The 56,431-nt window shown below is 61.0% G+C and carries 51 protein-coding genes and 2 pseudogenes (2 of these 53 cut by a window edge); 30 read left to right on the top strand and 23 right to left on the bottom strand.

The genetic code is table 11. The features are described from left to right. Together AB4O09_RS15035 and AB4O09_RS15030 are read right to left on the bottom strand one after the other, a co-directional pair. Positions 1 to 54, bottom strand: a pseudogene (locus AB4O09_RS15035) (transposase) (its annotated part extends 380 nt beyond the left edge of the window); the annotation flags it as partial. Between the two features lie 178 nt (positions 55 to 232). Beyond that, positions 233 to 697, bottom strand: coding sequence for a GNAT family N-acetyltransferase (locus AB4O09_RS15030; protein WP_053162781.1), 465 nt, complete (start codon positions 695 to 697; stop codon positions 233 to 235). 313 nt (positions 698 to 1,010) lie between these two features. Here AB4O09_RS15030 and AB4O09_RS15025 point away from each other — a divergent pair. The 4 genes and pseudogenes from AB4O09_RS15025 to AB4O09_RS15010 all read left to right on the top strand — a co-directional run. Next, positions 1,011 to 1,586, top strand: a pseudogene (locus AB4O09_RS15025) (MFS transporter); the annotation flags it as partial. Positions 1,587 to 1,602: 16 nt separating this feature from the next. Further along, positions 1,603 to 2,451, top strand: a complete 849-nt coding sequence (locus AB4O09_RS15020) for a transketolase (protein ID WP_460108386.1) — start codon at positions 1,603 to 1,605, stop codon at positions 2,449 to 2,451. Further along, on the top strand, positions 2,448 to 3,470 hold the full coding sequence (locus AB4O09_RS15015; RefSeq protein WP_003202233.1) for a transketolase family protein: 1,023 nt from the start codon (positions 2,448 to 2,450) through the stop codon (positions 3,468 to 3,470). Before AB4O09_RS15020 ends, AB4O09_RS15015 begins: the two co-directional genes overlap by 4 nt. 251 nt (positions 3,471 to 3,721) lie before the next feature. Next, the gene (locus tag AB4O09_RS15010; protein WP_223524463.1) at positions 3,722 to 3,880 is read left to right on the top strand and encodes a cupin domain-containing protein; all 159 of its coding nucleotides are present in this window, start codon (positions 3,722 to 3,724) and stop codon (positions 3,878 to 3,880) included. 169 nt (positions 3,881 to 4,049) lie between these two features. On the opposite strand, the gene AB4O09_RS15005 is transcribed toward AB4O09_RS15010, so the two are convergent. Beyond that, a complete protein-coding gene (locus AB4O09_RS15005; RefSeq protein WP_039012117.1) occupies positions 4,050 to 6,332 on the bottom strand; it encodes a heavy metal translocating P-type ATPase in 2,283 nt (760 codons plus the stop codon). A gap of 239 nt (positions 6,333 to 6,571) precedes the next feature. On the opposite strand from AB4O09_RS15005, the gene AB4O09_RS15000 reads away from it, so the two are divergent. Next, positions 6,572 to 7,219, top strand: a complete 648-nt coding sequence (locus AB4O09_RS15000) for a BON domain-containing protein (protein ID WP_003202237.1) — start codon at positions 6,572 to 6,574, stop codon at positions 7,217 to 7,219. A 145-nt stretch (positions 7,220 to 7,364) separates the two neighbouring features. After that, positions 7,365 to 8,732, top strand: a complete 1,368-nt coding sequence (locus AB4O09_RS14995) for an erythromycin esterase family protein (RefSeq protein WP_003202238.1) — start codon at positions 7,365 to 7,367, stop codon at positions 8,730 to 8,732. Here AB4O09_RS14995 and AB4O09_RS14990 read toward each other — a convergent pair. Genes AB4O09_RS14990 through AB4O09_RS14980 form a run of 3 tightly spaced genes read right to left on the bottom strand, consistent with a single transcriptional unit; the run spans position 8,714 to position 11,053 of the window. Further along, positions 8,714 to 9,409: a dienelactone hydrolase family protein gene (locus AB4O09_RS14990; RefSeq protein WP_028236823.1), complete on the bottom strand. Its 696-nt coding sequence runs from the start codon at positions 9,407 to 9,409 to the stop codon at positions 8,714 to 8,716. The genes AB4O09_RS14995 and AB4O09_RS14990 overlap by 19 nt on opposite strands. Then, positions 9,402 to 10,106, bottom strand: coding sequence for a phosphoribosyltransferase (locus tag AB4O09_RS14985; RefSeq protein ID WP_003202241.1), 705 nt, complete (start codon positions 10,104 to 10,106; stop codon positions 9,402 to 9,404). The genes AB4O09_RS14990 and AB4O09_RS14985 overlap by 8 nt, the downstream gene beginning before the upstream one ends. 56 nt (positions 10,107 to 10,162) lie before the next feature. Beyond that, on the bottom strand, positions 10,163 to 11,053 hold the full coding sequence (locus AB4O09_RS14980; protein ID WP_013693456.1) for a universal stress protein: 891 nt from the start codon (positions 11,051 to 11,053) through the stop codon (positions 10,163 to 10,165). 342 nt (positions 11,054 to 11,395) lie between these two features. Here AB4O09_RS14980 and AB4O09_RS14975 point away from each other — a divergent pair, with 342 nt between their 5' ends. The 3 genes from AB4O09_RS14975 to AB4O09_RS14965 all read left to right on the top strand — a co-directional run bounded on the left by AB4O09_RS14975 (position 11,396) and on the right by AB4O09_RS14965 (position 14,835). Continuing rightward, entirely contained in the window at positions 11,396 to 11,962 is a 567-nt protein-coding gene (locus tag AB4O09_RS14975; protein WP_003202245.1) for a phosphoribosyltransferase family protein, read from the top strand. Between the two features lie 112 nt (positions 11,963 to 12,074). Continuing rightward, entirely contained in the window at positions 12,075 to 13,067 is a 993-nt protein-coding gene (locus tag AB4O09_RS14970) for a ribose-phosphate diphosphokinase (protein ID WP_003202248.1), read from the top strand. Between the two features lie 88 nt (positions 13,068 to 13,155). Next, positions 13,156 to 14,835: an HAD-IIB family hydrolase gene (locus tag AB4O09_RS14965; RefSeq protein WP_013693458.1), complete on the top strand. Its 1,680-nt coding sequence runs from the start codon at positions 13,156 to 13,158 to the stop codon at positions 14,833 to 14,835. Between the two features lie 70 nt (positions 14,836 to 14,905). Here AB4O09_RS14965 and AB4O09_RS14960 read toward each other — a convergent pair whose 3' ends face one another. The 4 genes from AB4O09_RS14960 to AB4O09_RS14945 form a co-directional block, all read right to left on the bottom strand. Beyond that, the gene (locus AB4O09_RS14960; RefSeq protein ID WP_013693459.1) at positions 14,906 to 15,613 is read right to left on the bottom strand and encodes a haloacid dehalogenase type II; all 708 of its coding nucleotides are present in this window, start codon (positions 15,611 to 15,613) and stop codon (positions 14,906 to 14,908) included. Positions 15,614 to 15,733: 120 nt separating this feature from the next. Further along, a complete protein-coding gene (locus AB4O09_RS14955; protein WP_003202255.1) occupies positions 15,734 to 17,182 on the bottom strand; it encodes an APC family permease in 1,449 nt (482 codons plus the stop codon). A 204-nt stretch (positions 17,183 to 17,386) separates the two neighbouring features. Further along, complete coding sequence (locus AB4O09_RS14950) at positions 17,387 to 18,127, bottom strand: IclR family transcriptional regulator (protein ID WP_003202258.1); 741 nt, start codon at positions 18,125 to 18,127, stop codon at positions 17,387 to 17,389. A gap of 57 nt (positions 18,128 to 18,184) precedes the next feature. Next, positions 18,185 to 19,153, bottom strand: coding sequence for a helix-turn-helix domain-containing protein (locus tag AB4O09_RS14945; RefSeq protein WP_003202259.1), 969 nt, complete (start codon positions 19,151 to 19,153; stop codon positions 18,185 to 18,187). Between the two features lie 214 nt (positions 19,154 to 19,367). On the opposite strand from AB4O09_RS14945, the gene AB4O09_RS14940 reads away from it, so the two are divergent. The 3 genes from AB4O09_RS14940 (at position 19,368) to AB4O09_RS14930 (ending at position 22,911) form a co-directional block, all read left to right on the top strand. Beyond that, complete coding sequence (locus AB4O09_RS14940) at positions 19,368 to 20,741, top strand: aspartate aminotransferase family protein (protein ID WP_003202261.1); 1,374 nt, start codon at positions 19,368 to 19,370, stop codon at positions 20,739 to 20,741. A gap of 44 nt (positions 20,742 to 20,785) precedes the next feature. Continuing rightward, positions 20,786 to 22,240 carry an aldehyde dehydrogenase family protein gene (locus AB4O09_RS14935; protein ID WP_027911563.1) on the top strand — a complete coding sequence of 485 codons (1,455 nt, stop codon included), beginning with the start codon at positions 20,786 to 20,788 and terminating at the stop codon, positions 22,238 to 22,240. A gap of 107 nt (positions 22,241 to 22,347) precedes the next feature. Continuing rightward, positions 22,348 to 22,911: a cytochrome b gene (locus tag AB4O09_RS14930; RefSeq protein WP_027911564.1), complete on the top strand. Its 564-nt coding sequence runs from the start codon at positions 22,348 to 22,350 to the stop codon at positions 22,909 to 22,911. Between the two features lie 38 nt (positions 22,912 to 22,949). Here AB4O09_RS14930 and AB4O09_RS14925 read toward each other — a convergent pair whose 3' ends face one another. The 4 genes from AB4O09_RS14925 to AB4O09_RS14910 form a co-directional block, all read right to left on the bottom strand. Then, positions 22,950 to 24,452, bottom strand: a complete 1,503-nt coding sequence (locus tag AB4O09_RS14925) for an alpha/beta hydrolase domain-containing protein (RefSeq protein WP_363809131.1) — start codon at positions 24,450 to 24,452, stop codon at positions 22,950 to 22,952. Further along, positions 24,449 to 24,823, bottom strand: a complete 375-nt coding sequence (locus AB4O09_RS14920; protein WP_028236820.1) for a DUF6152 family protein — start codon at positions 24,821 to 24,823, stop codon at positions 24,449 to 24,451. The genes AB4O09_RS14925 and AB4O09_RS14920 overlap by 4 nt, the downstream gene beginning before the upstream one ends. After that, positions 24,820 to 25,704, bottom strand: coding sequence for a hypothetical protein (locus AB4O09_RS14915; protein WP_460108383.1), 885 nt, complete (start codon positions 25,702 to 25,704; stop codon positions 24,820 to 24,822). The genes AB4O09_RS14920 and AB4O09_RS14915 overlap by 4 nt, the downstream gene beginning before the upstream one ends. 194 nt (positions 25,705 to 25,898) lie before the next feature. After that, the gene (locus AB4O09_RS14910; RefSeq protein WP_038858669.1) at positions 25,899 to 27,236 is read right to left on the bottom strand and encodes an alginate export family protein; all 1,338 of its coding nucleotides are present in this window, start codon (positions 27,234 to 27,236) and stop codon (positions 25,899 to 25,901) included. Between the two features lie 236 nt (positions 27,237 to 27,472). Between AB4O09_RS14910 and AB4O09_RS14905 the strand changes: the two genes are divergently transcribed. From AB4O09_RS14905 to AB4O09_RS14850, 12 genes are all read left to right on the top strand, one after another. Beyond that, entirely contained in the window at positions 27,473 to 27,856 is a 384-nt protein-coding gene (locus AB4O09_RS14905) for a DUF6152 family protein (protein ID WP_027911569.1), read from the top strand. A gap of 76 nt (positions 27,857 to 27,932) precedes the next feature. Next, positions 27,933 to 28,697, top strand: a complete 765-nt coding sequence (locus tag AB4O09_RS14900) for a hypothetical protein (RefSeq protein WP_027911570.1) — start codon at positions 27,933 to 27,935, stop codon at positions 28,695 to 28,697. A gap of 46 nt (positions 28,698 to 28,743) precedes the next feature. Beyond that, positions 28,744 to 30,240: an alpha/beta hydrolase domain-containing protein gene (locus tag AB4O09_RS14895; RefSeq protein ID WP_223524481.1), complete on the top strand. Its 1,497-nt coding sequence runs from the start codon at positions 28,744 to 28,746 to the stop codon at positions 30,238 to 30,240. Positions 30,241 to 30,261: 21 nt separating this feature from the next. Beyond that, entirely contained in the window at positions 30,262 to 30,744 is a 483-nt protein-coding gene (locus AB4O09_RS14890; RefSeq protein ID WP_038858667.1) for a DUF6644 family protein, read from the top strand. A 40-nt stretch (positions 30,745 to 30,784) separates the two neighbouring features. Beyond that, a complete protein-coding gene (locus AB4O09_RS14885; RefSeq protein ID WP_027911573.1) occupies positions 30,785 to 31,273 on the top strand; it encodes a DUF6644 family protein in 489 nt (162 codons plus the stop codon). Continuing rightward, entirely contained in the window at positions 31,273 to 32,013 is a 741-nt protein-coding gene (locus tag AB4O09_RS14880) for a DUF6162 family protein (RefSeq protein WP_028236816.1), read from the top strand. The genes AB4O09_RS14885 and AB4O09_RS14880 overlap by 1 nt, the downstream gene beginning before the upstream one ends. After that, positions 32,010 to 32,942 (top strand): metal ABC transporter solute-binding protein, Zn/Mn family, encoded by a 933-nt coding sequence (locus AB4O09_RS14875; RefSeq protein WP_027911575.1) that lies wholly within the window; start codon positions 32,010 to 32,012, stop codon positions 32,940 to 32,942. Before AB4O09_RS14880 ends, AB4O09_RS14875 begins: the two co-directional genes overlap by 4 nt. A 14-nt stretch (positions 32,943 to 32,956) precedes the next feature. Then, positions 32,957 to 33,637: a metal ABC transporter ATP-binding protein gene (locus AB4O09_RS14870; protein WP_223524484.1), complete on the top strand. Its 681-nt coding sequence runs from the start codon at positions 32,957 to 32,959 to the stop codon at positions 33,635 to 33,637. Then, complete coding sequence (locus tag AB4O09_RS14865; RefSeq protein WP_028236814.1) at positions 33,634 to 34,539, top strand: metal ABC transporter permease; 906 nt, start codon at positions 33,634 to 33,636, stop codon at positions 34,537 to 34,539. The genes AB4O09_RS14870 and AB4O09_RS14865 overlap by 4 nt, the downstream gene beginning before the upstream one ends. After that, complete coding sequence (locus AB4O09_RS14860) at positions 34,536 to 35,531, top strand: metal ABC transporter substrate-binding protein (RefSeq protein ID WP_223524490.1); 996 nt, start codon at positions 34,536 to 34,538, stop codon at positions 35,529 to 35,531. The genes AB4O09_RS14865 and AB4O09_RS14860 overlap by 4 nt, the downstream gene beginning before the upstream one ends. A gap of 22 nt (positions 35,532 to 35,553) precedes the next feature. After that, positions 35,554 to 35,877, top strand: a complete 324-nt coding sequence (locus AB4O09_RS14855; protein WP_028236812.1) for a hypothetical protein — start codon at positions 35,554 to 35,556, stop codon at positions 35,875 to 35,877. Positions 35,878 to 35,884: 7 nt separating this feature from the next. Next, positions 35,885 to 36,709 carry a DUF4198 domain-containing protein gene (locus AB4O09_RS14850; RefSeq protein ID WP_027911580.1) on the top strand — a complete coding sequence of 275 codons (825 nt, stop codon included), beginning with the start codon at positions 35,885 to 35,887 and terminating at the stop codon, positions 36,707 to 36,709. 138 nt (positions 36,710 to 36,847) lie between these two features. Here the strand turns inward: AB4O09_RS14850 and acuI are convergent, their stop codons facing one another. From acuI to AB4O09_RS14825, 5 genes are all read right to left on the bottom strand, one after another. After that, positions 36,848 to 37,834: an acrylyl-CoA reductase (NADPH) gene (acuI, locus tag AB4O09_RS14845; RefSeq protein WP_038858665.1), complete on the bottom strand. Its 987-nt coding sequence runs from the start codon at positions 37,832 to 37,834 to the stop codon at positions 36,848 to 36,850. An 84-nt stretch (positions 37,835 to 37,918) separates the two neighbouring features. Continuing rightward, entirely contained in the window at positions 37,919 to 38,146 is a 228-nt protein-coding gene (locus AB4O09_RS14840; RefSeq protein WP_371916706.1) for a Rossmann-fold NAD(P)-binding domain-containing protein, read from the bottom strand. Between the two features lie 523 nt (positions 38,147 to 38,669). Continuing rightward, on the bottom strand, positions 38,670 to 39,962 hold the full coding sequence (gene fabF, locus AB4O09_RS14835) for a beta-ketoacyl-ACP synthase II (RefSeq protein WP_003202274.1): 1,293 nt from the start codon (positions 39,960 to 39,962) through the stop codon (positions 38,670 to 38,672). 53 nt (positions 39,963 to 40,015) lie between these two features. Beyond that, complete coding sequence (locus tag AB4O09_RS14830; protein ID WP_431093201.1) at positions 40,016 to 43,096, bottom strand: efflux RND transporter permease subunit; 3,081 nt, start codon at positions 43,094 to 43,096, stop codon at positions 40,016 to 40,018. Then, on the bottom strand, positions 43,093 to 44,202 hold the full coding sequence (locus AB4O09_RS14825) for an efflux RND transporter periplasmic adaptor subunit (RefSeq protein WP_003202278.1): 1,110 nt from the start codon (positions 44,200 to 44,202) through the stop codon (positions 43,093 to 43,095). Before AB4O09_RS14825 ends, AB4O09_RS14830 begins: the two co-directional genes overlap by 4 nt. 209 nt (positions 44,203 to 44,411) lie before the next feature. On the opposite strand from AB4O09_RS14825, the gene AB4O09_RS14820 reads away from it, so the two are divergent. Together AB4O09_RS14820 and AB4O09_RS14815 are read left to right on the top strand one after the other, a co-directional pair. After that, positions 44,412 to 45,872, top strand: coding sequence for an efflux transporter outer membrane subunit (locus AB4O09_RS14820; protein ID WP_003202281.1), 1,461 nt, complete (start codon positions 44,412 to 44,414; stop codon positions 45,870 to 45,872). 65 nt (positions 45,873 to 45,937) lie between these two features. Further along, entirely contained in the window at positions 45,938 to 46,723 is a 786-nt protein-coding gene (locus AB4O09_RS14815; RefSeq protein WP_003202283.1) for an SDR family NAD(P)-dependent oxidoreductase, read from the top strand. An 86-nt stretch (positions 46,724 to 46,809) separates the two neighbouring features. On the opposite strand, the gene AB4O09_RS14810 is transcribed toward AB4O09_RS14815, so the two are convergent. The 4 genes from AB4O09_RS14810 to AB4O09_RS14795 form a co-directional block, all read right to left on the bottom strand. Then, positions 46,810 to 48,081, bottom strand: a complete 1,272-nt coding sequence (locus AB4O09_RS14810) for an OmpP1/FadL family transporter (RefSeq protein ID WP_003202285.1) — start codon at positions 48,079 to 48,081, stop codon at positions 46,810 to 46,812. Positions 48,082 to 48,133: 52 nt separating this feature from the next. Continuing rightward, positions 48,134 to 48,946 carry a thioesterase family protein gene (locus AB4O09_RS14805; RefSeq protein ID WP_003202287.1) on the bottom strand — a complete coding sequence of 271 codons (813 nt, stop codon included), beginning with the start codon at positions 48,944 to 48,946 and terminating at the stop codon, positions 48,134 to 48,136. 133 nt (positions 48,947 to 49,079) lie between these two features. Next, a complete protein-coding gene (locus AB4O09_RS14800) occupies positions 49,080 to 49,700 on the bottom strand; it encodes a TetR/AcrR family transcriptional regulator (RefSeq protein WP_003202289.1) in 621 nt (206 codons plus the stop codon). A gap of 101 nt (positions 49,701 to 49,801) precedes the next feature. Continuing rightward, positions 49,802 to 50,227 (bottom strand): VOC family protein, encoded by a 426-nt coding sequence (locus AB4O09_RS14795; protein ID WP_003202291.1) that lies wholly within the window; start codon positions 50,225 to 50,227, stop codon positions 49,802 to 49,804. Positions 50,228 to 50,329: 102 nt separating this feature from the next. Here AB4O09_RS14795 and AB4O09_RS14790 point away from each other — a divergent pair, with 102 nt between their 5' ends. The 4 genes from AB4O09_RS14790 to AB4O09_RS14775 all read left to right on the top strand — a co-directional run. After that, on the top strand, positions 50,330 to 51,208 hold the full coding sequence (locus AB4O09_RS14790) for a LysR family transcriptional regulator (RefSeq protein ID WP_069970768.1): 879 nt from the start codon (positions 50,330 to 50,332) through the stop codon (positions 51,206 to 51,208). A 243-nt stretch (positions 51,209 to 51,451) separates the two neighbouring features. Further along, complete coding sequence (locus AB4O09_RS14785; protein ID WP_003202294.1) at positions 51,452 to 52,216, top strand: substrate-binding periplasmic protein; 765 nt, start codon at positions 51,452 to 51,454, stop codon at positions 52,214 to 52,216. A 256-nt stretch (positions 52,217 to 52,472) separates the two neighbouring features. Beyond that, positions 52,473 to 53,726, top strand: a complete 1,254-nt coding sequence (gene mexE / locus AB4O09_RS14780; protein WP_003202296.1) for a multidrug efflux RND transporter periplasmic adaptor subunit MexE — start codon at positions 52,473 to 52,475, stop codon at positions 53,724 to 53,726. A 15-nt stretch (positions 53,727 to 53,741) separates the two neighbouring features. Beyond that, a protein-coding gene (locus tag AB4O09_RS14775) for an efflux RND transporter permease subunit (protein WP_003202298.1) crosses the window boundary here: on the top strand, positions 53,742 to 56,431 show its 5' portion. It continues 490 nt past the right edge of the window; only the first 2,690 of its 3,180 coding nucleotides appear in the window; it begins with the start codon at positions 53,742 to 53,744; the stop codon falls past the right edge of the window.

Raw genomic sequence — 56,431 nt, 5'->3', positions numbered from 1 at the left:
CGAGACCGGGAACTGGCTGGTCTGGCTGCGGGACGCTCCTTGGATGCACGCCATAACGAAAAATGCTCCGCATCTTTCGATACGGAGCATTTTTCTTTGATGCACCGCGCAGATTGCTAAGTTTCACGTAGCCTGTTCGGGTGCCGTTTTTGCGTTTGGGGCATGATGAATCTGCAGAAAACTGCGATCGCATCATTTGATGCTCCAATTCCTGAGCATCAAATCAGACCAGTCAAAGCCCCTTCATCATAGGAATACACGCCAGCTGAAGCCCCGAAGGAGAATGGTAAATCGCAGGCTCCTCACCAACGAAACCGTAGCGTCGGTAAAAGTCAGCTGCATTCAAAGTAGCATCAAGCTTGACTTCTTCCAGGCCCAAATCTCGTGCCAGACGTTCGAGGTGATCCAGGACTCTCCTGCCGATACCTCGTTGCATAAAGCCAGGATGCACAAAGATCGCGCCGATTTCGCTGTTCTCGAGGTCAAGCATTCCTGTCGCCACAGGCTCTCCTTCAATACAGCCCAGATAGAAGTGCTTCTCCATCAGTTTGTAATATCCATCCTCGGCCGCACCAGCCGTCCAGGCCAATAGCTGCGTCTCGGTATAGGGCCCGATGCATTGATGCCGTATCGCTAGAAGGCGAATGTCGAACGCTTTCTGGGAATCACTGTGGCCGGCTCGTCTAATTTCGAACATTTCACTCTCCGTCAACCATGTTCGGACGGAGAACTAAAAAGCCCCGTCCATCTCTGGCGGGGCTTGGGGTAACACGTCAAATTCTAAGCACGCATGACCTCATGGCCCGCCAGAGGCGGTCATAGAGGAACACATCATGTTCATTCGGCGTATGTAAATCATGGGCGGATAGTGCTGTGGATGGCCGGACAAGTCAATCTCGAAGCAACATTACGAAACCTCCGCTTTTGGCCAAGAATGCGTACAATCGCTGCGCCCCCTCTGTTCACGTTAGCTTTTCAGTATCAGTAGCAGTTACCGAACAGACGACGGGGCGTTCCTGCGGGACCGTCGCCTGTGGATTCTCGCCTGCATCTACTTTTGCGTGGTCATGGGCCAGTACGCGATCACCTTTTGGCTGCCGACGCTTATCCGTAACGCAGGCGTAGCCGATCCGATGCACATCGGCTTGCTCACCAGTCTCCCCTACCTGTGCGCCATCGTCGCGATGGTGCTGATGGGGCGTAGCGGCGACAAGCACCAGGAGCGCCGCTGGCACCTGGTCGGGCCAATGATTGCCGGCGCGCTGGGCCTCACGTTGGCGGCGGTGTTCGGCACCAACCTGATGCTGTCGGTGTTGTGCCTGTGCCTTGCAGCAGCAGGCGTGCTGTCGGCGTCGTCACTGTTCTGGATGCTGCCTACCACATTGCTCGGTGGCGTCTCCGCCGCTGCGGGGATCGCCGGCATCAACAGCTTTGCCAATCTCGCGGGGTTCTGCTCGCCCTACCTGATTGGTTGGATCACCACCACAACCGGTTCGAGCGCCATCGGCATGTACCTGATTACCGGTGTGCTGTGCATCGGTGCCTGTCTGGTGCTGCGTATTCCTGCCGCTTCGGTCAATCGTTGAGTTAACGGAGAACTCCATGACTGTCACATTATCTCGCGTCTCGTCCACCACTCTGGTGCAGCGCGCCCATAACATTCGCCGCCATGCCTTGCGCATGGGGCAAGTCCAGGGCCAGGGCTATGTTGGTCAGGCGCTGGGCGCGGCAGACTTGCTGGCCGTGTCGTACTTTCATGCCTTGAACTACAAGCCCGATAACCCCGAGTGGGAACAGCGTGATCGCTTTTACCTCTCCATCGGCCACTACGCGATCGCACTGTATGCGGCGCTGATCGAGGCTGAAATCATTCCACTGGATGAACTTGAAACCTACGGTTCGGATGACAGCCGCCTGCCCATGTCCGGCATGGCCGCGTACACCCCCGGCATGGAAATCACCGGTGGTTCGCTGGGCCAGGGACTGGGTATCGCGGTGGGCGCCTGCCTGGGTTTGAAGCGCAAGCAATCCGCCTCATTCGTTTACAACCTGCTATCGGATGGCGAGCTGAATGAGGGCTCCACCTGGGAGGCGGTGATGTCCGCTTCGCACTGGAAACTCGACAACCTGATCGCCATCGTCGACGTCAATAACCAGCAAGCCGACGGACACTCCAGCGAGGTGCTGGCATTTGAACCCATCGTTGACCGATGGCAAACCTTTGGCTGGTTCACCCAGCGGGTAGACGGCAACGACCTGGACGCCTTGGTCAAGGCGTTCGACGCGGCCCGCAGCCATCCCGCCGCACAACCGCGCGTCATCATCTGCGATACCAAGATGGGCAAAGGCGTGCCGTTCCTGGAAACCCGTGAAAAGACTCACTTCATCCGCGTGGACGAGCATGAATGGGATGTGGCCCTGAACAACCTCGAAGAAGGCAAGACCCTATGAGCAACGCAACCAACACGACGGCTCAGGCGCCCGAGGCGCCGAAGAAAAAGCTGACAACCTCCGCGATGATTGCTTCGATTGCCGCTGAAGGTCAGGCCACCAAATCGGCGCCCTTTGGCCACGCATTGGCCGCCCTCGCAGACCAGCGCCAGGATATCGTGGGCTTATCGGCTGACTTGTCCAAATACACCGACCTGCACATTTTTGCCAAGGCGCACCCAGAGCGTTTCTACCAGATGGGCATGGCTGAGCAACTGTTGATGAGCGCGGCAGCGGGCATGGCTCGGGAGGGGTTCGTGCCCTTCGCGACCACTTACGCGGTGTTTGCCTCGCGCCGGGCCTATGACTTCATCTGCATGGCGATTGCCGAGGAAAACCTCAACGTCAAAATCGTCTGCGGCCTGCCTGGACTGACCACCGGGTACGGCCCCAGTCACCAGGCAACGGATGATTTGGCAATCTTCCGGGCCATGCCGAACCTGATGATCGTCGACCCCTGCGATGCCCTGGAAATCGAACAGGCAGTACCCGCCATTGCCGCGCATCAAGGGCCAGTCTACATGCGGTTACTGCGCGGCAACGTACCGCTGGTGCTCGATGAATATGGCTATAAATTCGAGATCGGCAAAGCCAAGACCCTGCGTACGGGCAATGAGGTTTTAATCATTTCCACCGGCTTGATGACAATGCGCGCCCTGGAAGCCGCCAAGGAACTTCAGGCTGATGGCGTGGATGTCGCGGTGCTTCACGTTCCCACCATCAAGCCCCTGGATGAGCAGACTATTCTGGCTGAGGCCAGGAAGCCGGGGCGATTGGTAGTGACTGCCGAAAACCACTCCATCATTGGCGGACTGGGCGAAGCGGTGGCAACCGTGCTGTTGCGCAATGGGGTCACGCCGACGTTCAGGCAAATAGCGCTGCCGGACGCGTTTCTCGATGCTGGCGCGCTGCCGACGTTGCATGATCGCTACGGTATTTCCACCCAGGCTTTGCGCGCGCAGATCAAGGGTTGGTTATAGGGTTTAACCTGCAGGGGGCTGACTCAGCCCCCTGCAAGGGGGCATCCCCTTTTCGAGAAAGATACACATAACTTCCGGTGGACCCGAGAGCCCCAATGGAATCTACTTTCGCCGTCACCAGTTGCTGCACAAGACGGGTAAACGCATTTTCGTCCACACCCTGATCATTCATAGGTGTCAGGGGAAATGCACCAAGGCGAATCTTTCGCTTCACAGGGGGCATCCCTCAGGGCACGCTTGAACTGTTTCATGTGGAAAAAGGCACGCTGAAATGCTTGGTAGGGGAAACGGAGCTAGTCATCCCGGCGGGAAGCTCTGCAGTGGCTAAGACCGACGTACCACATTCCTATTCCAACGCAGGCAGATCCAAGTTGGTGTTCACCATGTCCGTGACGGAGATGCATCAGTAGAACACCCATCAGGCATCCTGTATGGCAGGCCAAACAGCCCATTTAAAAAGGGCTGTGCCACCGAGAGTCACCAGGTTCCACGCAGGATCACTGCCAGGGCGCGAGCTCGCAATTGCTCGTGCATTGCATGCGACAGGGGGAGCACAGTCTTTTTTCCCGGCTTGAATCGCTAGCGCCAATCCAGATAACGAAACAGCTCCTCCTCTTGTTCAAAGTGCAGTTGCACCAAGGTGTCCAGGCGGATCAGTTGATGCTGGATCTCATCGGCAGTTGCCGTGGCGGGGGCGCAACTGAAGTCGTCACTCATGCGTGCCAGCAAATGAATCAGGCGAAAAATCTCCCGGTGGACGTGGCTCATGGCCGATAGCGGGTCCTCACCTGTCATGTTTCGCACCAGCAGTGGATACAGTGTCTGTTCATCTTCGCGCTCATGCTGCGCCAGTGAGGTCTGCAGGTGGTTGACCAACTCCGACAGGTCAGTCCGCGCCTGCTCAGGCGGTCGTCGGGCAAAGTCGTTGGCCAGTCGATGCAGATCGCTCAGTAGAGCACCGAGTTGCTGGTGTTCAGCTTGCAGGTGATCAATATGCTCAGCGGCCAGCTTTCTTTTCCCCTGCGCCCAGAACGGCCCCAAGGCGCGCAAGGCGTTGACGATGATCACCACGTCGATGCCCTCCTGCACCACGGCACCGATCAACGGCGGTAGATAACCGAGGGCCGCCAGCGCCATGGCCAGCAAGGACATTCCCATCCCTACCAGCACGCCTTGGCGGGCGATAAAACGGGTATGCCGGGCGATGTCCAATGCCTCGACCAGACGATCGAGGCGATCGACCAGCAACACAACACCCGCCGCTTGTGCAGAAGCGGTGGCACCGCTGGCTCCCATCGCCACGCCAACGTTGGCCGCCGCCAGCGCGGGGGCGTCGTTGATGCCATCACCGACCATCAATGTGCTGGCGCGCTGGCAACCCTGCTGTACAGCCTGCACTTTGTCCTCGGGGGTCAACCCGGCACGCAGTTCATCTATCCCGGCGGACAGGGCAATCATTTCGGCAGTTTCCAGGCGATCCCCGGTGAGCATGACGATCCGTTCAATCCCTCTATTGCGCAGTCGACGCAGGGTTTGCGGGGTTTCGCGCCGAACCGTGTCGAGGAAGACCAGCAGGCCAGCGAGCTCGCCATCCACTGCGATGAAGCTTGCGCTGCATGCCTGGTAATCCATGTGGCGCAGCATGGTGGTGGCCCAGTCGGTCACAGGCGCATCGTTACTGGCAAACGCCAACGTGCCAAAACGCACCTGTACGCCGTCGACCTGCCCAGACAGCCCTGCACCGGGACTCTCCTCTACCCCTTGCGGGACGCAGAGCTGCAGTTTGCGCTGATGCGCCGCGTCGACGATGGCCTGGGAGATGGGGTGCGTCGAAGCCTGCGCGAGCGAAGCGGCGAGGCCAAGCAGGCGTTGCGGATCGATGGGGCCGTTCGTCTCGATCGACTGCAAGCGGGCATGCCCGCTGGTCAAGGTGCCGGTCTTGTCGAGGAATATCTGTTTAATGCCGGCCAGCGCTTCCAGGGTCACGCCATCCTTGATCAGTATTCCGCGTCGCGCCGCCCGCGAGATACCGGACATGATGGCAATCGGCACCGCCAGTATCAAAGGGCACGGCGTGGCCACTACCAAAACCGCCAGTGCCCGCAAGGCATCGCCGCTCATGTACCAAGCCGTGGCTGCCATCAGCAACGTCAAGGGGATGAAGAACAACGCATAACGGTCAGCCAGGCGTACGAATGGCGCACGGGAACGGCGTGCTGCCTCGGCCAGGCGAACGATCCCGGCGTAGGTGCTTTGCGCCGCCGTGCGTGTGGTGATGAGCAGGATCGACGCACCGACATTGGAAACCCCGCTGGACAGGTGTTCGCCTTCCCGGCGCGTCTGGGGTAACGATTCGCCGCTGAGCGCCGACTCGTCGAGAACCGCCACAGGGCTCAGCAAGCGACCATCAACCGGAATCACTTCCCCCAGCCGCACCAGTAATGTTTGATTGGGCTGGACCTGCTCAACGGGGATTTTGCGTAAGCCGCTCTCCTCCTGCACCCAAGCAAAACGTGGTGCCCGATCGATCAGCGCACTGAGCTCCCGCTCGGCACGTTGCCGGGTGAAGAACTCCAGGATTCGGCCGCTCGCCAGCATCAAGGCAATCAGCGCTGCTACCAGGGCCTGCCCAAAGACCAGAGCCGCGGTGATCGACAGCAGGGCGATCAGGTCGACACCGCTCTCGCGCCGGGCCAGGCGCTTCAGGATTTCAACCAGCAGGACCCCAGACATTACCAGGCTGCCCGCCGCCCAGCATATCGACGCCCATTCGGGTTGCTGCGCAACATGCGCAACGGCCCCCGCCAGCAGCGTCAGAGCGGTGAACAGCAAAAGAACGGGGTCCAGCCATTTATCGAGCATAAGAAAAACTTCCTCAAAAACGATTGGCCTGCCTCGTTGTGCGAATCCTGGCGGCGCGCCCAGGGCTCGCCCCGCTTTCGTGTCGTTGCCCGTCGGGACATGACCCTTACCCTATCGATCCTAGCGATCAACGGCCAGCGAGCACTGTTACCCACTTGACCTAGCTCAATGTCTTGACGCTGACCGAGGGTAAAAAAGAGGAACGGGCAAATCCTGCCCCTTCTACCGAGGACATCGTCATGAGCGACCTGAGCCTGCGCAACACCATCCTGGAAGAGCTTGAATTCCAGCCCGGTATCGATGCCGCCGACATTGGCGTTGCCGTACACGATGGGGTTGTCACCCTGACTGGCCACGTCAGCGACTACGCCCAGAAAGTCAGTGCCGAACGTGCCGTCAAGGCAGTAAAGGGCGTGCGCGCAGTGGCCGAAGAACTCCAGGTAAGACTGAACAAGGTGGCCGGCACAACGGATGACGCCATCGCCACTCGCGCGCTGCACATCATTGATTGGAGTTCCGATCTTCCAATAGGCGCCGTCAAGGTGATCGTGGAGAACGGCTGGATCAGCCTGGAAGGCCAGGTGGACTGGCAGTACCAGAAGGAAACGGCAGAACGGGCCGTACGCAAGCTTTCGGGCGTGGTCGGCGTGGACAACCGACTCACGCTTCGTCCCCAGGTGGCCGTGGCCGATATCCAGAGGCGCATTGAAGAAGCGCTCAAGCGCAATGCCGAAATCGACGCCAAGGCGATTCAAATCAAGGTCGAAGGCAGTGTGGTCAAGCTTGAAGGCAGAGTGCATCTGTGGCGTGAACGTCAGATCGCGGAACGGGCCGCCTGGTCTGTACCGGGGGTCAACAAGGTGGAAGATCATTTGCTGATCGCCTGAAACTGTAGCCCGTAAGAACCCCTTGGCCCCTGCAACGCTGTCACTTAAGCAAGTAGCTGAATCTACTCTTGAACTGAACAGCATCACCTTTTCTCAGGGTTTTTTGATATTCCGCCTGCGTGCTCAACTTTGAGGGATGACGTTCATGAACTCACCTTCGCAAAAACTGATGGAAAAGCTCTACGGTCGGCAATATCACGTTGATAGAGCCCACATAGCCCCTTTGCTGCGTCAATACGCTGAACCACTGCCGGACCTGGACTCACCCGGCTTTGCCGAACTGTTCGATCGCTACGCCGACGCGCGCGTGGTGTTGATCGGCGAGGCGAGCCATGGAACCAGTGAATTCTATCGAGCCAGGGCGGCGATTACCCAACGGCTGATCGAGCGTCACGGATTCAATATCGTGGCGGTTGAGGCCGACTGGCCGGATGCCGGTCATGTCGACCAGTACGTCCGGGGGCTGGCGCATTCGGCGTGGAAACGCCACATCTTCAGCAGGTTCCCGACCTGGATGTGGCGCAACAGCGAAGTCAAGGCATTCACCCGTTGGCTGCATGGACACAATCACCCGCTGGCTGCCGAACAACGAGTCGAGTTCCGTGGCCTGGACGTCTACAGCCTGCGCAACTCCATTCATGAGGTGCTGAGCTATTTGGAACGGGTCGATCCGCATCTGGCCCATGAAGCCCGGCGACGCTATGGTTGCTTGACTCCGTGGCAGGATGATCCCGCGTTGTATGGTCATTTTGTCGAGCGCGACGGTGTAATGCCCTGCGAACAAGCGGTGGTCGAGCAGCTCAACGTCATGCTGGCCGAGCAGTTGGCCGGGCTCATCCGCGACGACGAAGCGTTCTTCAACGCGACGCAGAACGCCCGGGTGGTGGTGGCGGCGGAACAGTATTACCGCGCGGTTTATCGAGGATCGACGCTCTCCTGGAACCTGCGGGACCGACACATGTTCGAGACGTTGCGTGCCTTACTCGAACATCGAGGGCCGCATGCCAAGGCAGTGGTTTGGGCGCACAACTCCCATATCGGCAATGCAGGCGCCACGGAAATGGGTTGGAAGGGGCAGTTCAACATCGGTCAACTGTGCCGTAGCACCTATGGGCGTGACGCCGTCTTGATCGGCATGGCCACCGACAGCGGCCAGGTGGCTGCCGCCGATGACTGGGACGGTGAGATGCGGATCAAGGACATTCGCCCTTCCCGGCCGGACAGCTGGGAACATCAGTTCCTCAAAGCCGGGGTCGCGGCGTCCCTGACCGATTGGCGAGATCCGCAGCGAAAAGAACTGCGACGCGTGTTGTCCACCCCTTTGCTGGAACGGGCCATCGGGGTGATTTACCGCCCCGAGAGCGAGCGTTTCAGTCACTACTTCGAGTCGGTACTGGCCGAACAATTCGATGCCATGATCTGGTTCGAGCAAACCAGGCCGGTCACGGCGCTGCCCCTGCCGCAAAACCAGCAACTGGAACCGGAGGACGAAACCTATCCGTTTGGCGTATGAGGAGGTAGGCAGTTTGTTGAGGGCTTGGAAACCAGCAGGTATTTCTCAAACCAGTCGCCGGCAAGCCTGGCGACTTCCTCCAAGGTGCCGGGCTCTTCGAAAAGATGCGTGGCACCCGCCACGACTTCCAATGCCTGCTCACACCGAAGGACCCGGCGAATCTGGTCATTCAAGCCCAACACCAGTGGGTCTTGTGCACCGACAATCTGCAAGGTCGGCGCCTCCACCCTGACCAACGCCGGCCCCGCCAGGTCGGTTCGCCCTCCCCGGCTGACCACTGCCGCGACCGCATCCACGCGCTCGGCAGCCGCCACCATAGCCGCTGCTGCGCCGGTACTGGCGCCAAACAGACCGATTCGCAGCGCGCGCAGGTCAGGGTCGCGGCGGGCCCAGTCAATCACATGGATCAGTCGCCTGGCCAACAAGGGAATATCGAAACGCAACTCCCCGGTCAGATTGTCCATGCGCTGCTCCGGCCCGGTGAGCAGGTCGAACAACAGCGACCCCAGGCCACGACGGGCCAGGACATTGGCCACGTATTGATTACGCGGGCTGGCGCGACCACTGCCACTGCCATGTACGAAGATCACCAGGGCGCGGGTGTTCGCCGGCAAACGCAGATCGGCCGATAACTCCACGCCTGGCAGGTCGATGGATAGAGACTGAGGTTCAAGCATCAACATGCTCCGTCGTGCAACCGCTCGACGCTTCCCGCTGCCAGGCCTGGTGCATGAGATCGATGACTTCTTCGTCCGAAGTCTGGGCAAAATTCAAATACCAATAACCGATCGACATCATCCACTCGGGAATGAGCGGGCAAATCACTTCATTCACTTCGCTGCGCAAAACCTCGACCGTTTCCAGCGGAGCAACCGGCACCGCGACAACGATGCGCGCCGGGGACTGCACGCGTACCGCATGGACCGCAGCCATCATGGAGGAGCCGGTTGCCAGGCCGTCGTCGACCAGGATCACGACCTGGTCCTTGAGCTGCAACGGCGGGCGGGCTCCTCGATAAACCTGTTCGCGCCGGGACAATTCCTGCGTTTCCCGGGCGACCACGGCCTCGAAACTGGCGCGGTCGATCGGGTGCACCCGCAGCGCGTCGTCATTGAGGATTTGTATGCCACCGCTGGCAATGGCGCCCATGGCGAACTCCGGGTGCGATGGGATGCCAAGCTTGCGCACCAACATCAGGTCCAGGCGAACATTCAGGGCGGTAGCGACTTCATAAGCCACCGGGACGCCACCACGGGGCAAGGCGAGGACGATGACGTCAGGTCTGTTGGCGTATTTGAGCAAGGGCTCCACCAGTCGTCGACCGGCCTCGGTGCGGTTCGGCAAAGTGGTTTGCAATGAGGGGCTCTGAATCATGGGAACCTCCTGAGGCAATGATGCCTGTCGCTTCGTTATGGACGATCCTGGCCGCACTAGATGGCTAGAACGCTGCAAGGCACCTGGTAGAGGGTATGTTCCGTCGTGCTGCCCAAAAGCTTTTCCAGGCCATGGGACTGGACCCTGCCCATCACAATCACATCCATATGCTGCTCATCGGCGAACGCACTCAACACCGCCACAGGGTGCCCTTCAATGAAATGACGTCGCTCAGCAGCCACGCCATATCGGTCAGCCAGGTCGAAAAAGGATGTTTCATGTTCTTTGCGCAACTGCGCGCCGAGGTCCGAGAGCGTTAGACCGCCGCCACCCATATCGCCCATGTACACCATCGAGATGTCGCAGGCGTACAGCAAGTGCAACTCGGCATCACATTGGATGGCGAGCCCGCATGCCTGCTGGATGATCCGCTCATTGAGCTCGTTGTCCCGTGCCAGGGTATTGGACGCATCGACCGCCGCCACGACCTTGCGCGGCAAGGGCAGGTTACCTTCACTCAGCAGGTACACCGGTACCGGGCAGTGACGCAGCAAGCGCCAGTCCAGCGGGGTGAGAAAGGCCCGCTTGAACGCTGATTCGTGCTGCACCTGCTTGATCAGCAGGTCAGGCTGCATTTCGGCGACGTGATCGAGGATGTCTTGCTGCATATCATCGGCCCAGGTCACCTCCGTCGTCACGTCGATGCCTGTGTCGCGCAGGTGATTCGCCTGGTTCTTGAGCCAATCGCGATGGTCTTGCAGGTAGCCTTCGCGCGCCTGTTCCCGGTCACCTTCTTCAAGCAGTGACAACAGTTTCCAGGAAGGGATCAAGGCGGCGATGTGCAAGCTCGCACCGCTGGCCTTGGCCAAGGCTGCGGCGTGTCCCAAGGCATGGGAGTGGCGCAGGGCCGGGTTGATGATCAGCAATAACCGTTGATACTGGCTCATGATCGGACTCCATGGAACTTGCACGTTTGTCTCTGCCTGCCACGGCGGGCCACTGGCGTATCTGCCGCTGCAACGGGCACCTTCGTTGTAGATCCACCATCCTCTGTCAGGGCACCCGTGGCGTTGATATATATCAATTACTTTCGTCGGCCGGGCATTCAACGACGCATGCGCGTTGGGAGGGGTGGCGGTTCGCCCTCGTCAATGACCGGTCTTTGTTTGGACCGCGATTGATCAATGTCAATCTCGTCAATGACAACCGGATTAACTTGATTGGAAACCCAGGCACAACGGTGCAGTGCCTGGGTACCTGACCCATGGTTTACCGACAGGAGAAAGGCGATGACGGTCCTACTGGCAAGTCAGCGGGTGCGCCTGTATGACAGCAACGAGCTGGATGACGTACTGCAGGCAATGGCGCGCAAGGCCGCGACTCTCCTGCCCCCGACTCACGCGGCACTGATTGGTATCCAGCGCCGGGGCGAACCACTGGCGCAACGGTTGCGCGAGTACATTGCGCATCGGACCGGCCAGCCGCAATTGCCTCTTTACCCGCTCCGGGTCAAGCGCTACGCCGACGACCTGCAAGTGCTGCATACCTACACCCAATTGACCGAAAACCCGGCCCTGGGCGGTCTCGACCTGGCCAATACCACCTTGCTGGTGGTCGACGATGTGCTCTTCGAAGGCCATTCGCTCTTGCGCACTTGCGCCTACCTGGCGCAACTGGGGGCTCGTCGCGTCCATACCGCCGTACTGGTGGACCGGCATATCTGCCAGCAACCGATTCGGGCCGACATTGTTGGCATACATTTGCAGGTCGCCGCCGATGACATCGTCGAATGCCATGTGCCGCCCTTCGAAGAGGAGTATTGCATTGAGGTGGTGCGCCATGGCGCGGCCCGTTGAGGATGCGCTCGATCAAGGCCGGCGAGCCAGGCAGGCTCGCAATGGCAAAAATGCACATGGATACGTGCCACTGAAATGAGGCGCCTTGCCGGCAGCCTCAGAGGAGTCTTGCATGCTCACCCTGCCCCCGCTTCTTTTTGCCCTGCAAGGTAGCGAGCACTATGCCGCTCGCGTCGCTCAACGGCTTGGCTGCCCGTTGGCACGCCATGAGGAACGTGACTATGAAGACGGCGAACACAAGTGTCGCCCGTTGGATCCGGTAAACGGGCGCGAGGTCATAGTCTTCCATTCCTTGTATGGCGATGGCCGGCAGAGCGCCAACGATAAGCTGTGTCGCCTGCTGTTTTTTTGCGGAGCCCTCAAGGATGCCGGCGCGCGCCAGGTGCAGGTGGTTTCACCTTACCTCTGCTACGGGCGCAAGGACCGCCGCAGCCAGCCTCAAGACCCGACCATCACTCGCTACGTGGCGTCGTTTTTCGAAGCCAGTGGCGTGGATCGCCTGCTGACCCTGGACGTGCACAATCCAGCCGCGTTCGATAACGCATTTCGCCTGCCTGCATGGAATCTGCAGTGCGCGGAACTGTTCGCCGAGCATTTCGCGCCACGCGTCGGCGACGCCGCCGTGGTGGCGGTGTCTCCGGACTCGGGGGGGACCAAGCGCGCTGAACACTTTCGCCAGGCCCTGGAGCGGCAACTGGGACGTACGGTCGGCAGCGCCTTGATGGAAAAGCACCGTGCCCATACCACGCTCACGGGCACCCTGCTGATCGGCGATGTTGCCGGAAAGACCGCCATTATTTTCGATGACCTGATCAGCACGGGGGACACGCTCAAACGTGCTGGCCTGGCTTGTCAGCAGGCTGGCGCCACACGTTTGTTCGCCGCCGCCACCCATGGTTTGTTTACCACTGGCCCTCAACTGTTCGACCCGCCGATCTTTGAACACATCGCGATTACAGACACCGTTGTGCCGTTTCGCCTGCCGCTCGACTGCGTCACGCAACACTTGCAGGTGCTCGACAGCACCGGCCTGATCGCCACGTTCCTGGCGGAAAATGGTGCATTTGCAGGAAACGGCATGCCCAGCCTGTCGCTGCATCGCTGACAACATGCAGAACAGGAATGATTCCATTCTGGTTCACCGACCGAATCCTGACTGGACGAAATCCGATTAAACCGAGCCTGGAGAGAGCATGCACTTCTTAGCCTTGGCAATGGATTTTGACGGGACCATTGCCGAAAACGGCAACGTCCCGCCGCAGGTCTGTGCAGCGCTCACGCGCCTCAAAGAGAGCGGCCGCAAGTTACTGCTGGTGACCGGCCGGGAACTGCAAGCGCTCAAGCACCAGTTTCCAAACCTTGATCTGTTTGACCTGGTGATCGTCGAAAACGGCGCGCTCTTGTACGACCCCGTCACGGACACCGAAGAACTCATCGCTGATCCAGCTTCGACCGAACTGGTGGCCAGCCTACGTGACAAAGGGGTCTCGCCGTTGTCGATCGGCCGATCAGTCATCGCCACGTGGCGTCCGTTTGAAAACACAGTGCTCAGCAGCATCCGCGAACTCGGCCTGGAGTGGCAAATGACGTTCAACAAGGATGCGATCATGGTCCTGCCTCCTTGTGTGAACAAAGCGTCGGGCCTGAGTGCTGCTCTGCGAAGACTGGGTATCTGTGAGTTGAACGTGGTGGGCGTGGGTGATGCGGAAAACGACCACGCCTTTTTATCGATCTGTGGCTGTGCCGCGGCCGTGAACAATGCCATTGCGTCGATAAAGTCCAGCGCAGACGTTTGCCTCAGCCAAGACCATGGCCGCGGGGTCTGCGAGCTGGTGGAGATGCTGCTGGAAAAAGACGCCGCGCTGGTACCCATCGAGCGCACCGGGGTCCCGTTGGGCCAGACGGTTGATGCGAACAACGCCTGGCTGCCTGCGGAGTCGGTGATGCTGGTCGTTGGCAACTCAGGCTCCGGCAAATCCAGTTTCATTACCTGGCTGACAGAACGAATGGTCCAGGCTCGCCAGGATTTCTGCATTATTGATCCGGAAGGCGACTATCTGACCCTCGACGGCGCGGTAACGGTGGGAGGCCTGACCACGCCCCCGACGACCGAGGAATCGGTACAACTGCTTCTACAGGCGCGGCTTAACGTTGTGGTCAGCGCCCTGGCCCTGGATCCGGCAGCGCGGGTGCAACTGTTTGGTGAGCTATTGCCCGCAATCCAGCATCTTCGCAACGTTTCGGGCCGACCCTATTGGCTGATCGTCGACGAAGCACACTACATGCTTCCCCACTGTGCCAGTTGGGCACCCGGCTTTCTCGGCAACATGGGGGCAATCATTGTTGCCCTGAACTTCGATCAGGTATGCCCGGCGCTCCTTGAGGAGGTCGACGTGCTGGTAACGTTGGGCAGCACTGCCCGGGAACTGGTCGAACAGTTCGCCAAACGCATACAACACAGCGGGCCCGCCTTTCCAGGGCGTTCACCAGGCCTGGAACATGGCTGTCTGTGGAATATACGAGAAGGCGAACAAGTGGTGTTGCTCGACCAGGTCCAGCCAGACCAGAAGCACCATCGGCACAGCGGCAAGTACGTCTCGGGAAATGTAGGCGCATGGCATGCCTTTCACTTTCCAGCCCTAGGCAAAAGTGCCGCGAACCTGACGGAGTTTTTGTCCCTCTCGATACAACTGCCCGATGTCGCTCTTTGCGAACATTTGAAGGCCGGCGATTTTTCCAACTGGTTCCGCCATGTGATCCGGGACGATGTGCTTGCCAACAAGACACGCCTCATTGAAACGGACAGCACCCTGGCCCCCGGGAAAGCATTGGAACAAATCCAACAATGGGTGCAATCGCGCTACCACCTTTAGGGGGTCATGTCGTTTGCATCCGGGCTCAAACGCACTGTTCCCGATTCCACCTGAACAGCCCCTCAAGCAGCTAGAGCTTATGTTCAAGATCGATGAAACTATCCGCCTGCCAATCCCAATCCTGGGCGTCGGCGGCATCGGGTGCAGGCGCTCCGCCATATTCCATGGGCCGGTCGATATAGGCCGTCATCAGCCCGCAATCCCTGGCTGCCGCGAGATCGCTGTGGTGGCAGGCCACCAGGCAGAGTTCATTGGGTTTGAGATCCAGCGCCCTTGCCGTGGACAGGTAGGCGGCAGGATCCGGTTTGTAGGTTTGCGAGAACTCCGCCCCCAGTAGCGCGTCCCACTGCAAACCGTTGTAGCGGTTCATGGCGATCATCAAGGCCACATTGGCATTGGACAAGGTCACCACCGCAAAGCGTCGGCGCAGCAGGGCCAGGCCCTCGGCCACGTCAGGCCACGGGTCCAGGCGACGCCAGGCATGGGCAAGCGTGTGCAATGCCTCGGGGGCAAGCTGGTCGACTTCCAGGCCGTAAGTCGTCAACAACTGGACCAGCGTCTCGTAGTGCAATGTGTCCAGCACGACGAAGCTTCCATGCCCCTTGATGCACTCGCGCAGCGCTGGCGCATACAACCGGCGCCATTGCATTGCAAATTCGGCGGGGCTGACCGTGGGCAGGTAGGTCGACACGAATGTACTCGCCTCACGTGCGATGCCTGAATGCCAGTCAACCACGGTACCGAACACATCGAATGCCAACGCTCGTGGAAGCGTCATCGCAAGACTCCTCTGCTATCTGCGGCCCAGCCTGGCACACAGACCGCTGGGGCACTGGAACGCAGGAATCAGTGAGCTTAGCTTTATCCTCGTCAAGCGCCATCGATACTGCGCAGGCGCCTATAGCTTGTGACTGCCTAACACCCGATACCGCTGCGGCGCTACTTTGCGCAGTCGCGCCGCGAGGAACACGCCAGCCAGCAGGGCTGCGGGAATGATGGCGCAGAGGCCGTACGACAAGGTCTTGCTCGCGCCCGTCAACACATCGAAATGCACCACCGCGATAAACAGGACCGTCAGTAGCGCAATGCAAGAGAACCCCGGGAAAATCCGCCCACGCCAGATCCCCAGCTTGAGCTCGGGGTGGCGCCGGGCAAAGGCCCATACTGCGGCGGACGTGAGCGCCATCAGCAAAATCACGCAAAGCGTCGCCAGGTTGGACAGCCAGGCGAACAGTTGCAGGATCGGATCGGCATCCATCGCGGCGAAAATCAGCACGACCACGGCGGAGATCAAGCTCTGCAGCGCCGAGCCCATGTGCGGGCTCTGATGGACGCGATGGGTGGTCCCCAACCGGCTGGGCAGCAAGCCGTCACGCCCGATGGCGTAGAAATAACGGGCCGCGGCATTGTGGAACGCCAGCAGCCCGGCGTAGATGCTGACCATGAACAGCACGCGGATGACCTGGGTCAGGTGCGGGCCGACAAAGTGATCGGACATGCCATAGATAAAGGTCGTCGGGTCCTGCAAGGCCTGAAGCGTGGAGACAATTTTGTCCGCCCCGACGCCAATCACCATCGACCAGACCGACAGTGCGTAGAACCCACCGATCAGCAAGACCGAACAGTAGGTGGCAATCGGGATCGTACGTTGCGGGTTCTTGGCCTCTTCGCCGTAGATGGTAGTGGCCTCGAAGCCGATGAACGCGGCGAAACAGAACAGCAGGCCGATCGACGGGGTGCCGCTGAACACGTGGCGGCCCGCAAACGCGTCGAGATTGATGCCACTGTCGCCGCCGGTCCTGAGAATGGCGAAGTCCAGGAGCAGGATCGCCAGATATTCGGCGATCACAATGACCGACAACACCCGCGCCGACAGGTCGATCTTGCGATAGCCGAGAATCGCAACGCTGGCCATCGCCATCAGCGAGTACGACCACCAGGGCAACACCAGGCCGAACACGCTTTCCATCGTGCCGCTGACCACCCCACCGAACATGCCATACAGGCCGACCTGGAGGATGTTGTAGGCAAACATCGCCAGCACTCCCGCCGCCCCACCGGCCAGGCCACCCAGGCCGCGCGAGGTGAACGCATAGAAGCCGCCGGCGTTGGTGACGTGCCGGGACATGGTCGTGTAGCCGACCGAGAACGCCAGTAACACCAGCAGGGCCAGGATCAGCAACGCCGGTGTGCCGGCACCGTTGCCCAGCATGATGCCAATGGGAAAGCCGCCGGCGATGACACTCAAGGGGCTCGCCGCCGAAACCACGAAGAAGATGATGAAGCCGACACCCAGGGCCCCACGCTTGAGCTCCGTGGAGCTGTTGACCGGGAGAGGTACACTCATGTTTTCTTGACCTTATTGTATGAGGCAGGCGTTGTAGGATCGATGCAGTCAACCGCTCACCGTCACCGGATGGCGTTATTGTTCTTGTCGCACGCTGGATTCGATCCTATGCCTCTCCCTGAACCTCCCACTATCCCAAATCGGTAACAAGAGACCTGTGCTCGGAAAAAACCGGACGGGTCATCATCCATCCCCCCTACCCCCTCATTGCAAGGCGATACGTGCCGTCAGTTCCGATGCCGCGCCGGTAACCAGGTCGCACAGGTAGCCCGGTTGAAACGCCCGAAACCGTTCACTGCGCCCGACCAGGGTCATGCTTCCAAGGACGCGCCGTTTTTCGTCGAAGATCGGCGCCGCAACGCCACTGCGTCCCGGGTGCAACTCGCTTTCGCTGATACAGTAGCCCTGCTTGCGGATGGCGAGCAGGCTCTTGGTGAACGGCTTCCACGCCAACCCCAGGTGCAACAATCCGGACGGGATCGCGTGAGCGTCATAGATGCGTCGGATCTGGCGCGGCAGCAGATACGCCAACACGACCCGCGAGGTGGCACTGTGGAAAAGGTCGATCGGGCGCCCCCTGTCGCCACCGACCGGGCCGACATCGGAACCCCGCTGGATCAGCACGTTGACCACTGAATCGCCATGCCACTCACTGACCAGCGCATCCAGGCCGGTATCGTCGACCAACCTGTCGACCAGGTCCCGGCTGCACGCCAGCAACGGATCGTAGTTCGCCATCTGATGTTCCAGCGTGACGATTCGAGGGCCGAGTGCGTAGCCGCGCGGCAACCGCTTCAAGAAACCCGCGTCGCCGAGCTCGCGCAGATAACGATAGGCGGTGGCAGGCGTGTAGCCGAGCTCCTGGCAAATGATGTCCACATCGATGACCGGCTGCTCAGGGCGAAACAAGTCGAAGACTCTGAGCAGGCGGCGAAGGCTATTCATCGTTTCTACATCCTTGTGAAATCAAGCCAGCCCGTGCGCAGTGCAGCAGGCAGATATTCAAGCAAGCACGCAACCGCTGATGGCAGCGCGCGCGGTTTGAGAGGGCAGTTCGGCGAACAGTTCCTGATATTCCGCGGCAAAATGGCTGAGGTGATAGAAACCCCATTGGGCGGCGGCATCGCCGATCGAAAGACGCGACGCCTGGGTGGTCATCAAGGTCCGGCGTACACCGTTGAGCCGCACGGAGCGCAAGTAATTGATCGGGGTCGTCTCGGCAACCGAGCGGAAACTGTTCTGCACGGTACGTCGACTCACCTGGAGTCGCTGGCACAACTCGTCGACGCTGGGCACGTTGTTCAGTTCCGCGGTCGCCAGGCGATGGCATTTCTCGACAATGAAGCTGCGCGTGGAGCTTGGCGAACGCTGCTGCTTGTCACAGGCCGGGTCAGTCATGAGTTGCAGCAACTCGTCGAGCATGGCCTGTTCAAATGCCAGCTCCCGGTCCTGCCCATTGTCGAGTTCTTCGTTCGAGAGCGCCTGGGAGAATGCAGCCAGCATCCGACGTCGAGCGTCAGCGTAGCGTTGCGGGGGGAGCCTGATCACTGGCTGGCGGAGTAACTGGCTGATTTCCTTGGCCGACGCGGTTTGCGCCAACGCCTGTTCGAACAATTCGCGTTCGAAGGTAATGGCTAGCAGCTCCATGCCCATCGGCATGTGGAACATGAACTCCTCACCGCCATGAAGAAAGAACAGGCTGCTCTCGTCCACCTCTCGACCCTGCATCCGAATCGAACCCGGGACGGTGATCGGCACGGCAAAGCACATCTTGCCTCGGGGGGCCACGCCATGCTGCACCACGCGCTGGTTGATCTGCTCGCGGAATACGTGGCAACGCCCCGTCGTCAACTGGATGAGCGAACTCTCGGCCGTACCGGCGGTTAGCTGGTTGTAGTCCTGATTCCACTCCTGGACGGTGGCGGCGTGGACGTGGATGTCACGAAAATGGCTGATGTTCTGATTTTTCATGATGACGAGAGCCTCGGCCAATATTCTTGTTCTTAGAATGCCTTGTTGCGCGATATTCTCACATTAAGAGAATTATGCAAATTCTCTTTGATCATGGCAGTGCTCTGGTGCTGACGCTCGAGGCGGCCCGCCCAATGTGCCGATTCGGGCTACCGGCCTGGAACGGGCCACGAGGATGATCGGGACACTGAAACCGACATCCTGAGAGACCGTCATGAGTGAAGCCAAACTAGAATCCCTCCATTTCGCCGATGCCCCGCGGATCAACACCGCCATTCCTGGCCCCAGGGCCACCGAGGCCCTGGCATTGTCGGCACGTACCGAGTCGATGGCTCGCGGCGGCGGACGCATGCCCGTCGCCATGGACCGGGCCTTCGGCGCGACCTTCAAGGACGCCGATGGCAACACCTACATCGACCTGTCCGCTGGCGTGGGCGTGAGCAGCGTAGGCCGCTGCCATCCGAAGGTGGTGCAGGCCATTCGCGAGCAATCCGAAGTGCTGATGCATGCCTTGGAAGTCAACAGCACCCGGCGCACCGAACTGGCCGCCAAGCTCTCCGAGATCGCACCCGACGGCTTGCGCGGCGACTGCATCACTTTCTTCACGCAAAGCGGCAGCGATGCGCTGGAGGCGGCGATCAAGTTCGCCAAACGCGTCACCGGACGGCACCAGATCATCGCCTTCCACGGCGGCTACCACGGCGTGTGGAACGCCTCCGGTGCGCTGACCACAGGCACGGCCTACCGCAAGGGCTATGGCGCCCAGATGGGCGGGGTCATTCATGCGCCCTACCCTTATGCCTACCGTTTCCCCTTCGACACCACGCACAAAAGCGCCGAGCAGATTGCCGGCGACTACGTGGATTACCTGCTGAACACCCCCTACACCGCCGCCGATGACGTGGCCGCCGTGATCGTCGAACCGGTGCAGGGCGAAGGCGGTTACGTGCCCCCCTCACCCGAGTTCCTGCAACTGTTGCGCAAGGCCTGCGACCGCAGCGGCGCGCTGCTGATCGTCGATGAAGTGCAGTCCGGCGCGGGGCGTACCGGCAAGATGTGGGCGGTCGAGCACTCGGGCGTGAAGCCCGACATGCTCACCTTCGGCAAGGGCATCGGCAGCGACCTGCCGATGGCGGGCCTGATCATGCGTTCAGACCTGGCAGCCAAGATTCCTGACGGATCGATGCCCAACACCTTCGCCGCCAACTCGTTGTCCGCAGCCGTGGCGCTGACCAACATCAGCATCCTCCAGGACCCGGAGCTCGATCTGCTCAACCGCGCCCACACGCTGGGGCTGCAAGCGCAGGAACGTATCCGTGGCTTCGACAGCCCGCTGGTCGGTGAAGTCCGTGGTCGCGGCCTGATGATCGGGATCGAGCTGGTCGAGGACCCGGTCACCAAGGCGCCACTGGCACCGGACAAGATCGGCCAACTCATGGGCTACCTGTTGAACCACGGGGTGCTGATGATTCCCTGCGGTCGCTACAGCAACGTGATGCGCGTCATGCCCTCGCTGACGATCTCGCGCGCGCTGTTCTTCAAGGCACTGGACATCTTTGGCGACGCCCTGGCCTCCCTCAAGGGATGAGGTGTGCATACCCCGACTACTCCACATCAATCAGGGACTGCAAAATGACTCAACACCTGAACCACTTCATCGAAGGCGCGTCCTTCGAGGCCTCCGACGGCCGTCGCATGACACTCGTCGACCCCGTGACAGAACAGATCTACGGCAGCTCCGCACGCGGCACCGTCGAGGACGTGGACCGTGCCGTAGCGGCGGCACTCACCCAACTTGAAGGTGGCGCCTGGAGCCAGCTCGACGGCGCCCAGCGTGGCCGGCTGTTGTCGAAGCTGGCGGACCTGGTGGAGCGCGACACCGACGTGCTGGCTGACCTGGACGCCAATGCCATCGGGCGCTCACCGATCGAGCCGCGCCGGCTGGACGTACCCAACGCCATCGCCAACCTGCGCGCCGCCGCCGGCTGGGCCAACCAGCTGGAGGGCCGCACCATTCCCACCGGCGGCTACTTCGGCACCAAGGCCCTCTCGTACACGATCCGGGAGCCGGTGGGCGTGGTTGGCGCCATCGTTCCCTGGAACTCGCCGCTGATGATCACAGTCTGGAAGCTCGCCGCTTTGCTGGCGGCCGGCTGCACCGTGGTCATCAAGCCTTCGGAAGAGACGCCACAGTCGACCCTGCACCTGGCGGCGCTGGCTCAGGAAGCGGGCTTCCCTGACGGCGTGATCAACGTGGTCACCGGCTACGGCAACGAGGTGGGACGCGCCTTGTGCGAGCACCCGCACGTCGCCAAGATCAGCTTCACCGGCAGCCCCGAGGCCGGACGCGAGATCCAGCGCACCGCCGGCGTGCTTTTCAAGCACGTGGCACTGGAGCTGGGCGGCAAAAGCCCACAGATTGTCTTCGACGACGCCTCGTTCGAGGACGCGCTGTTCGGCTGCTCGCTCGGCCTGTTCGCCAACCAGGGACAGATCTGCGCGGCTGGCTCGCGCATCCTGGTCCAACGCAACATCGCTGATCGCTTCGCCGCAGCGCTTGCCGATGCCGCGCGAGCCGTCAAGGTCGGTGACCCTCGGCAACCCGACGTACAGATGGGACCGGTGGCCAAGAAGGCGCAATTGGATCGCGTCAACCGTTACATCCAACTGGGCATAGACCAAGGTGCCACCCTGTTGGCCGGCGGCGTATCGAGCCCTGAACGGGGCTGGTTTGTCCGGCCGACGATCTTCGCCAATGCCAGCAATGACATGGCGATCGCCCGGGACGAGATCTTCGGCCCCGTCGGCACGGTGATCACGTTCGACAGCGAGGACGAGGCGATCGCACTGGCCAACGATTCCAACTACGGCCTGGCGGCCACGGTCTGGACAAGCGACCTGGTGCGAGCACACCGCGTCGCCGCAGCAGTCAAGGCCGGTGCCGTGGGCATCAACTGCTGGAGCCCGCTGGACGCCAACTTGCCCTGGGGCGGCGTCAAGTCCAGTGGCGTTGGCCGTGAAGGCGGATTTAGCGGCGCGTTGGCCTATACCGAAGAGAAAGTCATTACCGTATTGCTACCCAACTGAGAACAAAAAACCGCACTGACCGGACCACCCTCCAAGGCCCTGTGTCGTGGAGGGTGGCCGTCCAAAACGTGCATTTCGATGGCTTGATGATCGATGGAGAGACCGCGATGAATCCGGAAAATCAAACAATAATTGATCGGTATCCGACGTCCCTGCGTATGTTGCACTGGGTGCGCGCCGTGCTCATCGCCGGCCTCCTCTGGGCAGGCTGGCACATGACCGGGCTCGATGACGAAGTGGCGAGCAAATATGAGCTCTATTACCCATGGCACAAATCCTTTGGGGTGCTGGCGTTTCTGCTGGCCCTGATTCAGATCATCCTGCGCGTGCGCACCCCCAGGCTGCCGCAACCGCCGGAGACGCTGGCGCGCTACGAGAGAGTTTCTTCATGGCTTGCGCACCGCACCTTGTATGCACTGCTGGTGATTGTCCCGTTGATGGGCTATTCGATGTCGAGCACTTACACGATGAGTGACGGGGTGTTCTTTTTCGGGATAAACCTTCCGGAGCTCCTTGGGAAAAATGACGACTGGTTCGTCGTCTTCCAATGGCTGCATAAAGTGCTCGCCTACACCCTGCTCGGCCTGATCGTGGTGCATATTGTCGGCGCCCTCAAACACCGGTTCTTCGACCGGGACCCTCGAAGCGACGTCCTGCGCCGCATGCTGTGACTTGATGAGGCGTTGGCAAAAGATGCCAACGCCTTCACTCACGGCTCGGACCGCAGAGGCCCGGTAAAGTCCGCTGGCAAAGCGACTGGCTTGACGAATACCGCATCCTCCGTCAGCAAATAGCCTTCCTTGATCGCCTGTTGTTTGGCGGCCTCAAAACGACTCGCATAATTTGCATAGCTGCCGTACAACGCCTTCAGCCGCTGCGCGGAATATGGCACTTTCGTGTCGTAGGCTGAGCCGCAGCCGGTTTCCTGATCGGTCAGGTAGGTGGCGCTCGGCACCTTGATCCACGGCGGACGTACACCTCCCAGCAGGTTGCCGGTCTGCGAGTCGCGGGCAACGCTCTTCCCCTCGCGACCGACCCGTTCAGCCTTGGGCATCGGCACACCTTCGCGCACCCAGCGATCCATCGCGTCGAGGATCGCGGACACGACCGTCTCCACCGGCTCGTCATAGAGGGACTGGCATTGCGGATCGTTGCGCTTGTCGCCATCAGCCGGGTGCGGCTCCGTTCCGTCGGAGCCCTGATCGACAAGACGCAGGTGCGGCATGCCCGCGACCTCGTAGTAACGCAGCTTCGGTTGGTCCGTATCTGACGGTAGCGCGATCTCCTGACTGGCATCGTGCACCACCTCCGTCTGACTGTAGACCGTCACGAACGGAGCATCCATGGGGATTTTGCGCGGCACCCTGAGCACCTCGCCCCCCAAGTCGCCATATACAACGTGCCCCGTCATATAGGCGTCGATCAGCGGTTTGCCGTCCGGCATGCGCCACTGCTGGTGACGGCCCTGATCGAGATAATCGAGCCAGAGCTGCCCATTGATTGCCCAGGTATTGACATAGATGCGCTTGACGTCGAGCCCTTGTGTGGGACCGTTTTCAAGGTTTGACTTGAGCAGCAAAGCCAGTTGCGCAGCAATGCCCTGCGCCTGGGGCGGGTACTGATCGGGACCGCTGCCGCGTCGAAACCGGTCGCTGTCGTAGTAGCTGCCGAGCGGTGCGTAGCGCTTGTAGTCGTAGCGCCGCATGAAGTCCAGGTTCAAGTTACGGGGCTCGGGATCCCAATCCAGTGTCTTGGGGTCGTTCGCCGGGCGATTGATGCTGAGTGTATAGCCGGCGAAAGCGTAACCCTTGCGCATCAGGTAGTTGCGGGTGAGGATCCAGCCCGCGCCGCGTTCACCCATCCAACTGAACGGCTCCATCACGACTGTGCCGTTGAAGCGACCAGGATCCTTGGGTTTGCGGATAAGAAAACGCGTCACGTAGGGCGCGTCGAACAAGTGCTCGCCAGAAGCGGTGATCGCTGGCGCGAGCCCCAGCAGGTAGTACTCCTCCTCTACATACCCCAATCGTTCGAGGTCGACATACTCCGTGCCGCGCCTTGACGCGGACGCGAGAGGCAACCGGCCACTGGGAGGTACCGGGGAGATTTGTGGCATGGATGGCGTTTGCGCGACGACGGGCGTGCCCGTCGTCAGTACCAGCAAAGCCGCCATGGAAAGCCTGGGCAACCAAACCTCGCCCATGGGCTTCATTTCCAGACTCCAATAGTTTTCCCATTGGGCAATCGCAGCGCCTGAAGGGCTCCCCCCGTCTTCATCTCGTCCTTCATCGGCGCGAGCTGCAGGTCGACCTTGTCACCCGGTTTGAGCGTATTGGCCATCCAGCCCTGACGAATCAGGATATTCGGGCCGCCGGCCTCGATGGCCCAGGTCTCGCTCTTATCCCCGGCCGGCACATCGACGAACAACCAAACGTGAGGATTCTTAAACTGCACCTCACTCACTGTGCCGGCAATCGTGACGAGCTTCGACATGTCGAAGGCCGAGTAGGAGTGATGGGCAAAAACCACAGGTGCCGGCAAGCCCAGGAACGCCAAACTGAACAGCATGAATTTGAGATTCACTTCGTGTCTCCTTGATTATTATTGTCCGCTTGGTTCAGGCTCCGTCGCTCGGGAATCGTCGTGATTTCCGCGCCCGTCACGGGATCGATCGACTCGTTATTGCTGTCCTCGCAGACGAACTCCATGAACTCGCCCCCCTTGGGCGCACGGCGGAAAATCAGCGGCGCCCATTGCCATGGTTTGACCAGCGCATCCTGATCTTCGACCCTGCCGTCCACCTGCAGCAGGCCTTGGTCGTTGATGAAGATTCTCTCTTTGATGATCATGCGCGGACCGTGGCCGAGCGAGTCGTCGGCATGCCCATACTCGCCCAACGTGGTTTCCTGCCGGATGTTGGTCGTCTCGACGACCAACACATTTCCCTCCCAGCGTGCGACCGAATGACCCTCGAACGTCGGCGGCGCTTCCTCCGGATTGGGGTGGGCGCGCCCATCGAGGTAAATGCGACGAGTCTCACGCAGGAACTCTTGCGCCCAGTTGATTTGCGTCGGCGTCTGCATGATCTCTACCGCGTAGGGCCCGACCATGTTCGTTGGCATGCCCAGCACCTTGCACGAGGTCTTGAACTCGCTGCCCACTTTGGCGAGGGCTTCAGTGCGCTTCTTGGCGCTCTCGAGGTAGACACCCTTGAGTTCCGGCGTGGTGCCGAATGGAGGGCCGACATTGGTGTCGGGGTTATCGGCACCGGTGCTGTTGACGAGGGGGTCTACGGAACTCCCCACCGGCATCCACAATCCGCTGATGTCGGGCGGTGCAGCTTTCGGTTGGGCCGCGCTGGAGGTTGCACTGGGCGTTGCGGCGATGGCGAACGAGGGATTCGCTGCGGCGGCCAGGATGGCCAGCAGCGCGATGACTGCATGAGCAAGAGGGAGCATTTTCATAGGCATGACCTGCGTCTTTTTCTACACGTTGGTAGTGACTGACATCCCGAAACCGCCACCGTTGAAGTGCGTGACGGCCTGTGCCAGGCGCGTGGGTGTGGTTGATTCAAGGGGGACGATATGCAAGCACTCCGTTGGGGGAGACATCCCAAATCAGCATGCGCTCCACGGTGTTTGCCAGCGTGGATGGCAGCTCAGAAACTCACCCAGGCGATGAGTTGGAAGTAGGTGTTCGTCGACGCACTCCCGCTCTGGTTGCCACCGTTTCCAAGCCACTTATCGGGCTTGTAGAAGCCGACGAGGGGCGAGAGCGTGATGTTGTCCGTCACCATCCAATCGAGGAAAAAGTCGAACTCGCGTGCGCTGAAGTCCTGCTCCCCCCGCCGGGAAAGCTGGTGGTAGTCGAAGGCCATGGCGTTAAGCGTCAACTTATCGGTCGGCATGACCGAGAGCAGTACATCATTGATCTGCATATTCGAAGTCACTGAACCTGCGTAATTCACGCCGACTTCACCTTGGTAGCGTTTACGAAAACCGCCCTGGAACAGGAAGTCCCAGCCTTCGGAATAGCGCGTATAGCGATAGCTCACGGTCGGTTGCCATTTGACATCGGCGAAGGTGTAGCCCGCGTCGAAGAACATCGCCCGCTGCGATCCCGACCGCTTTTCCTGACGCGCCACTTCGAACGCGAAATCCGCATTCTCGATGCCGGCATTACCCTGGCCACGGATGCTGTAGATGTCCATGCCCTTGCGCTCCCCCCGATCGCCAAAGACGTATCGCTCTTCGACATCCAGGCCGCGCACGTACGTCGAACCGATCGAGCCGATGGGCGTCGTGTAGTCGACGGTAGCGGCCGCCACTTCAGTCTTGGACTGCCCGGGATTATCCGACTTCAACCAGATCAGGCTGCCGTGAAGGCCCTGAGTACCGCCCAGCTTCAGGACTGCCGTATTCCCGAACGCCAACCGCGGGCCGAGGTAAAAGGCACCGCCGCGATTGAATCGGCCATCCGCTACGCCCTCGATGGGGTTGAAAGCGTTCCCGGGGGCAAACCCATCATCGGTAATCAGGAAGCCGTCCACCGTAACGATCTGCCGGCCAAAAGAGAAATCAACGCCGTCCGTGCCCAAGGCCGGAATCAGATCCCCTGACTTCCAGCCCAGGTAGGCATCTTCCACAGCGGTTTCTCTCTCATTTCCCGCGGTGATCGCTCCCGCGTCCCCATCGCCCCATGTCCCCGTGCTGATCAGGCTGAACCCACCGTAGACCGAACCTGCACCGATCTTGTCCGTCGTACCGTTTACGCCGTACTTCACGAAGCCTTCTTGCCATCGCATCCTGCCGGGTTCCTTCTCAGGATTGGCGAGGTAGTTCTTTTCACTGCCGAACCAGCCAAACCCCGCCCAGAGGTCGGCATTCAGGACGGTTGCGCCATCGTCTTCGTTGTAGAACTCATAGGCCTGCGCCTGCGGCTCCAATGTGCAGAGTGCAACCAGCGAAAGTAATGGGGCGTAGTAGGGGGTGCGCATGACGTCTCTCCTGTTTTTAGATTTTATGAGGCGAGTCATGAGTGTTCCGATTCAGGTCGCCCATGCGGTAGCCCAAATCAGCATGTGCAAAGGGTTGGCCGCGCATTTCCTTGGTGCCATTTCTCCCCACCGAAAAACATGTCCAGAGACATGAGCGGTTGCCGTTTTGGGCTACGGCCTGCACAGGCGCCCCCCCTATGCTGGGCCACAAGAACGCATAAGAACGAGGTACCGTCATGACCCCATCACCGCCGTTACGTCAGGGGCTTTGCCTGCTGATCCTCGCCACCTGCAGTGCGCTGCCATCCCTGGCCACTGCCCACCATTCATTCGCGCTGTTCGACCAGACCAAGACGGTCACGGTCCAGGGCGTCGTCGAGCGCTTCGCCTGGACCAATCCGCACATCACGATTTACCTCGATACGCCCGGCCCGCCGGCCCAGCGCTTCAAGATCGAGACGGGCAGCGTCAACGCCTTGCAGCGCGCGGGTTGGAGCGCCGACTCGATCAAGGCTGGCGAGAGTGCCGAGGTGTCCTTCAGGCCGCTGAAAAACGGTGACCCGGGCGGACTGCTCGTGGAGATCAAGATCGGTGACGTCGTGCTCTCAGGCGGCGGATAGGCCAAGCCCCCTCCCCCAGTTTCATGGGCACCGAACCAAACCGAACCAAACCGGCCAGCAGCGTGGAGACGTTTCAATGAAACCGACACGAACCTTGAGCGCAGCAACGATTTTCCTCGGCGTCGTCCTCGTGACCGTCGCCGGGGTGTGCAACGCGGCATCGTCCAAAACCCAGAACAACGCACGTGCGGACATCAGCGGCACCTGGGAAAGAACCCCGGACGACTGGTTCGGTGAAAACCCGGACGATCCGGTGCACCCGGGCGGGCCGATGGACCTGAAGGAACCCTATGCCCGCCAATACGCCGAGCTGAAGAAGAAACAAGCCGTAGCGAACGAAGCCGGGACGCCTATAGCCACGACGAGCTCCAAGTGCCTGCCTGAGGGAATGCCGACGTTGATGGCGGCGCTTTTCCCGATCCAGATCATTCACGACGACAAGCAAGTGATTGTCCTCGGCGAGTACCTCCAGCAGGTGCGCCGGATTCTCCTGAACCAGGCATTGCCGCCCAAGGAGAAGCTCGACCCCAAGTACCAGGGGCATTCGCGCGGCCACTGGGAAGGCGACACGCTCGTGGTAGAGACACAACGCGTGCGAACGGACGTGACGTTCTATGACGTTCCCCACAGTGAGGAGATGAAGATCACTGAACGCATCAGGCTACGCGGGCCGGATCACCTGGAAGACCAGGTGGTGATCGAGGACCCGCAGGTGCTCAACACTCCGTATCGGTTCACGTTCGACTACAAGCGCTCCAACTACGCCATTCAAGAGTATGTCTGCGAGAACAACCAGATCGTCATCGACAGCGAAGGCAAGGCGTCCCTCAGCCGTGAGTGAAGCCCCTATCGACGCCCCCCTTGGAGATGAGCGGATGGAACGACCGATGACCCTCAGCCTCCTGCGGCCGACGCTGCAAGGCGCCCTGCTGTCGCTGATTCTCACCTCGAACACGTTCGCCGAGGTGCCCCGCATGCCCACGGCCATCGCCGTGCCGCCCTCCAGCGTGGCACCGCTGTCGTCGGCGAAACGTCCGGGCACCGAACACAGCGACCTCGACAAGTACGGCTACATCGAAGAGGAGTTTTACCTGCAAGGTGTCGCCCCAGCCATTACCGCCGCGGGCAAGACCCTCCTCGAGGCGCCTTACACCACGCGCATCCTGGTGCGTAAACCGGCGGACCCGGCGCGCTTCAACGGCACGGTGGTGATCGAGCCGTTCAGTTGGTTTGGCGAGCGCGGCGCTGGATGGATCCTGACCCGTGATTACTTGCTCCGGCGTGGCTACGCGTACGTCGGCTACACGCTGAACATGAACAAGCCGGCCGTCGATCCCAAGTTCATCTCGGACACCCCGGCCGCCGAAGCCGAGCAGATCGCCCAGTACGGACGGATCGTCAACTTCGAGTTCATGCGCCGCTTCGACTATGCACGCTATGCGCCGCTGGGCACCTATTACGATCCAGAGCGCTTTACCCGCGGTGAAGGCCCTGATCCGTTCGTTCCGCAGTCACAGGGGATCGCGGCGCAACTGGCGTTGCTGCTCAAGACCAATGCGGCGCAAGGACCGCTGGCAGGCCTCGACGTGCAGCGCGTGTACGTCAATAGCTGGGCCGTGACCGCACAAGTCTGGATGGACTACCTCGACCAGGGCCGCCACCAGCAATGGCGCATGCCCGACGAAAGGCCGCTGATCGATGCCTACATGACCGGGCGCATGGCCTATGGCGAGGTGGGTGGCGACGTCATTCGACTACCCCGGAAGATGCCCGGCGGCGTGCCGTTCGTGACCGTCTACAGCCAATCCGAACTGATGCACGACGTGATCGAAGGCATCGACTTGCCGCCAGACAGCGACAGCCCGCAGCTTCGCTACTACGAAGTGACTGGTATGCCGCACCTGCGGCTGGCCGACCTCGGTACGGAACATACCGAACTGTTTGCCGCCGACGTCGGCAAGGGCGACGACCCACGGTGCCGGACGCTGTACGACGAGCCGGCGGAATTGATCGTCTCGGCGCTCCTTGACGGCATGGACCAATGGGTGCGCGAGGGCAAGGCCATGCCGAAGGCGCCGCGGGTCGTGCGCGAGGGCAAGGCCGCCGTGCGCGACCCCGCCAGCGGCAACCTGCAAGGGGGCGTGCGTCCGCCGTGGATCCAGGTGCCCAGCGCGGCCTACCTCACGGACCAGGAGACCGGCTGCGGCCTGATCTATGACACCAAGGAGCCCTATTCCAAGGACGTGCTGCGCCAGCGCTACGGCAGCTTCAGTCACTACGAACAGGCATTCGAGGACGCCAAGCGCCTCTCGATCAAGCAAGGCTATCTCCTTCCGGAAGACGCAACGGGCCTGCGTCCGATCGCAAGACCACAAGACTTCTAACCCCATGCGGAAGCAAAGCAAATGTCATCAGAACTCATCATCGCCTGGATCTATGCATCACCGTTGAGCACCGCTATCAGGGACCTGTCCTGGGTCGTGCCGAGCATCCAGAGCGTTCATATCGTCGCCATCGCAGTGATCTTCGGCGCCGCCGTGATCTCTGATCTGCGCCTGGCCGGCGTGTTCGCCACCGACGAGCCCATGGCTGGCGTCGTGCGCCGCTATTTCCCGTGGATGCGCGCCGCGCTCATCGTCCTGCTCCTCACCGGGCTGGTCATGATCATCGGCGAGCCAGACCGCGTACTGGTCAACACGACGTTCTGGCTGAAGATGTTCCTGGTCGTCGCCGTGTTCACGCTGGCCTGGTCAATCCGGCGCCCATTGCTGCGTCCCGCCGCTCAAGCGCAAGGCGAGGACCAGAAGCCTCCCGTCAAGGCGCTGGCCTGGCTGTCGATCGCCCTGTGGTGCGGCGTGATCTTCTGCGGTCGCTGGATTGCCTACTGATCCCAGCGTTTTCAATGAACGTTTTTCTCAGGTATTCGCCATGGACATCCAATCGATACTGCAAGCCCTCGAGGACACCTCTGTCGCCGCCTACATCAGAGAGTCGGGCTCGTTTTTTCCAAACCTGGAGTCGGTGCATGTGATCGGCATCGCCCTTGTGTTCGGGACCATCGCCGTCGTCGACTTGCGCCTGCTTGGCGTCGCCTCCCATCGGCGAAGCGCGCTACGGCTGATCCAGGAACTGCTGCCATTCACCTGGGTCGCCTTCGCAGCCTGCGTGGTTACCGGCCTGCTCATGTTCACCTCCAATGCCACCACCTATGCGCAGAACAGCGTCTTCTGGTGGAAGATGGGCCTGTTGCTGCTGGCGGGCGTGAACATGGGGATATTCCACCTGGGCGCCTATCGCCGGATCGACGAATGGGACACGACCCTGCCGCCGCCCAACCAGGCCCGTATCGCTGGGTTCAGCTCGTTGACGCTGTGGGTGAGCGTGATCTGCCTTGGCCGCTGGATCGGATTCGTCTGATGGCTCGCCTGTCGCACACCTGCCCTAGCGATGACGCCAACGGCGCGATCCAGGTCGTGCGCCCGGCATCCAGCCGCTGGGAATCGCTGGCCCTGTTGCTTGCGGCCCTGGCAATCATCGCCTGCGTGACAGGCTATGTGCTGCTGCGCCCACAGCACGCCGGCCCACCGACACCCTTGAGTTGGCAGGTGCGCTCCTTCGATGGCCTGGGTGCGGTCGACCAGGCCATCCACAGCGCCCTGTTGCCCGCCGGTGAAGAAATCATCTGGAACAACAACGACACCGGCGGTTGGATCACGCTGGAGCAGGCTCAGAAGATCTTGCTGCCGCCGTTCTATCGAGACGCCTTCTGGAAAACCAATGGCGAGGTGCACTGGCAGTTGATTCTGCCTGGCACGCACCTGCCCCATGCCGGTTCCGTCGATGATCACGACGACGCCGACACCCCGCAAGCCCCGAGCCCCAGCGACGTATCACAAGCCACCCAGGGCCAGGGCGCCACGGTCTACTACGGCTCCGGCGGTCACGCGCCCGGCCAGAGCGCCTATCTGCTCGTCATTGGGCACGCCCATGCCGGCGTCATGTGGGCCAACCAGGCGACGATCTGGGTCCATCGCGACCCGAACGCGCCCTACCCCGGCATCGTCAAGCCTGAATCGCTGGTCGGCAGCGGTTGGCGCCAAGTCATCCCTTACAACGGTGCCAGCGAAGTCGAACGTGTAAAAGGAAACCAGCCATGACCGTTTCTACCAGACACCGCGCACTGTGGCGTCGTTGCCTTGCGCTGCTGGTGCTGATACCCGCCATCGCACTCGCTGGCCCGACTGCGCCCTTGGGCAAGAAGCTCAAGATCGGCGTCACCCTGCACCCGTACTACAGCTTCGTGGCGAATATCGTCGGCGATCGAGCCGAGGTCGTTGCGCTCATTCCGGCACAGGCGAACCCGCATAACTATCAGCCGCAGCCCGACGACATCACCCGCGCGATGACCCTCGATGCCCTGGTCGTCAACGGCATCGGCCACGACGAATGGGCCTTCCAGATCATCAAGGCCGCCGGCCGCGGGGCGACACTGCCGATCATCCAGGCCAATGCCTCGGTGGCCCTCATTCCCATCGGCGGCGACCAGGACGGCGCCAAGGTGGTCAATCCGCATACCTTCGTTTCCACCACGGCAGCGATACAACAAGTCTTCGAGATCACTCGCCGGTTGGGGGAGCTGGACCCGGGCAACGCTGCGGCGTATCGACAAAACGCCCTGGCCTATGCCGCGCGCATCCGGGCGCTAAGGGCCGGCTTCATGACCCGCTTCGCCGCGCTGGATTTGTCTTCGTTCCGCTGCGCGACCACCCATGCCGGCTACGACTACATGATGCAGGAGTTCGGCCTGTTCGTGAGCGCGGTGATCGAGCCCCGTCATGGCGTCGCGCCGACCGCGCGCCAGTTGGCCAACACCATCGACGCCATCAAGAAGGCCAATGTGAAGGTGTTGTTCGCCGAGAAAAATTTCTCCCTCGATCTCGCCAAGCCTATCGAAGCCGCCACCGGCGTGAAGGTCTTCTCGCTGTCTCACATCACCGGCGATACCTACAGCGCGGACGAATTCGAGGTGGCGATGCGCGAAAACCTCGAGACCTTGGCCGAAGCCGTTGAGTTCATGCAGCGATGAAGGAGACACCAGCGATGCGCGGTCCCGCCATAGTGTTCGATAACGTTTCCCTGCGACTGGGAGGCACGCAAGTGCTTGAAGACATCAGTTTTCGGGTGGAAGCCGGTGCGCTGCACTGCCTGGTCGGTCCGAACGGAGGCGGCAAGACTTCACTGGTGCGCGCACTGCTGGGCCAGATGCCGCATTCGGGAACGGTCCGCTTCGAGGGCGAGGTCACCACCCCCGTGGGCTATGTCCCGCAATTGCCGGACTTCGACCGCAACCTGCCGATGACGGTCAACGATCTCATGGCCCTTCTCGGTCAACGCCGGCCAGCCTTCCTGGGCTCCAACCGATCCGCCAAGGCGGCCAATGCCGAGGCCCTGTCGCGTACCGGCGTGGCCGGAATGGGCGCCAAACCCTTTGGCAGCCTGTCCGGTGGCCAGCGCCAGCGCGTGCTGCTGGCCCAGGCGATCAGCCCGGCGCCCTGGCTGTTGATCCTCGACGAACCAACCGCCGGCATCGACGAATCGGGCGTGCGGCTGGTGGAGGCGCTGGTGGCCGAGTTGCACGGCCGTGGCGTCACTATCCTGTGGATCAACCATGACCTGGAACAGGTCAGGCGCATCGCCCAATCGGTGACGGTTATCAACCGCAGAGTGCTGTTCCACGGCGCCCCCTACCAAGTCGCCTATTCACTGGAGGGGGGCCAATGAGCGCCCTGTACGACTTCATTCGCAACCACCTGCAGGCGCTCGCCTCGAGTGGCATCCTGCCGCAGCCGTTCGAGTACGAATTCGTAATCAATGCATTGCTCTGCGCAGTGCTCATCGGACCGCTGCTGGGCGTGCTGGGCTCGATGGTGATGATCAAGCGCATGGCGTTCTTCAGTCAGTCCGTCGGCAACGCGGCGATGACTGGCGTTGCCATTGGCGTGCTGATCGGCGAATCCTACACGTCCCCCTACTTCTCGATGTTCGGCTTTTGCTTGTTGTTCGCGCTGACACTGAAGTACACGCAGCACCGCACCACGCTGGCCAATGACACGCTGATCGGCGTGTTCCTGTCCATCTCGCTGGCGGTCGGTGCCTCGCTGTTGCTGTTCGTGTCGGCGAAGATCAACACCCACGTGATGGAAAGCGTGCTGTTCGGCTCCATCCTGGCGGTGGACCACACCGACATGAATGTGCTGCTTGGCGTCACGGCGATGTGTGCGCTGCTCGGACTGCCGCTGTACAACGGCATGCTGTTGGCCAGCCTCAATCCGAGCCTGGCACATGCCCGCGGCGTGCGTGTGCGAAGCGTCGAGTACCTGTTTGTGGTGCTGGTCACCCTGGTGACGGTCGCCTGCCTGAAAATCATCGGCGCCGTGCTCGTCGAAGCCCTTCTGCTCATACCGGCAGCGGCGGCACGCAACATCAGCCGTTCACTCCCGGGGCTGGTGGCGCGCGCCATCCTGATCGCGACCTTTTCCTGCGTGGTGGGCATCCTGGCGCCGATGCAGTTTCACATTCCCGTGCCAACGGGCGGCGCAATCGTGATAGTCGCCGCCCTGGTGTTTATCGCCACCACCGTCATGCGCGCTACCGCGTCCCGGTTCAGGGGGGCCAGCGTATGAACAGGCAATGGCTCTACAGGTCCTGGCTGACGATGCTGGCATTGCTGCTGGGCAGCCCGCTTTCGGCCATTGCCGACACTAGCCGGCAACAGGTGCTTGTCGCACTGCCTGCCGTGTATGCGCTCACCTCGGCACTCAGCGACGGCACCACCCTTGAGGTCGTCCGTGTTCCGGCAGACGCGGCCGTGCCCATGGAAAGCCAGGCCAACGCGCTGTCGCGCCTGGACGCCGCGGTATTCCAGCAGGCCGAAGCCGTGGTCACCCTCAGCAGTCTCTGGCGCGCGGATCCGCTGTATGCGGCGGCACGCCGGCAAAATCTGCGGATCGTCGAGATCGATGCCTCGCGCTCATGGGACACCATCAAGCCCGGCGTGGCCTCGACCCGCGCGCCATCGAACGACGTTCCCTGGGCCGCCGCGAGCGAGGCCGATGAGGGGCAATCCCCGTACGCCTGGCTCGGCCCCGTCAACGCCATGCGCATGTCGGCGCTGATCGCTGCCGACCTGGCACGCCTGGCCCCCACCGATGCGCCACGGATAGAGCGCAACCTCGCCGCGCTCGAAGGCCGCTTGCGCCGGCTCAAGGCAGACTACGGCGCCCGGTTGACGGCAGTGCCGGACCTGCGCGTGCTGTCGCTGGCCAATGAGTTCATCTACCTGTTCGGCGAATTCGGCGTCTTTGTCGACGGCTGGTTCGTCCAACAGGACATCGACTGGAGCGACGCTGACTGTGCCGCGCTGACCCAATACCTGCGCGAGCGTGACATCCGCGTAGTGGTCCACAAGTGGGCACCGGACGCCAGAATCGCCAAGGCCATCAAGGACGGGGGCGCGCGGCTGCTGATACTCGATACAGGCAACCCGGGAATGCTCGCCGACAAGGCCAACGGATACGAAGCACTCCTGGGTTCGAACCTGGAGGCCCTGCTGGCGGCCTTTGCTACGACTGGCAACGACAACACGAGGGGCGATGGTCAGTCGCCCTCCCAATGAACGATCTTGACGGCGAGACGTTATGAAATTCATAGGTTCAGCACTGCGGCTAGCGATGGCAGGCGCTCTGGCGTTCTGCCAGGCAACCTTCGCCCATGGCCCCGTCTTCGATTGCTACATCGAGGGCGATAACCAGGTGAAGTGCGAGGCGGGCTTCACCGATGGCAGCTCGGCCACCGGCAGAAAAATCCATGTCCAGGACCCGAGCAACAAAGTGTTGCTCGAAGGCGAGGTTGGCAAGGACAACACCTACATGTTCCAGCCCCCCGCCGGAAACTACTCCGTGGTGTTCCTCGGTGGCGCCGGCCATGAAATCACGATTCAGTCTTCCGACATTTCAAGGTGAAAGCGACATGACGTTCAAACGAAAACTGCTCCAGGCCCTTGCCGCTACGACACTCACTGGCTTGACCGGCGCGGCACAGGCCCATTTCCAGATGCTCTACCTCGAGGAAACGGCGCTGCAGCGCGCAGAAAAACTCGAGTTCGCCCTGGTGTTCACCCACCCCTTCTCCGGCGGCCCCACCATGGCCATGAATGAACCTCGCGCCTTCAGCCACAGCAGCTCCCATGGCGGAGAAAAAGTCGATCTGCGCAAATACTTGCGCCCCGTCGAGTGGCAGAGTCGCGACAACCGAACGACGGCCTATCGTGCCTCGATTCCACGGGAGTTGGTGCGCTCACTGGGCGATCACATCTTCGTCCTCGAACCCGAGCCCTACCTGGAGACCGAGGAAGATGTCTATATCCAACAGTTCGCCAAGCTCATCGTGAACGTCGGTGGAGTCCCCAGTAACTGGGCAGAACCACAAGGGTTGCCGGTGGAGATCCAGCCATTGAACAAGCCTTATGCAAACTGGACCGGCGGCGTGTTCCGCGCCGTGGTGCTGGCCGATGGCAAGCCTGTTCCGTTCGCCGAAGTCGAAATCGAATACGTCAACCATTCCGTTGATCTCGAGAAAAACGCCTTCGGCCAGCAAGACTATGTCACAGCCCCCCAAGCGTCATTCAAAGCCCAGAACACCTACGCGGACGCCCAAGGTATCGTGACCATCGGCCTGCCCCGGGCCGGCTGGTGGGGCATCGCCGCGCTCGACATCGGTGCGACGAAAACCTACAAGGGCAAACCCCTGTCGCAAGACGCGGTGCTGTGGGTGCAGGCCAGGGACATGAAGTGACCCGACGCCAAGGCTCATAGCGTTTTCATCCGCAGATGTTTACCAGTGAGCCTTTGCCCTGCCCTCACCGCTTACGGCGAACAAAAATGCCAGCGCCAGGGCAGCTCGCCAGGTAGCGGAACGCGCGAGAAGCGTTGCTCATGCATTCACGTCCACGACAGTGCGTCCGCGCACCTTGCCCTCCAGTACCCGAGCGGCAACGGTCGGCACCTCTGCCAGGCCAACCATCTGGGTGGTGCGGGTCAGCTTGCTCAAATCAAGGTCCTGGGCGAGTCGCGACCATGCCTGCAGGCGCACCGCTTGCGGAGCATTGACCGAATCGATACCGGCCAGGGTTACGTTACGCAGGATGAAAGGCAGCACCGAGCCAGGCAGATCCGCGCCCTGGGCCAGGCCGAAGGCAGCGACAACGCCGCGATATTGGGTTTGAGCCAAGGCATTGGCCAGGGTGTGGCTGCCCACCGAATCAATAACGCCAGCCCAGCGTTCCTTGGCAATCGGTGCGCCCGGCTGCGACAAGGTGTTGCGGTCGATGACCTGCGTCGCACCAAGGTCGCGCAGGTAGTCGCCTTCCTCTTGCCGTCCGGTCGAGGCGATCACTCGATAGCCCAGGCCCGACAGCAGTGCGATGGCCACCGAGCCGGCGCCGCCGCTGGCACCGGTGACCAGGATATCGCCTCGATCCGGGGTCAGCCCGCCATGCTCCAATGCCAGGACGCTGAGCATCGCCGTGTAGCCCGCGGTGCCGATGGCCATGGCCGCCTGGGTCGAGAATACTTCCGGGATTTTTACCAGCCAGTCACCGCTCACCCGCGCCTTCTGCGCAAAGCCGCCGTGGTGGGTCTGGCTCAGCCCCCAGCCGTTGACCAGCACACGGTCGCCGGCCTCGAACCCCGGATGACTGGACGTCTCGACGATACCGGCGAAGTCGATGCCCGGAATCAGCGGAAACTGGCGAATGACAGGTGAACGGCCACTGAGAGCCATGGCGTCCTTGTAGTTCACGGTCGAGAACTCGATCGCGACGGTAACGTCACCGGGCATCAGGTCCTCTTCCTTGAAGTCGACCAGATGGGTCGAAACCGCTTCGCCGGTTTTGGTCGTGAGCAGCGCCTTGAATGTCATTGTTCTTGTCCTGTTCGTTCAAACGGATCGTCATCGCTGCCCTGCAGATGCAACAGACACGGCAACGGGTATGGCCAGGCCGAGTCAGTGTGCCTGAGAAGGCCGTTTGGTTTCGAGTTGCAGCGCCCTGCGGATGCCCGTGTCCAGCAAGCGCGCCGGAGCAAAGCTGCGCATGAACTGCAACTGGCCGGCCGCTTTGCCTGCGGTATAGCGCAACTTCGGACGCTCGGCATGCGCGACCTGGAGTACCACTTCAGCCACCACGTCGGGGCCGTCGGCGGTCGCCATGGCCTGGTTCACCACTTTCGTCACTTTTGAATAATCGGTTCTGTTTCTGCGGCCATTTAAACTTTCGAAAAAAGCGCAAAAATTGCCTCACCAATGGTTATGGGTCAGTCACATGGCTGTTGGGCTTGCAGCCCTCTGCGCGAGCAAGCCCACAGGTTTTGCGGTGTACAGGGATTCTGTGTCTGCTGAAGATCCAATGTGGGAGCGAGCCTGCTCGCGATGGCGGTGTCATAGCCGATGAAGATGCTGGATGTGCTGGCCTCTTCGCGAGCAAGCTTTGCTCCCACAGGATGAATTCGGTCTTCACCAAGAACCAGGTCGGCTGTCAGGCCGCCTCGGGGTGGACGTTGATCTCGGGCGCCCCGTTAACCACGATGGCAATGCCGGAGTGAGGGCATGCCGAGCCTAGGCGAGGCACCGAGTGGTGGGGCAAAGCGTTTTTGCTTACTTTTGGCTGGTCCGGCTCCCGGCTCTTCCAAAAGTGAGCCGCCGTCAAGGCGGAACCCTAAGTAGCCGTTACCGCAGCAACGGATATACACACGCCCCCCTAAACCTCAGGCCCCCAACGACGAAACAACACGCTGGCATTGACCCCACCGAACCCAAATCCATTGGAAAGCGCATGGGTAATCGGCATCTTCCTGGCCTTCAGACCAACCAGATCAAGCCCCGCAGCAGCCTCGTCAGGATGAACCAGGTTCAGGGTAGGCGGGACAATCTGGTCCCGAAGCGCCAACACCGTAAAAATAGCCTCAATACCACCAGCCGCCCCCAGAAGATGCCCTGTGGCCGATTTGGTAGAGGTAATCGCCACACCGGAGTCCGTGCCGAACACCGAGCGAACGGCGGCCAGTTCCCCGCTATCGCCGACCTGGGTGGACGTCGCGTGAGCATTGATATGTTGCACATCCGAGGGGCTGACAGAAGCCTGGCGCAGCGCCTGTTCCATCGCACGCCGAGCGCCGTTGCCGTCTTCCGGCCCCGCCGTCAGGTGATAGGCATCGGCGCTGGTGCCATAACCCACCAGTTCCGCCAGGGGCTTGGCGCCACGTGCGAGAGCGTGCTCCAGCGACTCGATCACCAGCAATCCAGCGCCCTCGGCCATGACAAAGCCGTCGCGATCACGATCAAAGGGCCGCGAGGCCTCTTGCGGGCGCTCGGCAAAACCGGTGGACAGTGCGCGGGCGGCGGCAAAGCAACCCAGGGTCACGCGATCTATCGCCGCTTCCGTACCGCCGCATATGGCGATATCCGCTTCGCCGCTTCGGATGAGCCTGGCCGCGTCGCCAATGGCCTGAACCCCGGCCGCACAAGCGGTTACCGGCGCGCCCAGAGGTCCTTTGAAACCGTGCCGGATGGATACGTGCCCGGCCGCCATGTTGGCGAGAAAAGCCGGTGCCGTGAACGGCGACAATCGGCGCGGGCCACGCTCATCGGTGGTGCGTACGGCACCGGCAATCGCGCCAAAGCCACCCACGCCCGAGGCGATGAGGGTCGCCGTCCGCTCCTGGTCGTGGGCATCGGTCGGTTGCCAGCCAGCCTGTTGCAACGCTTCCTCGGCCGCCACCAGCGCGAACTCGATGAAGCGATCCATCTTCTTGCGATCCTTGGCCGGGATGATGCGTTCCGGGTCGTAACCGGCGATGGCGTCCTCCTCCAACGAAGGTACCTGGCCGCCCACGGCCACGCCAGTTCCCTCGGTAATATCGCCAGACAGGATGCGAATGCCGGAGCGCCCGGCCAGCAGGCGCTGCCAGACTTCTTCAACGCCACAGCCCAACGGGCCGACAATGCCCACGCCAGTGACGACGATGCGTTTTTGACCTTGGGAAGTCATCATTGAAACCTCTTCATATCTCAGTCGATGTTCACTAAAAAGCACAAGTGCACTGCTTAAACCTGCACAGCTGTCTGAGCGTGCGCTGAAGGGTCAGGACGAATCCTGAACCAGATGGAATACATCGCCGGCAGGAACACCAGCGTCATGATGGTGCCAACGAACGTACCGCCGATCAGTGTGTAGGCCAGCGTCCCCCAGAACACCGAATGCGTCAGCGGAATGAAGGCCAGGATCGCTGCCAGCGCCGTCAGCAGGACCGGGCGGGCCCGTTGTACCGTGGCTTCGATGACCGCGTGGAACGGGTCCAGCCCTTCCTGTTTGTTGTGATGGATCTGCCCGATCAGGATCAATGTGTTGCGCATCAGGATGCCCGAGAGTGCGATCAGGCCGACCAAGGCGTTGATCCCGAACGGCTGCTGGAAAATCAGCAGGGTCGGCACCACGCCAATCAGGCCCAGCGGTGCGGTGAGGAACACCATGATCATTGCCGAGATCGAACGCACCTGCGCGATGATGATCAGCAGCGTCAGGGCCACCATGATCGGCACCAGCGGCACGATCGCCTTGCCGGCCTTGCCCGACTCCTCGATGGCGCCCGCCTGCTCGATCCGGTAGCCGCTCGGCAGCGTCTCGATGACCGGCTGCAGTGCCTTTATGATCGCGCTCGAGACGTCCGGTGGCTGCAAGCCTTCGGCAATGTCGCCACGTACCGTAATGGTCGGGGTGCGATCACGACGACGAAGGATCGGATCCTCCATGCGCACATCGACTTCGCCCACCTGGGACAGCGGAATGCGCTGGCCCGCCGCGCCCACCAGGGTGAACCCTTCGATCCTGGCCGGATCGAGGCGAATGTCACCGGCAGCACGACCGACCACCTGCACCGAACGAATGTCCTCGCGAACCGCCGTGATCGGCACCCCCGTGAGCAGGAACTGCAATTGCTGCGCGACGGCATTTGACGTCAGGCCGACCGCCTGCAAACGATCCTGATCCAGGGTGAAATGCAACGTCGGCGCCAGCGGCCCCCAGTCGGTATTGACGGTTCGCATCAGCGGGCTCGCCTGCATGACATCCTGGACCTGGCCCGCGATCTCGCGCAATTTCGACGGATCAGGCCCCATCACCCGGTAGGCAACCGGAAATGGCGAATACGGACCGAACACTAATTGCGTCACCCGGATCCGCGCCTCTGGGGCGAGCCCCTCGGCAGCCGCCTCACGGAGACGGAACTTGAGGGTCTCGCGCGCTTCCTGGTTCTCGGTCAACACCACGATCTTGGCGAACGAAGGATCGGGCAGTTCCGGCGCCATCGCCAGGTAGAAACGTGGCGCGCCTTGGCCGATGTAGGCCGTGACGATTTTTGCCTCATCCTGTTTTTGCAACCAGGCCTCGACCTTGGCGGTGGCGGCACTGGTCTGCTCGATGGAGGTTCCATAGGGCATCTGCACCTCGACCATCACCTCGGGACGATCGGAGGTCGGGAAGAACTGTTTCTTGACCAGCCCCATGCCGAGAATCGCCACGACGAATGTTGCGATCACGGTGCCGGCTACCCACCATTTGCGTGCGATGACGCGGGTCAGGACCTGGCGGAAACGATTGTAGTGGCGGGTGTTGTAGATGGCTGCGTGGCCGCCTTCGACCTGCTTGATGTCCGGCAACAACTTCACCCCCAGGTATGGGGTGAAGGCCACCGCCACCACCCAGGAAGCGATCAGGGCAATGCCGACGATCCAGAACATGTTGCTGGTGTACTCACCGGCGGTCGACTGGGCGAAACCGTTAGGCATGAATCCGATGGCCGTCACCAGCGTGCCGGACAGCATCGGCGCGGCCGTATGGCTCCAGGCATACGCGGAGGCCTTGATCCGGTCGTAGCCCTCCTCCATCTTCACCACCATCATCTCGATAGCAATGATGGCGTCGTCCACCAACAGCCCAAGCGCCAGGATCAACGAGCCCAGGGTGATCCGGTCGAAGTTCTTTCCGGTGGCCGCCATCACTACAAACACTATCGCCAGTGTCAACGGTACGGCGGCTGCGACCACAACGCCTACACGCCAGCCCATGCTGAGAAAGCAAACGAGCATTACAACCAGCAGCGCGACAAAAAACTTGACCATGAACTCGCCGACGGCCGAGTCAATGTTCACGGCTTGATCGGTGACCTTGGTCAACGTCATGCCCAGTGGCATGCCTTCATTAATCCTGGCCGTCTCCGCGTCCAGGGCCTTGCCCAGGTCCAGGCCGTTCCAGCCCTCGCGCATTATGACCCCTAGCAACAAGGCCTCTTCGCCGTTATTGCGCACCAGGAAGGTGGCCGGATCTTCATAACCACGCTCGACGGTCGCGACGTCCGAGAGCTTGAGCGTGCGACCTTGAATCGCCAGGGGCGTGTCACGGATTTTTGCCAGCTTATCGAAGGCGCCGTCTACCCGGAGGAAGACCTGCGGCCCGTTGGTTTCGATGGAGCCGGCGGGCGTGAGTAGGTTCTGGCTGTTCAGCGCGGCGAAAATATCCTGGGGCGAAACGCCCAAGGTGGCCAGCCGGTCATGGGAGAAGGAAACAAAGATGCGTTCGGCCTGTTCGCCGATGATGTTGACCTTTTTCACACCTGCCACGTGCAACAGGCGTTGGCGCAACGCTTCAGCATCGCGCACCAGCAACCGCTGTGGCTCGCCTTTGGCTTTCAGGGCGAACAGCGCGAACGTCACATCGGAAAACTCATCATTGACCATCGGCCCGATCACGCCCGCCGGTAACTTGAGTGCTTCGTCCTGGAGCTTTTTACGCGCCTGATAGAACTCCTCCTGCACTTGCGAAGGTGGCGTGCGATCGACCAGCGACACCATGGTGAAGGCCAGGCCGGGACGGGTGTAGGTGTCCGTGCGGTCGTACCACTTCAGTTCTTGCAGGCGCTTTTCAAGCGGCTCGGCGACCTGGTCCTGCATCTCCTGGGCGGTCGCGCCTGGCCATGCCGTGATGACGGTCAACTGCTTGACCGTAAACGGTGGGTCCTCGGCACGTCCCAACTGAAAGAATGCCAAGGTGCCTGCGACGGCAATCAGGAAGATCAGGAACACGGTAATGGAGCGCTCGCGAACGGCGAGTGCCGACAGGTTGAGGCTCATGGACGGCCCCCGGCAACCTTCACATCACCCGGTTGAGCCAGCCGCACTTCCTCACCTTCACGCAGCAGATGGGTGCCGAGCCCGACAATACGCTCGCCCACATTGAGCTTGCCGGCGACTCGTGCAGCGTCATCGCTCAAACTCAGGATCTGCACAGGTCGCCAGGTGACTTTCGCAGGCTCCCCGTCTATGACCCACACGCCGGTGCCGTTGCCCGGGTCAAAAACGGCAGCGATCGGCACTTGCAGCGCCTGCCGTTGCGCGCGGTCTTCGGCGATGCGAAGGGTGACGGTCGACCCCAGCGGCGCATTGGCCAGCGCGCCCTCCAGCACGTACCGCGCCTCGAAGGTCCGCGTCACGCGGTCAGCCGAATCCGAAAGCAGCCTCAGCTTCGCGGTGACCGCCCCCGTGGTGACGCCATAAAGCGTCGCCTGTGCGGTGGCGCCTGCGGCAGGCCGCAAGGTCTCGGGCAATTGCACAACGGCTTCGCGCTGCCCTGCCCGCGCCAGTCGAACCACGGTTTGCCCGGGGCTGACGACTTGCCCGGGCTCGGCCAGCGTGTCCATCACAACACCGTCGGCATCGGCGAGCAGCACGGCATAACCCGATGCGTTCCGGGCGACGTCAGCCTGCGCTTGCGCAGCGCTGAGTTGTGCCTTGGCAGTATCGGCAGCAGCTTTTATCTGGTCATAGCCCGATGCGGAAATAGCGCCTGCGGCGACCAGGTCGCGATAGCGTGCCTCGTCATCGGCGGTCTGCTTGGCCCGGGCCCGAGCGGCAGCGACTGCCTCTTGTTGGGCTCGCGCCTGCAGCCCAAGGTCGATGGGGTCGAGGCGCATCAACGGCTGCCCCCGTTTGACGACCTGTCCGCTATCGACCAGGCGCTCAAGCACCTTGCCCGCGACCCGAAAGCCCAGGTCACTCTGGACCCGAGCCGCCACGACGCCGGTAAAAGATCGCGAGAGATCAGACGAACCCTGGACTTCAGAAACCCGCACCAGGGGCGCAAGCGTGCGTGGATCTTTAGCGGTGGATGAGTCGCCACACGCCGTCAGGACGAGAGGCAACAAGCAAGCGGCAAAGGTGACAGGTCGAAGCCGGAGCATAGGTTCCCTTTTGGGCAGATAGGACAAGAGCCTCATTCTCAATCCAGTGACTATTTCTGTCAATCGTCACAGATCATCCCGCTGTGCTAGTTGCAGCAGCGCTTAACGATTAAAGGACATACTTACTATTGCGCCCTATGAGTGTTCATTGACAGGATGTGACCATAATATAATATGGTCACAAATCATCCATGACTCCAGGAGTCTCAATGTCGCCCCTCCACCCCGCCGCTTTGCTGGTGAGCTTCAGCTTGATGACAGGCTGCACGGTCGGTCCGGACTACCAGCGTCCGGACGCTGCGCCAGGGCATCGCTACCTGGGCCAGGCGTCTGTCGAGCAGAGGTCCGCAGCGACATCGGCCAGCCTCGTCGCGTGGTGGGAAGGCTTTGCTGATCCAGTGCTCAGCGACCTGATTGCCCAGGCGCTTGAGCAGAACCTGGACCTGGCCCAGGCTTCGGCCCGCGTCACCCAGGCACGGGCGGGCCTGGGTGCTGCAAATGCCGCGTTATTGCCCTCTGGAAACATCAACGGCCAGGCCGCGCGCTCATACCAATCCGTGGAAACACCCCTTGGCCAAGTGCTGAACTCGACGCCTGGATACGATCGGTACGGCAACGCCTACGAACTTAACGTGGGTGCCAGCTGGGAAATCGACCTCTTCGGCGGCCTGCGCCGTGGACGCGAGGCCGCATTGGCCCAATACCAGGCGTCCGAGGCTGGCGTCGCGGCCACACGACTGGTCGTTGCCGCGCAGACCGCTGATCTCTACATCACCGCCCGCGGGCTGCAGGCACGGCTGGACATCGCCAATCAACAAGTCAAGACACAGCAGGATCTGTTGGAGAAAGTCCAACTGCTCTACAGCAAGGGCCTTGCGGCCAACTATCAGGTTCACCAGGTCGAGGGCGCCCTGTCACAGGTCCAGGCGACGGTGCCCGTGCTGCAGACCGGCCTGGATGCCGCCATGAATGCGCTGGATGTCATGCTTGGCACGCCGCCCGGCACCCATCGCACGCAACTGGTGAACGGACGAAGCATCCCCCTGGCGCCACAGATAACAGCCATGGGAACCCCCGCCGATCTGCTGCGCCGCCGACCAGACCTGATCGTGGCCGAGCGCCGTCTTGCCGCCTCCAATGCGCGTATCGGCGAGGCCGTCGCTGAGTACTACCCGAAATTTTCCCTCAGTGCGTTACTGGGCAGTGCCACAGCGGTTTCCGGCGGCAACCTGTTCACCGGCGACTCCAGCCAGGCGGCCGGCGCACTGGGCCTGCGCTGGAGACTCTTCGACTTTGGCCGCATCAATGCGCAAATCGACCAGGCCAAGGGGCAGGAAGCCGAAGCGCTGGCGGCCTACCGTCAGTCCGTATTGCGCGCCACCGAGGACGTCGAGAATGCCTTCTCCGCGCTGGTGAATCGAGAATCCCAGGCGAGCACCCTCACCCAGGGCGAAACCTCGCTGACGCAGGCCCGCCAATCGTCATTCATTGCCTATCAGAAAGGCACAGCCAGCCTGATCGATGTTCTGAATGCCGACGCGACGCTGCTGCAAGTCTCCGATGCGCGGGCGCAAGCGCGCATGGAGTCGGCACGGGCGGCGGTTGCAGCATTCAGGGCGCTAGGTGGCGGCTGGCAACCTCCTGAGGCCGAGCCGGTGGCAATTCGCTGAGCTGACCAGATAACCCGACACTTGCGCCCCCTCTCTCCTTCAGCTCACAACCAGAGAACAACGATATGAAACCTAACGAACGCTCCTGGGTGCTCATCACTGGCGCCTCAAGCGGATTTGGCGAAGAGTTTGCCCGGCAATATGCAGCGCAGGGAAAATCGCTCGTCCTGGTAGCACGCAGGTTGGATAGACTCGAGGCGCTGTCGGCGCAGTTGCGCGAGCGGTTCCACATCGATGTGCTCGTCGAACAAGTCGACCTGTCCTCGATCCCCGCGATCATCGATCTGCACGCGCGACTGAGCGAGCGCAATATCCTGATCGATGTGCTCATCAACAATGCCGGCCATGGCTTGCAGGGGCCTTTCCTGACTCAGTCCCTGGACCAATCGCTGGCGATGATCGCCGTGGATATTGCCAGTGTGACGGCCCTGACCCACCTCTTCGCAACTGACATGCGAATTCGCCAACGTGGACACATCCTTATGGTCGCAAGCCTGCTGTCCTTCCAGGGCGTAAAGAACTTCGCCGTTTACTCTGCCGCAAAAGCCTACGTGCTTCGTTTCTCCGAAGCCCTGCACCGCGAACTCAAAAACGAAGGCATCGCCGTGACAGCCCTTTGCCCCGGCATGTCGGACACCGGGTTTGCAGAGAGCGCCAGACAAAAGCTCACACCGGCTTTGAAAATGGTGATGATGCAACCCCAGCCTGTTGTGCGCGCAGGAATCCTGGCGCTGCAAGCCGGACGCATGAGTGTCGTTCCGGGGTTTGGCAACAAGGCAATCACCGTCCTGACCTGGGCCACGCCACGCTGGTTTCATCAAGGCCTCATGGCACGCATCATGGGCGTCTGAGCAAGGCTGCTTTTACCCTGGGAAACGGCATTCTGAAGGTCGGGGGACAATGCACGCGCGCCCCCGACCTTTAGAGCGGTGATCGATCAGAAGCGATAGCTGACGGAAGTACCCAGGCCGCTCGCGCTGTTCCTGTACCTGGAGCTGTAGGCACCTCTGGTCGGCGAGGTTTCGTTGACCCGTACGCTCTCCTCCCACAGATAGGAATAAGCGACATCGATCGTGACGTTATCCACTGGCGTCCAGCCGGCGCCGAAGCTGATGATTTTTCGGTCGCCGGTAGGAATACGTGGCCCACGGTTGGTGTTGTTGGCGGGCGACTGGTCGACCGAGAAGCCTGCGCGCAGCACCCACTGGTTGTTCAACTGATACGACGTGCCAATGGCGTGAGCCCACGTATCGTGCCAATTCTGCTCTTCTGTGATGGTACCCAGCGCGCCGCTCAATAAAGGTGGCAAGCCCGTATTCTCGATGGTCAGTTCCTTGAAGCGACTCCAGCGTGTCCAGGTGCTGCCCGCGTACAAGGTCCAGTCATTGTCGAGCTGGTGCGTCAGCGAGATGTCCACGGACTCCGGGGTATCCACATCCAGTGAAGCATCATAGCTGCGCCCGCTAAGCCCTATCACACTGAAGATGCCGTTGCTGACCTTGGTCTTGGCATCCAGGTGGTAGCTGACCTTGGAATGGTAGGTCAATCCCACACGGGTTCGATCTGTCGCCTGCACCAAGACACCGGCATTGAAACCAAGGGCCGTATCGTCGCCGTTGCTTTTGAGTTTTCCATCATTGCGACCCGGGCTCAGTGGGTTGGGTACTGTGCCGGTTATCTCGCCACTGATACGGTTGACCGTCGGGCCGAAACCGATCGAAACCCTGTCATTGAAGGCATAGCTGATGGTGGGCTGGAACGTGAGCGTCGTGACCTCGCTTTTGTTGCCGTAATAGCGCCCGGCAAAGTCGCTGCCGTAATCGGTAATCAGGCCGAACGGCACATAGAAACCCACGCCGAACGCCCAATGTTCATCGATGGGCTTGACGTAGTAACCCATGGGCACAGTGGTCGTGGGCACGACGTCGCCGTCTTCCTGGCCGCCAAAAGTACTGCGGGTCTGGCTGATGTCGTTCTTCGCGAAGAGCGTCGCCGCCCCCAGGCTGACCTGCTCTGACTTGAGGCGAGACATGCCCGCGGGGTTACCGAAGACGGTGCTCGCATCCTCGGCCGAGGATGAGCGACCGGCAAACCCCGATCCCATCCCGCTGATGCTCTGTTCATTCAGGGCAAAACCGCTTGCAAGCACATGAGAAGTGGCGAGCGCAACGACGAGGCCCACGGGGGCCTTGAATATTATTTTTTTCATTATTGGGACTCTTGGATTGGAACTCTGGGGGGTGCAGCCTGGGTTGTTTGTATTAGGTAAAAATCGCCACTGTCTGGCGCGCCCAAAGCACACGACGGCCGCTTTCGTCCCATATTTCCATGTCCTGTAGCGAGTACCCTTCCAGCGCCTGCTGGCTGAAAGAGCTCACAAGAAACCATTCGCCGGCAGCGGCTGGCTGCGGCAGGTCAATCATCCAGGACGCAGAGCTGATAGCCGCGGGTTCGGTGAAACAGGTCATGGCGGCCGGCGGCAAACTGTCAGCCAGTGCAATCAGGGCAACGGCCGGATCCACGCCCTGGGCATCCAGGTGGCGTACCCACATCAATAATTCAGGACTTTCGGCACCGGACACCGGCAACGAACCGCCCGCAGGACGCATCTCGAAGTTATAGGCGCAAGCCGGAGCAATCTTGCTGTCCAGCGCCAGGGTGGCGTAGTGGGACGGTCCCTCCACAAACGGCCGACCCCAGGAATCATGCGTAATCCTGCTCGCCCGGGGCTGGGCGAACAGCAGGATTGTGCGCAACGCAAGGTCATCACCCGACAGACAGTCGACGGATACCGAGGTGACTGATCGTCCTTGGCGCAACACGCTTACATCGAACGTCTGGGCCTGTGTCACCGGGGCGATGAATGACACCTGGGCGGACTTGAACGGAGGGAAGTCCGCCGGACGTTCCCGCAAGACCGCCTGCAGCGACAGCGCCGCTGAAAGCCCGCCAAAGATGGTACGACCTTGCTGCCAGTTGGGCGGAGAAACAAAGGGGGCGTCTGGATCGAATTGCTGCAGCAGTTTGGCAAAGCTCGTCATACCGACGCCCCAGGCTAAGAGCAGATACGCCATATTTATTCATGTGACCATTTGTGTCAATAGTCACAAACTGGATAAATAAAGGCGATCATCAGCCGCTGGAGCATGGGGCGAATCGGATGGATAAAGCGCCTGCAATGGCCTGGGTGCAATCTTCAGCCACAGCTCAAGGCATGAGGCTGCGCAAGATCAGGTTGCAGGTGAGCGTGGGGGCAACCTCGACGTAATCGAGGCTGTACTGCAGCAACAACGGATTGACGAAAGGCCGCAGCGCCAGATGGATCGCGTCTACGGTTTCGTCCAGGGGCGTCTTGCGCTCGAACTCGCCCAGCTCGCGCCCCTCGCGCACGATTTGCAACACGAAGCTCTTGATCCGAGCGTTGTAGACTTGCGAACTGGGCCATTGTTCAGACGCGGAAAACGCTGCAATGTCATAGAGCTTGCGATCATTGAAAAACAGGTTAACGCCTGTGGTGATCAGCGCCTTGACCAAGCGGCGAAAACGCTCCGTCGCTGAAAGCCCGTCTTCACTGATGGCCTGCTCCACCGCCGCGACGATTTCTGCCAGGCACTGGCTACAGATGGCCTCGCCAATCGCCTGCTTGGAGTCGAAGAACTTGTAGATGTAGGCCTTGGAGAACCCGATGGCCTTGGCCAGGTCGGACACCGTGGTCTTGCCGTAGCCGTATTGACTGAAATGCTCGTTGGCCGCCGCGACAATCTGGTTTCGAATGTCGTGATCGGCGGGGCCGCGGGTGCTGGGCGAAGGTATTGAGGGCTGGTTCATGGAGGCAGCTTACGCATCCTGAAGATCGTTGACAACTTGTGACCATTAAGTAATAGCGTCACAAGCCAGCCACTATCAAGCTGCCGGCACGCCCCTTCCTTCTATTTAGCGAAAATCTGGCTCATATCCTTGAACGCCTTGAATTCCAGCGCATTACCGCAAGGATCGAACAGAAACATTGTCGCCTGCTCTCCAACCTGTCCTTTGAAACGTATGTAAGGTTCGATCACAAACTCGGTGCCAAAGGATTTCAGCCTCTCGGCCAGCGCTTCCCACTCCTGCCAACCCAGAATGATGCCGAAGTGAGGCACCGGCACGTCGTGCCCATCGACCGGATTGCTGTGGGCGCTCTCTTGGGAAGCGGTCTTCGGCTGTTCATGGATAACCAACTGATGGCCGTAGAAGTTGAAGTCGACCCAGTGCGCGCTGGAGCGACCCTCTTGCAACCCAAACACTTCGCCATAAAAGGCTCGAGCGCCTGGAAGGTCATAAACAGGGATTGCGAGGTGGAAGGGAGAAAGGCTCATCATGGCTCCTGCTGCTTTCTGTAAGGACCTGGCCATCGTAAGGCCGGGCTCAAAACAAGAAAAACAATATATTTCTCTCAGTAACACAATTAATATTTGTGAATGATCAAAGAACTCAAGACCCTTATCGCCGTAGCACGGGAAGGTACTTTCGCTGCCGCAGGCAATAAAATCGGCCTCACCCAGGCGGCGGTCAGCGCACAGATCCAGCGCCTGGAGGCCGAGCTTGGCTTCGAGATTTTCGACCGCAAGGGACGCTCGGCTCATCTCAATCGGATGGGCCATCAAATACTCTTGCAAGCCCAAGAATTGTTGCGCCTTTACGACAATCTTGGCGCGAGTCCTGCCGGGCTTGCCCCCAGCGTCCTGGTGAACATTGGCGCTATCGCTTCGGTGCAGCGCTCCTTCCTGCCAGACGCGCTCGCCAGGTTTCACCAACAATGTCCGCAGTGCCGCACGCGGGTCCTTCCTGGCGTGTCGATGGAGTTGATCAACCTGGTGGATGCTGGCGAAATCGACATGGCCGCCATCATCCGCCCGCCGTTCTCGCTGCAAAGCGACCTGCGCTGGATGACCCTGGCGCTGGAGCCGTATCGACTGATCGTTCCAAGCGCGCTCCCCGGAGACGACTGGGCTGAACTGCTTGGCAGCCAACCCTTCATTCGTTATGACCGGGCGTCGTTCGGTGGCCGGCAGGTGGACCGTTTCCTGCGCAAGATGCATTTCGCCTTGCACGAAGTCAGCGAGCTGGATGAACTGGAGGCCATCATCAAGCTGGTTGGAAACGGCGTCGGTGTGGCCCTGGTGCCGCAAACCGCGACCCACCACCAATGGCCAGAGGGTGTGCGCGCCCTCGACCTGGCGGAGCACACCTTCCACCGTGACGTCGGGCTCGTCCATCGACCTCGACAAAGCCTCACCGAACCCGCGGGGATACTGGTGCAATTGATTGCCGAGCAGGCCCGAGCCAACCCCGTATGAATCACACCTCTTTGCACCGAAATAAAAACCCGTGCGCTGGCTCAAGGTTTTTGTCGAGCGGATGATCTATACCTTCAAGTACACGCAGTCAGGCCAAGGCAACAGACTGGCGTGTCCTGATAAGACGACTGTGGCAAACCCGCTTCGGGTGCGCTGCATGACATAAAAACGTCGGCCTGCAAGACGCTGTTTCCGCGCCCCCTTTGAATGGCGCACCACTTTCCAATGCCTGAAGTATTGATCATGAGCCCGAGCAAACGCGTCTTGAATGCCCCCACCAGAGCGCTACCCAGGCTTTGTCTGTTGTTACCGCTGTTGGTTGTCAACAACGCACGCGGTGAACCCTTGGAGATAGAACTGCATATCCTCGACGCGCCGCCGCTGACATTCGTCAACGACCCCAGGGGCCACGGAATCGTTGGCGATGTCGCCGTGGCGGCCATGACCAAGGCCGGGTACGCCGTAAAAATCCATCTACTCCCCTGGGCCAGGGCACAGAAACACGTCAGTGAAGAACATGACCACTTGATCGCGCCACTGTCGCGCATCCCTACCCGCGAGGATCGCTTCACCTGGATCGCTTCGATCATGCCTATGGAGCGTGCTTTTTTCAGCCTTGAGCGACGGGTGAGCAGCTTCGCCCAAGCGAAGGAAACCTATCGCAAGATCGGCGTCGGCCTGGGCAGTGCACAGGAAGATATCCTGCGCACCGAAGGGTTCAGCGATGAACAGATCTATCCGCTGGCCATCGGCGACAACCCCGCCCAGATGCTGTTGATGGGGCGTATCGATGCCTGGTTCAACGGCGTGCCGGAGAGTCTGTACATCTGGCCGAAGGTGTCCAAGCGCAAACTGCTCATGAGTAAGGTCGGCAGCAGCGCTGACCTTTACCTGGCCTGCTCGAAGCAATGTTCGCCAAAAATGGTCGAGGACTTGCGCGAAGCGGTTGAAGCGCTTCGCGCGGATGGGACAGTCAAGCGAGTCCATGACATCTATTTGCCGCAGTAGGCTGTGGCGAGGGGATTTATCCCCGTTGGGTTGCGCAGCAACCCTGAATCTTTTGGGGTCTGCTGCGCAGCCCAGCGGGGATAAATCCCCTCGCCACAATAAACTCAACATCCAATGGATAGCATCGCCGGACTAGAGGCCTTATCGATGGCTTATATCATTCTGAATGATAGTTACCTTTGCTTCATTCGATTCGTTCCTCTGCCTTGCGCCACGCATCATCCGCCCATTCTCAATACATTGGCGGATGCTATCCATGGAACATTCACTTTCAAAACTGCGTTTTCCCCTCGCGCTGCTGGCGGTGCTGGTGATGAGCGCCTGCGGCAAGACTCCCGACACGGCAGCGTCCATGCCGCCGGCCAAAGTCAGTGTGGCCAAGGTATTGGAGCAGCCCGTCAACGAATGGGATGAGTTCACCGGCCGCCTGGAAGCGCCGGAAACCGTCGAGATCCGCCCACGGGTTTCCGGGCAGATCGACGAAGTGGCCTTCACCGAAGGTGCGCTGGTCAAGAAAGGCGACCTGTTGTTCCAGATCGACCCACGCCCCTTCCAGGCTGAAGTACGTCGTCTCGAAGCCCAACTGGCCCAAGCCCGCGCCACCGCCACCCGCAGCGAGAACGAAGCCCAGCGTGGCGAACGCCTGCGCTTGAGCAATGCCATTTCCGCCGAGCTGGCCGACTCGCGCACCAGCGCCGCCCAGGAAGCCCGCGCCGCCGCTGCGGCCATCCAGGCACAATTGGACCTGGCCAAGCTGAACCTGAGCTTCACCCGGGTGACCTCGCCCATCAGCGGTCGCGTCAGCCGGGCGGACATCACCGCCGGCAACCTGGTGACCGCTGACGTCACCCCGCTCACCAGCGTGGTCTCCACGGATAAGGTCTACGCCTACTTCGATGCCGACGAACGCGTCTTCCTCAAGTACACCCAACTTGCCCGCCAGGGCCAGCGCGGCCAGGCCACACCGGTCTACATGGGCCTGTCCAACGAAGACGGCAACCCGCACCAGGGCCAGATGAACTTCGTCGACAACCAGGTCAACCCGCAGACCGGCACCATCCGTGGTCGTGCCGTGTTCGACAACAAGGACGGTGCCTACACCCCAGGCCTGTATGCCCGCCTGAAACTGGTGGGCAGCGGCACTTACGCCGCCGTGCTGATCAACGACGAAGCCGTCGGCACCGACCTGGGCAAGAAATTCGTGCTGGTGATGGACGCCGAGAACAAGCCGGCCTACCGCGCCGTCGAACTGGGTCCGAAGATCGAAGGCCTGCGCATCGTGCGCAGCGGCCTGAGCAAGGACGACACCATCATCGTCAAGGGGCTGCAACGGGCTCGTCCGGGTGCACCGGTCACGCCTGAAACCGTGCCGATGGCCAGCGACGAAACCATTGCCGCCCTGGCACAACAACGTAAAGCGCTCGAAGCCAGCAACCTGCCCCAAGTCGCGCCATCCAAGGACGCGTCAGGGGCGGCAGGCAAATTGGCCGCTGCGACCCCACGCGGTTAAGGGACTGAATCCAAGATGAAATTTTCCCAGTTCTTCATTTCGCGGCCGATCTTCGCAGCAGTGCTTTCGCTGCTGATCCTGATCGCCGGCGCCATCTCGCTGTTCCAATTACCGATCAGCGAATACCCGGAAGTCGTGCCGCCGACCGTGGTCGTGCGCGCCAACTTCCCGGGCGCCAACCCCAAGGTCATCGGCGAGACTGTTGCCGCGCCCCTGGAACAAGCCATCACCGGCGTCGAGAACATGCTGTACATGTCCTCGCAATCCACCGCTGACGGCAAGATCACCCTGACCATCACCTTCGCCCTGGGCACCGACCTGGACAACGCCCAGGTGCAGGTGCAGAACCGCGTCACCCGGACCGAGCCCAAGCTGCCGGAAGAAGTGACCCGGATCGGCATCACGGTGGACAAGGCGTCGCCCGACCTGACCATGGTCGTGCACTTGACCTCGCCGGACAAACGCTACGACATGCTCTACCTGTCCAACTACGCCCTGCTCAACATCAAGGATGAGCTGGCGCGCCTGGGTGGTGTGGGTGATGTGCAGCTGTTCGGCATGGGTGACTACTCCCTGCGAGTCTGGCTGGATCCGAACAAGACCGCCTCGCGCAACCTGACCGCCACCGACGTGGTTACCGCGATCCGTGAACAGAACCGCCAGGTGGCGGCCGGCGCCCTGGGTGCACCGCCAGCGCCCAACGCCCAGGCTTTCCAGCTCTCGATCAACACCCAGGGTCGCCTGGTGAACGAGGAAGAGTTCGAGAACATCATCATTCGTTCCGGCGCCAACGGCGAGATCACTCGCCTGAAGGATATCGCCCGGGTCGAACTGGGTTCCAGCCAATACGCCCTGCGCTCGCTGCTGGACAACCAGCCGGCAGTGGCGATCCCGATCTTCCAGCGTCCGGGCTCCAACGCCATCCAGATCTCCAACGACGTTCGCGAGAAGATGGAAGAGTTGAAGAAGGGCTTCCCGGCCGGGATGGACTACAGCATCGTCTATGACCCGACGATCTTCGTCCGTGGCTCCATCGAGGCGGTGGTGCACACCCTGTTCGAAGCGCTGATTCTCGTGGTGCTGGTGGTGATCCTGTTCCTGCAGACCTGGCGCGCCTCGATCATTCCATTGGTGGCGGTGCCGGTTTCGCTGATCGGTACATTCGCGGTGATGCACCTGTTCGGCTTCTCGTTGAACGCCCTCTCGCTGTTCGGCCTGGTACTGGCGATCGGTATCGTGGTGGACGACGCGATCGTGGTGGTGGAGAACGTCGAGCGAAACATCGAACTGGGGCTCACCCCGGTGGAGGCGACCAAGCGCGCCATGGGCGAAGTGACCGGCCCGATCATCGCCACCGCCCTGGTGCTGTGCGCGGTATTCGTTCCGGCGGCGTTCATCAGTGGCCTGACCGGGCAGTTCTATAAGCAGTTCGCCCTGACCATTGCCATCTCCACGGTGATTTCGGCCGTCAACTCCCTGACCCTGTCGCCAGCCCTGGCTGCGGTATTGCTCAAGGGTCATGACGCGCCCAAGGACCGTTTCTCCAAGTTCCTCGACAAGCTCTTCGGTGGCTGGTTGTTCCGTCCGTTCAACCGCTTCTTCGAGCGCGCCAGCCACGGTTACGTGGGCACCGTCGCCCGAGTGATTCGTAGCAGCGGCATCGCCCTGGTGCTCTATGCGGGCCTGATGGTGTTGACCTTCTTCGGTTTCTCCACCACCCCGACCGGTTTCGTGCCCGGCCAGGACAAGCAATACCTGGTGGCCTTCGCCCAATTGCCGGACGCCGCGAGCCTGGACCGTACCGAAGACGTGATCAAGCGCATGTCGGACCTGGCCCTCAAGCAACCGGGCGTTGAAAGCGCCGTGGCCTTCCCGGGCCTGTCGATCAACGGTTTCACCAACAGCCCGAACGCCGGCATCGTGTTCGTGACCCTCAAGCCCTTCGACGAACGCAAGGACCCGAGCATGTCGGCCGGCGCCATCGCCGGTGCCTTGAACGGCCAGTACGCCGGGATCCAGGAAGCCTACATGGCGATCTTCCCACCGCCGCCGGTACAGGGCCTGGGTACGATCGGTGGTTTCCGCCTGCAAATCGAAGACCGGGGCAACCTGGGCTACGACGAGCTGTACAAAGAAACCATGAACATCATCACCAAGAGCCGCAGCGTGCCGGAACTGGCCGGGTTGTTCACCAGCTACACCGTGAACGTGCCGCAGGTCGATGCCGCCATCGACCGTGAAAAAGCCAAGACCCACGGCGTGGCCGTCAGCGACATCTTCGACACCCTGCAGATCTACCTGGGTTCGCTGTATGCCAACGACTTCAACCGCTTCGGTCGCACCTACCAGGTCAACGTCCAGGCCGAGCAGCAGTTCCGTCTCGAGTCGGACCAGATCGGCCAGCTCAAGGTGCGCAACAACCGTGGCGAGATGATCCCGCTGGCGACCTTCATCAAGGTCAGCGACACCTCGGGGCCAGACCGCGTGATGCACTACAACGGCTTCATCACCGCTGAAATCAACGGTGCCGCCGCCCCGGGCTACAGCTCCGGCCAGGCTGAAAAAGCCATCGAGAAACTGCTCAAGGACGAACTGCCCAACGGCATGACCTACGAGTGGACCGACCTGACCTACCAGCAGATCCTCTCGGGCAACACCGCACTGTTCGTGTTCCCGCTCTGCGTATTGCTGGCGTTCCTGGTGCT

The organism is Pseudomonas sp. H1_F01 (assembly GCF_054681425.1).
This window is presented reverse-complemented; position numbering and strand designations above follow the sequence as displayed.

Bases quoted from the DNA above. Each gene is read 5' to 3' on its own strand.
- AB4O09_RS15015 (WP_003202233.1), top strand. From the start codon at position 2,448: ATGAGCAACGCAACCAACACGACGGCTCAGGCGCCCGAGGCGCCGAAG.
- AB4O09_RS14885 (WP_027911573.1), top strand. From the start codon at position 30,785: ATGGACATCCAATCGATACTGCAAGCCCTCGAGGACACCTCTGTCGCC.
- AB4O09_RS14810 (WP_003202285.1), bottom strand. From the start codon at position 48,081: ATGAAAAAAATAATATTCAAGGCCCCCGTGGGCCTCGTCGTTGCGCTC.
- AB4O09_RS14930 (WP_027911564.1), top strand. From the start codon at position 22,348: ATGAATCCGGAAAATCAAACAATAATTGATCGGTATCCGACGTCCCTG.
- AB4O09_RS14960 (WP_013693459.1), bottom strand. From the start codon at position 15,613: ATGACGCTTCCACGAGCGTTGGCATTCGATGTGTTCGGTACCGTGGTT.
- mexE (WP_003202296.1), top strand. From the start codon at position 52,473: ATGGAACATTCACTTTCAAAACTGCGTTTTCCCCTCGCGCTGCTGGCG.
- AB4O09_RS14975 (WP_003202245.1), top strand. From the start codon at position 11,396: ATGACGGTCCTACTGGCAAGTCAGCGGGTGCGCCTGTATGACAGCAAC.
- AB4O09_RS14990 (WP_028236823.1), bottom strand. From the start codon at position 9,409: ATGCTTGAACCTCAGTCTCTATCCATCGACCTGCCAGGCGTGGAGTTA.
- AB4O09_RS14915 (WP_460108383.1), bottom strand. From the start codon at position 25,704: ATGAAAATGCTCCCTCTTGCTCATGCAGTCATCGCGCTGCTGGCCATC.
- AB4O09_RS14830 (WP_431093201.1), bottom strand. From the start codon at position 43,096: ATGAGCCTCAACCTGTCGGCACTCGCCGTTCGCGAGCGCTCCATTACC.
- AB4O09_RS14900 (WP_027911570.1), top strand. From the start codon at position 27,933: ATGAAACCGACACGAACCTTGAGCGCAGCAACGATTTTCCTCGGCGTC.
- AB4O09_RS15030 (WP_053162781.1), bottom strand. From the start codon at position 697: ATGTTCGAAATTAGACGAGCCGGCCACAGTGATTCCCAGAAAGCGTTC.
- AB4O09_RS14935 (WP_027911563.1), top strand. From the start codon at position 20,786: ATGACTCAACACCTGAACCACTTCATCGAAGGCGCGTCCTTCGAGGCC.
- AB4O09_RS14995 (WP_003202238.1), top strand. From the start codon at position 7,365: ATGAACTCACCTTCGCAAAAACTGATGGAAAAGCTCTACGGTCGGCAA.
- AB4O09_RS14865 (WP_028236814.1), top strand. From the start codon at position 33,634: ATGAGCGCCCTGTACGACTTCATTCGCAACCACCTGCAGGCGCTCGCC.
- acuI (WP_038858665.1), bottom strand. From the start codon at position 37,834: ATGACATTCAAGGCGCTGCTCACGACCAAAACCGGCGAAGCGGTTTCG.
- AB4O09_RS14805 (WP_003202287.1), bottom strand. From the start codon at position 48,946: ATGGCGTATCTGCTCTTAGCCTGGGGCGTCGGTATGACGAGCTTTGCC.
- AB4O09_RS14955 (WP_003202255.1), bottom strand. From the start codon at position 17,182: ATGAGTGTACCTCTCCCGGTCAACAGCTCCACGGAGCTCAAGCGTGGG.
- AB4O09_RS14855 (WP_028236812.1), top strand. From the start codon at position 35,554: ATGAAATTCATAGGTTCAGCACTGCGGCTAGCGATGGCAGGCGCTCTG.
- AB4O09_RS14890 (WP_038858667.1), top strand. From the start codon at position 30,262: ATGTCATCAGAACTCATCATCGCCTGGATCTATGCATCACCGTTGAGC.
- AB4O09_RS14870 (WP_223524484.1), top strand. From the start codon at position 32,957: ATGCGCGGTCCCGCCATAGTGTTCGATAACGTTTCCCTGCGACTGGGA.
- fabF (WP_003202274.1), bottom strand. From the start codon at position 39,962: ATGATGACTTCCCAAGGTCAAAAACGCATCGTCGTCACTGGCGTGGGC.
- AB4O09_RS14785 (WP_003202294.1), top strand. From the start codon at position 51,452: ATGAGCCCGAGCAAACGCGTCTTGAATGCCCCCACCAGAGCGCTACCC.
- AB4O09_RS14945 (WP_003202259.1), bottom strand. From the start codon at position 19,153: ATGAAAAATCAGAACATCAGCCATTTTCGTGACATCCACGTCCACGCC.
- AB4O09_RS14980 (WP_013693456.1), bottom strand. From the start codon at position 11,053: ATGAGCCAGTATCAACGGTTATTGCTGATCATCAACCCGGCCCTGCGC.
- AB4O09_RS15000 (WP_003202237.1), top strand. From the start codon at position 6,572: ATGAGCGACCTGAGCCTGCGCAACACCATCCTGGAAGAGCTTGAATTC.
- AB4O09_RS14985 (WP_003202241.1), bottom strand. From the start codon at position 10,106: ATGATTCAGAGCCCCTCATTGCAAACCACTTTGCCGAACCGCACCGAG.
- AB4O09_RS14940 (WP_003202261.1), top strand. From the start codon at position 19,368: ATGAGTGAAGCCAAACTAGAATCCCTCCATTTCGCCGATGCCCCGCGG.
- AB4O09_RS14790 (WP_069970768.1), top strand. From the start codon at position 50,330: ATGATCAAAGAACTCAAGACCCTTATCGCCGTAGCACGGGAAGGTACT.
- AB4O09_RS14965 (WP_013693458.1), top strand. From the start codon at position 13,156: ATGCACTTCTTAGCCTTGGCAATGGATTTTGACGGGACCATTGCCGAA.
- AB4O09_RS14905 (WP_027911569.1), top strand. From the start codon at position 27,473: ATGACCCCATCACCGCCGTTACGTCAGGGGCTTTGCCTGCTGATCCTC.
- AB4O09_RS14850 (WP_027911580.1), top strand. From the start codon at position 35,885: ATGACGTTCAAACGAAAACTGCTCCAGGCCCTTGCCGCTACGACACTC.
- AB4O09_RS15020 (WP_460108386.1), top strand. From the start codon at position 1,603: ATGACTGTCACATTATCTCGCGTCTCGTCCACCACTCTGGTGCAGCGC.
- AB4O09_RS14895 (WP_223524481.1), top strand. From the start codon at position 28,744: ATGACCCTCAGCCTCCTGCGGCCGACGCTGCAAGGCGCCCTGCTGTCG.
- AB4O09_RS14880 (WP_028236816.1), top strand. From the start codon at position 31,273: ATGGCTCGCCTGTCGCACACCTGCCCTAGCGATGACGCCAACGGCGCG.
- AB4O09_RS15005 (WP_039012117.1), bottom strand. From the start codon at position 6,332: ATGCTCGATAAATGGCTGGACCCCGTTCTTTTGCTGTTCACCGCTCTG.
- AB4O09_RS14910 (WP_038858669.1), bottom strand. From the start codon at position 27,236: ATGCGCACCCCCTACTACGCCCCATTACTTTCGCTGGTTGCACTCTGC.
- AB4O09_RS14950 (WP_003202258.1), bottom strand. From the start codon at position 18,127: ATGAATAGCCTTCGCCGCCTGCTCAGAGTCTTCGACTTGTTTCGCCCT.
- AB4O09_RS14925 (WP_363809131.1), bottom strand. From the start codon at position 24,452: ATGAAGCCCATGGGCGAGGTTTGGTTGCCCAGGCTTTCCATGGCGGCT.
- AB4O09_RS14860 (WP_223524490.1), top strand. From the start codon at position 34,536: ATGAACAGGCAATGGCTCTACAGGTCCTGGCTGACGATGCTGGCATTG.
- AB4O09_RS14815 (WP_003202283.1), top strand. From the start codon at position 45,938: ATGAAACCTAACGAACGCTCCTGGGTGCTCATCACTGGCGCCTCAAGC.
- AB4O09_RS14825 (WP_003202278.1), bottom strand. From the start codon at position 44,202: ATGCTCCGGCTTCGACCTGTCACCTTTGCCGCTTGCTTGTTGCCTCTC.
- AB4O09_RS14970 (WP_003202248.1), top strand. From the start codon at position 12,075: ATGCTCACCCTGCCCCCGCTTCTTTTTGCCCTGCAAGGTAGCGAGCAC.
- AB4O09_RS14820 (WP_003202281.1), top strand. From the start codon at position 44,412: ATGTCGCCCCTCCACCCCGCCGCTTTGCTGGTGAGCTTCAGCTTGATG.
- AB4O09_RS14800 (WP_003202289.1), bottom strand. From the start codon at position 49,700: ATGAACCAGCCCTCAATACCTTCGCCCAGCACCCGCGGCCCCGCCGAT.
- AB4O09_RS14875 (WP_027911575.1), top strand. From the start codon at position 32,010: ATGACCGTTTCTACCAGACACCGCGCACTGTGGCGTCGTTGCCTTGCG.
- AB4O09_RS14795 (WP_003202291.1), bottom strand. From the start codon at position 50,227: ATGAGCCTTTCTCCCTTCCACCTCGCAATCCCTGTTTATGACCTTCCA.